Here is a 57,671-nt window from a genome sequence, read left to right on the forward strand (position 1 = left end):
GATTAATAAATGCTTTATAAACAATATTTTTTCTACCCAATTCTTCTTTTATCACAGAAAAAAGTTTTTCTATACTTATTTGTCCTTCCGCAGGATTTCTTTCAAAAAAATGAATTTCCATAGTTTATAAGGTGAAAAATATAGTTTTATAAGGTAAAAATAAATTGGGGTAGAACATAATATATTTTACGCATAACAGTAAAAAAAATGATATCAATGCTACAACATACATATATTTTTTTTCTTGTATAAATATATATAATAACCATGTATAAAAAACTGCTTCAAAAATATTGAAATAAATACTAATTCTAGATATAATAAATGTAAAACTAAAAGACAGTATTATATAAGCAAATAGTGAAAAGAACAATATATTCAGAATATATCGCAGCATATTATTTTCTACCAGTTTATTCAGTTTATCTTTATAAATAAACAATAGTATGATCGGTAAAAGACGCCTAAAGATTCCAAACAAATAGATTTTCAAATTTATACTTTCAGATACTGGTTCTGATAAATAACTGGAAAATCTTTGGGAAAATGCTTCAGGTAAAATTAAAATTGCTTTTCCCATAATGAATGTATTCAATCCACTAATTTGTGTTATAAAAGCAAACGCAATGATGTAAAGCCAATATCTATATCTGATATTATTATTTAGCAAAACAAAAACTAAACAAATTATTATTGTTCTATGGAAGAAAGATGCCAAAATAATACATAAAATAAACCATATCTTTTTCTTTTCTAAAAAATATATGGTTGCAAAAAACATAATGGACACTGCCATTAACTGTCTTGTACTTCCCATTAACCCAACGGAAAAGCAAAAGAAAATGAATAAAAATAATACAGGATTTTGAGTAACTTTCTTTACAGAAAAAAAATACAGCACAAATATTACTCCATAGTAAAGAGAATTAAAAATATAATATGTAAAATGTAAATAGTCTCTGCAAAATAATACTAAAAGATTGTATCCCAATTCGAATCTGTCTGTTCGAAGGTGGCTTACTCGGAGTCCGTCAAAATTGTTATAATAATTATAAAAATCTGTTCCGCTTTCCCATCTGAAGCTTTCTAAAAACCACCAAAAGAATAAACAGATAATGAAAATAGTTGTTTTCTGACCAGCTAATAATTTATTATTAAAAGAAAAACTTAACAAAAGAAATACAAATAATGGTATCATTAGCAACTCTTTAAATTACATTTAAACACTTATCTTCTCTCATATTACCAGCAATTATATTAATACATAAGTCTACGATAATTTACATTATAAAATATTCCTTTATAAGGATCAAAAAGGTCTTTGTAAGCGCCTATTGATTGGTTGAAGTCTATAATTGCAATGATTAATAACGGAATCATTAATATCATCCTTTTTTTCTTATCTTCCACTAATAAAAGCAGAAATCCCATAAGAATAGGCTCCATTGCGTTAAAATACAAACTTCCTCTACTAATCATTACAAGTAATGATTTACTAAATATAAAATAAAATAGTATCCCTAGAAAGTATCCGTTAAAAATCAAATTATACTGGGGAATTTTTTCTTGTAATTTATTTCTGGCAATATAAAAAACAAATAAGAAAAATAACCTCTTTAAAAGACCAAATATTGATAATACAGCTGTTTCTTTTTCAGCTGCTTTTACATACAACTCAGCTTTTTTACTAGCTTCTGCACTAATGCCACCTGCCAGTCCGAATATATATATAGGAATAGGAGAATAGCCTATCACTATTGATATTAATAATAATGCTAAAAGAAAATGCCCTTTAATATTTCTATTAATAAAAAAGAAGAAGATAAAAATTAAAGACGTTGCATGGAAAAAATATCCTACAAATATTAATAGAAAGTAATAGGTGTACTGTTTTTTAAATAAAAATGTTAGTGAATATAAACCCAATGCTAATGCCAACAATTGGCGATTAGTACCAAGATTACCCATGAATAAACAATAAAATACGAGTAACGTAATAAAAAAATATTTAGAAAAAAAATCTAAAGTCTTAAAGATCAACAAATAAAAAATTAATGCATTTACAAAAAGAAATATTGAATATCCATAAGCATATTTATAAAAAATATGTGCAAAAAAATCATAGCCCAATTCCATCTGGTTAGGATAACCTATCCACCTGTATTCATTTCTAAAACTCTCATAATGATCTAAATAGGCATTCCAGTCTGATCCGGTTTCCCATCTAAATCCCATTTGACTAACCAATATTATAAAACTTAGAAATTTTAAAGTATTCATTAATACCTCAGATCGTTTAACGTCTTTAAGATTTACTTCTAAAAGAGCAAAAAATCCTAAGAAAAATATTGTAAAAAAATAAATCTCCATATTAATTTATTAATTCTAGCATTGTTTGCATTCTTTTCTCGTAGGTATGATGCTCTAAAAAATGTTTTTTTTGCTCTTCACAAACAGCATATCTTTCTTCAGGCTTATTAATATAATATTTTATTTTTTCTATCGCTTCATCGATATTTTTATAGGTGAATTTCTCAGGATCAATTGCAGAGTATTCTTTAATTATAGGCTTATAATCACAGATTTGAAAACCTCCTATTCCTGCAATTTCAAAAAACTTTACATTGACAGATTCTATTTCGGCATAATGAAAATTATTAAACACAATTTTAGAACCTAATAAAATTTCTGATTTTCTATCACCCGTTATAAATTCATTTGTAAAATTATTTTCAACTGCTTTTTGGGGAAATCTTCGATCCGGAATACCAAATAGTTTTACATTCACACCATTATCAATAAGATTTTTCACCATATTAGCGCGATAAGGATACATTGTTCCGAATGTAACAACATCTATATTAATATCTTTCTCTAATAAAGCTTTATCCTTATTAATAGTTTTATGTACTCTCTGGTTAAAAGCTTCAGGAAGATAATGTGCATTCAGATTCATCTTATCCTTCATAAAATCAACAATATAAGGATCTTTGGTAAAATAATGGTCATAATCTGAAACAAAGATCTGCTGATATTCAAAGGTCGTCAAAGCATCAGGATTAATATGAATCACTTTTACGTTTTTCAATTCATTTTTAATTTTCCTGATACAATTTGGATGAATAAAACGATAAACACCAATTACCAGATCGGGTTTTTCATCAATAATGCGATCTGCAATTTTAGTAAAAACATACTCGTCATATTTTGGGAAAAATTTTGTTGCCCAATAGTTATATTTATACGGTATTTTAATAACATCCTTTACGTCAATATGGAAAATATCGTGACCCATAAATTTCAAAGAATCATGCAGATGATATTCTAAACTATCGTAATCCTTACTTCCTATAATGGCTATCTTCATAAAAGCTTGTTTATATTATTTTTAAAGAAGCTGATATTTTCTTTAAAACTATAATTTGAGTTCAAAAATCTTATCGGAGTACATAATAGCTCAAAAAAAACGTATTTCAAAAAATTCTGACGGTCATTTTTTCTGAAATATAGTGTCTGGCTATCCTGTATGATCATTCTTTTCCAATTATTTGCCTTGGAACTTGCACCTTCCAGATGAATAATCTTTGTCTGGTTGGTGATATAATTTATTTTGGATAAGTTGGTGATTCTTTTCTGCAGATCGGTTTCTTCAAAATACAGGAAAAATTTCTCATCAAATCCTTGTACATCATCAAATAATTTCTTTCTTAAAAACATGTCTGCACCACTCACCATATCTACTTTTGTGATATTATCAAAATGGATTTTTTCGTAAGTTTTATAATTTGTTTTAAAATACAAATTTAAATAATCCGAAATATAAAATTTAATCTGAGGAAATGAACCCGCAGTATTAATCATATTTAAATTTTCATCGCATAAAACTGCTCCTAAAACTCCAATATTTAATTGTTTTTCATTATTTTGAAAATAATCTTTCAAAATTTTTATAGAATTTTCAATCAAGATCGTATCAGAATTAAGTATAAATAAAAATTCTCCAGTCGCATGTTGACTTCCCAGATTATTGGCTGTTCCAAAACCCAGATTATTTTCAGAATAGATGTATTTTATATCATTTCTCTGTTCAAAATGCTCTTTAGAAACCGTCTGTAGATCCATTATCAACCACTATAATTTCATACTCTATATCTCTGGTTTTTGAAATGATAGAATCTATGCAGTTATTCGTGATAACTTTTGTATTATAATTGACGAGAATAATGGAAACCTGCATCATCTAATCTTTAATTTTTTTATGGAATCTAAAATATCTTTATCCAGTGTTTTGTAAAATATACTATTCTCTTTTTTAATTAATTCTACATCGAAATCAATCAGATTGATCTTTTTTCTGTCTTCAATCAAGTCTTCCGGAATTCTCCATCTGATAAACTTCGCAGGATTTCCTCCCACAATTGAAAATGGTTCCACATTTTTTGTGACTACACTTCCAGCTGCTATTATGGATCCTTTTCCTAGTTTTACACCCGATATAATTATAGAATTTGCTCCTATCCAAACTTCATCTTCAACTTCTATTGCTCCTCTTGTCATCGCATCATCTTGAGGATTGTGTTCAATAAAAACTGATTTAACAGGAAATGCAGAAAAAGTATCAATTTGATGATTTCCACCCAAAATAAAACGAACGTTAGAAGCAATACTCACAAAGTTTCCTATTACTAATTTTTCATCTTTATGATCATAGGCTTCAATATTGAGTTGACCATAAGAATATTTCCCTACTTTCACCTTTTCCGTGCCTGAAAAGTGTTTCCCTAAAGTGGTACTATTATGCCCATTAGCCAATCTCCAATCCACAGATTGCAAATATTGTCTAAATAACATAATTATTTTAGAACGAATTAAATTTAATAGTTTTAAAAACCTGATCATAAAATCTGATTATAAATTTTCATCAGCTCATCCATATGTTGTGAGGCTGTTTTCGTCCCGTTTATTGTGTTAATTACCCTATTATATAAATTATAAATTTCATCAGAATTCATCAACTGTAAAACAGATTCAATACCCACTTCGTCGATTTCAAAAAGAAATCCATTGTTTTCATTAACGAAATCTGGTATCCCACCCATTTTCGTCCCGATAACAGGAACTCCGGCATTCAGAAATTCAAAAACAACTTGTGGAGCATTGTCTTCCCAGATGGATAATACCAATCCCAAATCAATTTGCTTTAAAATATTAACTAAGTCGCTGTGCTGATATCTGCCATGATAAAATACATGGGACATTGACTGTACTTTTTCTAAAACAGAAGGATCTATCCCACCATAAATATGAAATTCATGATCACTATTTTCCACTAATTTCAAAAACAGATTAGCTCCTTTATGAAAATGCAAATTCCCAATGAATCCCAATTTTAATTTTTGGGAAGGATCTTTTTTCACTCTTCCTGTAAAATTATTTCTAAAGCTTTCATCGGCCGTATAATTTCCGATATGATTGACAATAAATAAATCATTATCATATCCGTTTTCCTGATAAATTTCTTTTACTCTGCTGGAAACTGCAATTAAGCAATCTACATTTTTAAATAACTTTTGTCCTTCTAAAAATCTTTCATGGTGACCATGAGAATTTCCTAATCGTTGTATTTTCAGAAGCTTTAATCCTTCTCTTACTCCTTTAGAAATGTATCGGTTATCTATTGTTTCTTCAAATGAAATACAAGAACTACATTTTTTATTTTCGTTGCTGCTTGTACATAATTTCCCATCTCCATCTAAAAGAATGATCCTGTTGCATACATAAGAATAATCATGGAGAGATATAACCACTTTAGCATGTCTCTTGAAAACTTCCAAAGCCTTTACCGGCAAATCAATCATCATATGTACATGAATAATATCCGGCGAAATATCTTTTACTATCTTTTCTAATAAATCAACATCATTATTGGTGATAACGCTGCTGAGGTGAAAAGGTCTTAGCTTAGGATTTATATTAAGCGTCTTAAAGCTATAATTCTTTTCCTCCTTATTATCTTTTGAGTAAAGTACAGTGACATCATGCCCATTATCCGCCATTGTACTAGAAATATTTCTAACATAATTTGTTATTCCTCCATGAAAAGAAATATCAAAACCGGTACAAATCTGAAGAACTCTCATAAATTCAATTTATTTTTTACTAAATCCAAAGCTTCTCCTATCACGTGATGCATATCCATATATCTATAAGTAGCTAATCTTCCTACAAAAGAAATTTTATCTAATTTCTCTACTTCATCTTCATATAAAGAAAGTTTTTCCATATCCTCTTTCAGTCTTTTAGGATAATATGGGATATCCCCTTTCTCTGTTTCTTTGCTGTATTCTGTAAAATATGTTGTTTTTTCGTGCTGCTCCCACGGAGTAAAATGCTTATGTTCGTGTACTCTGGTATACGGAACTTCAGGATCTGCATAATTGATCACCGGATTTCCTTGATAATCTCCGTCTGCAACCGATTTTTCGAAATATACAGTTCTATAGGATAGTCTTCCATATTTATAATCAAAGAAAGCGTCTATCGGTCCGGAATAGAATACATGTTCAAACTCCGACAAATCCCACGAAGAATCAAATTTTGTATTTAGTTTTACTTCAATATTAGGAGATGCCAGCATTTTTTCAAAAATCGCAGTATAGCCATCTTTTGGGATCCCCTGAAATGGATTGGCATAATAATTATCATTATAATTAAATCTTACTGGCAATCTTTTCAAAATACTCGCAGGCAGTTCTGTTGGTTCACAACCCCATTGTTTTTTAGTATAGCCATAAAAAAAAGCCTTATAAAGATCTTCACCAATAAACTTCATAGCTTGTTCTTCAAAGTTCTGAGGCTCATTAATATCTTTTTTAGCAACAGATTCTATAAAAATCTTCGCTTCTTCTGGCTTCATAGCTTTATTAAAAAACTGATTTATGGTATGTAAATTAATAGGCATAGAATATACATTTCCTTTATAAACAGATTTTACACGATTTACAAAAGATACCATTTCACAGAAATTTTGAATATAATCCCAAACTTCTTTATTATCTGTATTGAAAATATGTGGACCATATTTATGCACCATCACATTTGTTTCCGGATCTCTTTCTGTATAACAATTTCCTCCAATATGATCTCTGTCGTCTACCACTGTAATATGGTTTTCGGGATCCTTGCTCAATTGTTCTGCAATCACAGCCCCTGAAAAACCTGATCCTATTATTAAATATTTTTTCATTGTTATTATTCTTTTCTATTTTTTAATGTCAAAATAATTTGCTTTAGTTGAAAATATTTTGATTCAAAAATTTCAATTTTTTCTTTTTTTAATGCAAAATACATCAATACCGTCACTAAACATTCAATAATTACACAATTCCATGCAGTTCCAATGTATCCCCAATATTTACTCATTATAATGTTGAGAATAAAACCTATAATACTGGCGATAAAAGTAGCTTTAAAAAATACTTTATCTAAGCCCAAATTTAGCATTAATTGAATTCCGAAAATATTAGACATTCCAACGATGAGAGGTATAAATGAAATAATTTTTAAAACAACAATGGAATTATCAAATTTATGCCCGTAAATAAGCTTAATTAAAAATGGAGCAAATATCAATATTCCAATTGAAGCAAAAAAAGTTAAATAAAAAACAATTGGCAGAATTTTTTTTATAAGATTTATCCCATGTTCTCTAGATACAGAAAAGCCTTTTCCAATAAAAGGATAAAGAGCCGTAGAAATAGGAATCGTTAGCATTAAATTGACTATATTTAAAAAACCCTGACTGGTTGTATAGTATCCAACCTCTTTATTATTAGCAAAAAACCCCAAAACCACAGTATTGGTAGAGGTGTATAAACTGATAACCACAGTAGAAAAAAAAATCATTCTCTCATTTATAATCAGGTTCAAAGCCTTCTTTATAGATATAAACTCATACTTTATATGAAATTTTTTAACGGCATAAAAAAACAGAAAAATATTAATAAGGAGCAGAAAAATTACTGATAAGGTAGGTATCCAAAAATAATCCGAGCTTTCTTTTATTAAAATAAAAACTAATACTGTATTAATAATGCCTTTTACAAAATTTAATTTTGCAAAAATTTCTAATTCTTGAAGTCCTTGGAAAATATACTGTGGAGATATAACTGTAGAAATACATCCAACAAACAATATAATTGCAATATAAATATCTTTTTGAATAGGTTTAAAAAAGTATATTGAAATCATAAATAAGATACAGGATACTAGAAACAAAATTACTCTAGCTGTGATAACTTCCGAAATAATAGTATTGATATATTCTTTATTTTCAGAATTCTGCGAGATTCTTCTAGTAGCAGTTAAATCAAAACCATATGCTATTAAAAGAGTAAAATATCCTATAAATGCTGCAGCATAATTAATAATGCCATACCCATCCGGACCAATAATTCTAGAGACATATGGTACAGTAATCAATGGAAATACATAATTAACAAATTGTATGACTCCCAAAGATGCTACATTTCTTATTAATTTTTTTTTCTCACGCATTTATTATCTTTTAGACGAAAATTAGAATTTCCGAATTTAATGGAATACTATAATTTAATTTGCTTCAATAAACTTATAAAACAGAACCAATACAATGTTGATGTACATTTTGCATTTTATAATCTCGCGTCCACAGTATCTCTTTCTAAAAATGCTTTAACATCAAATAATACAGATTGCTCATTTTTAAGAACAGCAATATCAAGATCTTTAAATTCTTTATGGGAAACAGCTAAAATAACCACTTCATATTTTTTGTCATGCTTTAGCTTCTTAAGAGTTTCTACATCATATTCCGATTTTACCTCTTCGTGATCTGCCCAAGGATCATAGATATCTACATTAAGACCATATTGTTTTAGTTCCGAATAAATATCTACAACTTTGGTATTTCTTATATCCGGACAATTTTCTTTAAAAGTAACTCCAAGAATTAAAGCATTGGCATTTTTAATCTGAATCCCTTTCTTGATCATCAGTTTTACAACTTTTCCGGAAATAAATTCCGGCATCATGTCATTTACTCTTCTTCCGCTTAAAATTACCTGAGGATGATATCCTAACTGCACGGCTTTATGAGCCAAATAATAAGGATCTACAGAAATACAGTGTCCTCCTACCAAGCCGGGACGATATTTTAAAAAATTAAATTTGGTTCCTGCCGCTTCTAACACATCATGGGTATCTATGCCTACTCTGTCAAATATTAAAGCTAATTCGTTCACAAAAGAAATATTAACATCCCTCTGAGCATTTTCGATAGCTTTAGAAGCTTCTGCAACCTTTATGCTTGGTGCTTTATGAGTTCCTGCCTCAATGATTAGTTTATAAAGCTGATCTATATTTTCTGCAATTTCGGGTGTTGAACCGGAAGTTACTTTCTTTATGGTAACAAGCGTATTTACCTTATCACCCGGTACAATTCTTTCCGGAGAATAGCCTACATAGAAATCTTCATTCAGTTTTAATCCCGATTGTTTTTCTAGAACAGGGATACATTCTTCTTCTGTACATCCCGGATAGACTGTAGATTCATAGATAACGATATCCTCTTTTTTAAGAATTTCTCCAAGCATTTTGCTTGCTTTAATTAGTAAAGTAAGATCCGGAGCATTAAATCTGTCTATTGGTGTCGGTACCGTTACGATATAGACATTTGCATTTGAAATCTCTTCCAGGGAACAAGAAGGTATATATCCTTTTTTAAAATTACTATCTACAGCTTGTTGTAGGCGCTCCTTTATTTCAAAAGAATCGGCTTCCAGTGTATGGTCTTCACCATTCTTAAGCTCTTCTATTCTTTTTACATTGATATCAAAACCATATATCGGTAAATGTTTTGAAAATTCCAATGCCAATGGAAGCCCTACATATCCTTGCCCAATTACTGCAATCTTGTAATTTTCCAGTGTATTCATCATTTGTTATTTAAAAAGACTTTTTATTTTATCCAAAAAGTTTTTGTGTTCTGCGCCATAGCCATAACCATATTTGTTACCATACGCAAAGTATTCTTTATTTACATCATTAAGTACAAAAGCAACATTCTTTATTCTTTGACTTTCTATTTGTTTATTAGCAAAGTCAATTAGAGATTTCTCTGTATGTTTGGATCTTGTAACATATAGAGTAACATCTGCCAAATCCGCAATTAGTAAAGTATCTGTCACTAGCATTAATGGTGCTGTATCTACAATTATATAATCATATACTTTTTTTAGTTCAGCAATAAGATCTTCATATCTTCCATTAGATAATAATTCTGTAGGATTCGGAGGGATACTTCCTGAGAAAATTACATCTAAATAGGGGTTAAAGGCACTTTGATGGATCACATTATCTGCAGAAATATGATCATCATAAAGGAATTCTGTAAGACCTGATAAATTTTTTCTTTCCGTATTATATCTCTGTAATTGAGGATTTCTGATATCTGAACCGATAATAATTACTTTCTTTTTAGGACTTGCTATTGTTAAGGCAAGATTTACAGATACATGGGTTTTACCCTCTCCTTTCACGGTGGAAGTTACAAATACTGTTCTTCCCAATTTAAGGCTTTTAGGAAACATGAAATTCATGTTGGTAATTAGTATTCTGAAAGATTCTGCCATTGGTGACAGGTCGTTCATTTTTACTAATTCATCCTGCCCTCTTTCCATACTTGGAATTTCTCCAATAATTGGTTTCTTTTGGGTCAGTTTCTCCAGATCATGTTTCGTTTTTACTTTATTATTAAATAATTCCTGTAGATAAATAATAGCTATCGGGAATATTAATCCAAATAAAAATCCAGACAAAAGAACTACCATTGATTTTGGAGCCACCTGAAAACCAATATACGCTTCATCAATAACTCTAGCTTTGGGAACTGTAACAGCCATAGAAATTGCTGTTTCTTCTCTTTTTTGCAGCAAAAGCAGGTATAATGATTCTTTTATTTGTTGTTGTCTCTCAATACTTCTGAAAAGTTTTTCCTGAGCAGGAACCTTAGCAATTTTACCTGAAATAACATTTTGTTCTGATGATAACCCATTTTTTGCTAATTGAAGACCTATTTTGTTTTTTTCTAAACTTTGGATTACAGAAACCTCGAATGTTATTAATCTGTTTTGTAACATCAATTACCAATGGGTTTTGAGGAGTAGCACTTTCTAATAGTCTATTTCTTTCCAAAACCAATTGGTTGTAGGTGCCGATATTGGTCGTAGCATTAGGATTACTTAGTCCTACATTACTAGGAAGTGTCTGATAGGAATTCTGATTCGAAACATAGCCCATTAAAGCATCCGTAAGTTCTAGTTGAGCACTTATTTCTAGTTCCTTACTTTTAGCTTCAGCATTTGTCTCCAACCCAAGCTTAATTTCCGTTTCTATATCTGAAATTTGATTATGCTGTTTGAATTTCTCTTTTTCATTTTCAACATCACCTAAGTCTTTTCCAACTTGTGTAATACGACCATCTATAAATTTCGCGGTATTACTAAATTCTGTATTTTTATCTGCAATTGCATCTTCATTATATACTTGCACTAACCTATTTATAATTGCTTTAGCTTTATTAGTTTCACTATAATTCATAGCTAACTTAATAACCGTTGCATCTTTATTTATTAAAGTTACGTTCAGTGCACCTTGATATCTATCTGTTTTATTCTCAACATTAGAAATATCTAATAATACTTCATTCGTTTTATTCTTTGATACATATTGCTCGTTTTTCAATATCATTATATTCGCAAACGGCAAACTTATTATTTTATTAAAAGTGGTAGTAATTGTAGGAATACCTTCTGATCCAAATTCTAGTTTTTCACCGCTTATCTTTAAATTCATTAAGCGAGAAACTTTTGCAAGAGTCTGCTTTTCCTGGATCACTCTTACTTTTACAGGGGATGTTTCACCAAAAAGTTCATGTTTTATATCTCCCTGAAAAACATCTGTCTCAAGACCTAATCCCTTTACAACTTCTCTTATTAATTTTTTAGATTTAAAGATTTCCATCTCATTTTCTACGCCATTACTCCCAATTTTTCCTATCCCGGAAATATCTCTTAATACGGCAAAATCCTGGGTTCCTCCATTATTTGCTTTAGAATCTTTAATAAGTACTGTAGAAGCAACCTCAAATACAGACACTTGTTTCCTAAGGTATAAATAAGTGAAAATTACAGCTACAATGATACTAATTATAACCCAGTACCAACTTTTTAAATAAGGTTGTATTATCTCACGGATATGTAATTCAGAATTTTCTGTTTCCACAACATAAGTGTTCTTTTTCATCATGTTTTTATTTCTTAAATAAACCTATTACTACTGCTATAGCTGTAACACCTATGGAAATAGCAGATAAAATGAGTGGCGTATTAGGATTTTGCTTAGAAGCTGTATCTTTTGTGTTGTTTGCAGACACAATTATTGCATCTCCTTGTCTCAAATGATAATAAGGTGAGTTTATAAGGTTTGCATCCTGTAAGTTTACTCTTCCATGGGTTATTTGTCCATTCTCTGTTCTTATCACCAATACATCGTTTCTTTTACCAAATGCGGTAAGATCTCCTGCCATTCCAAGCGCATTTAAAATGGTTGCCTGACCGTTGCTAACAATGTAATCTCCCTGTCTGTTTACCTCACCTAAAATTGTTATTTTAAAATTAGCGAGTCTTACACTTACCGTTGGATTAATAACGAATTCTGCCATTTTGCTTCTCAGCTCATCTTTGAATTCTATTAATGTTTTATTAGAAGTATTAAGTCTTCCTAAAATAGGAAAATCTATATCTCCATTGATGTCTACAATATATGAAGGTCCTGAAATATTCACAGTTCCTTGACCTGGAGTATTTCCGCCTGCTAAAGCATTTGTCTGGATAAACTCTGACGATGAATAATTTTGATTAAATGGTTTTACAACATCTGTATCCTTAGCCGTAACAAGAACGATCAACTGATCTCCAGGCTGAATTGTGGGTTGAGAATTTTTAGTTGAAGCTTCTAATGCAACATTTTCTATATTCTGCAGATAATTCAGATCATTGTGTGCGTTGGGATTAGTTTTACATGAAACTAAGACAAGTGTTGTGATTACAGCCAGTATTTTACCTTTCATTATGTTTTAAAAATTGTACAAATATACATTTTATATTTTTTCTATTTATCCAGTATTTCGTAAATAGAATTGTTACTTCTAAACTCAGGTACGATTGTTTTCAAAATCCTTACCACTTCTACTTTGTCTCTTCGGATTGCCGCTTTAGTAACCAGATTTATCATACTTTCTATTTCTAAAAACTCCATACTCTGATCTTTTGAGATCATAATTTTATCATTATGAGTAGGAAGTGTTTTTGCACCATCGCTCAATAGTTCTTCGTACAACTTTTCTCCCGGTCTTAAACCTGTATAAATAATTTTTATATCAATATTAGGTTCAAATCCAGATAATTTTATCATTCTGTTGGCTAGATCCAAAATCTTAACGGGTTCACCCATATCAAAAACGAAAATCTCTCCCCCTTGTCCCATTGTTCCCGCTTGCAGTACCAATTCGCAGGCTTCAGGAATCGTCATAAAATATCTTACAATATCCGGATGGGTAATGGTAACCGGTCCTCCGGCTTCAATTTGCTTTTTAAAATGAGGAATTACAGAACCGTTTGATCCTAAGACATTTCCAAATCTTGTTGTGATGAATTTCGTCGTATTTCCTTCCACATCTTGTAATGACTGAACAAATAATTCTGCAGCTCTTTTCGAAGCCCCCATCACATTGGTGGGGTTTACTGCTTTATCCGTGGAAATCATTACAAATCTGTTGACCTTATATTTACTCGAAAGAGTGGCTATGATTTTTGAACCTAACACATTTACCAAAATCCCTTCATGTGGATTTTCTTCAACCAAGGGAACATGTTTGTAAGCTGCAGCATGATAAACCATCGAGAAATTATAGGCCTGGAATAATGGTTCAATCCTATGCTTATTAGAAACATCTGCCAAAACAAATTTAAACCTGATATGAGGAAATTTATCCTTCATCTCAAGTTCAATATCATATAAAGGTGTTTCTGCCTGATCCAGAACAACGATCAAAGAAGGGCTAAATTGCGCTACCTGTCTTACAATTTCACTTCCGATAGATCCTGCACCACCCGTTACTAAAATACTTTTATTGTAATGTCTGCTCTTAACCTCTTCATTTTCAATTTTAATAGGTTTTCTGTTCAATAAATCTTCAATCTGAAGAGTTCTTATGGAACCTCCTAAATCACTGTCTCTTAACTTCTGTACAGAAGGAGCCTTGAAAATATTAAGATCTTTTTCCAAAAATAAATTCACCCAAGAATTCATTTCGTCTTTAGACATCATTTCTTTTACTATAATTACTCCGTCTATTAAAAGCTCTTCTTTGGTATTTCGTTCTATTTTATCTTTAGAAAGAATAGGTTTTCCTAATAGTGAAGCACTTTTAGAATCTGTTCTTTGAGTAAGAAATCCTACTACATGATAAGGCAGGCTTGGATTATCCAAAATGGCTCTTGCAATGGCAATAGATTGTTCATCAATCCCCAAAACAAGAATTCTTTTCTTCAATGTACTTCTTCTGTACTCTCTCACAATATGAAAAAACTCCTTCACATATAACCTGAACAGGAATAAGCCCATAAAGGAAATAATAAAATAAAGAATTAAGTATGGAGTAAGAATAAATTTTCCACCGGTAATCCAAAAATAAATAATATTGATCGTTCCTACCACAAACATCGTACAGAAACAAGAGATCAATAATTTGAAAAGATCTATAAAAGTAGAATGTCTTATAATCCCTGCATAGGTTTTAAGAATATACATAAATAAAACATTCGCGCCAATTATCGCCGCAAAAATAACACCCTTATCTTCATGATAAATGAATTCTTTCTGGGTGATCTTTTCAATAATATAAGTGGATAGAAATAGCGATACTACCAGAATAATAATATCAATTGCTAATATTATCCATCTGGGAAGGTATCTTACATCTGAGAGACTGACAACGTTATCTCCTCCAAAAATTTTCTTTCTAAGAGAGTCGTACATTGTCTTTATTTATGTTCATATATATTAAGGTATAAACCCGGATTATCCAAATGTCATCCCGAGCAATTCATGCAAAATTAAAATAAAATTTCATCTATACTTTAAATTTAAAAATAAATTTCATTTGAGTTTTTAACAATTCTCATTTAAAAATTTATTTAATATATAGTTCAAACGCTTTTTCCAAAAGTATACCACAAAAAGTATAATTTTACAGGTTGTTCTTTTTTATTTTATTTTTACTGGAAATAAATAGTATTCAATAATAATCTATTTTAAATTTAAATTATTACGTTAAATACAAATTTTACATTAAGGTTTTAAAAACAACTTCAATAATAATTAAAATTATTTTTATTCAAAAATATCATTTATTTTCTCATATTCAAAACCTCTACCCATTAAATATTTTATTGTTTTCGATTTTTTTTGATATTCTTTCAGTCCTTTTTGTTTAGAATAGTAATCTTCGTATATTTTTTTGATTGTTTTTTCATAATCACTTTCATCTATTTCATCAAAACATTTATTAATCAACTTTTCGGAAATCTGCTTCTGCTTTAAATTAATTTTAATTTTCGTCTTTCCCCAATGTTTAATGTAAAATTTCCCTCTGATATAGCTTCTGGTAAATCTTTCTTCATTCAAATAATTTTCCTTTAAAAGATAAAGCATGATTTCTTCCTTCGCTTCATCAATTAACAGAAATTCCTTCATTTTTTGCTCCACTTCTGCATGACAACGATCCTGATAAACGCAATAATTCATCAGTTTCAGTTTAATTTCATTAAAAGTGAAAGATTTCTTTTCCATAATTTATAAAAAAAAGAATGAGCAAAGTATGCCCATTCTTTATATTTTTAATCCAGATAAGTATTAATAATTAAATAATGCCTTACCTTCCATTAATTCGTTAACTTTCTTTCTTACAGAAGTAAGAACCTCTTCATTTTTGATATTATCAACCACCTCAGAAATAAATCCTGCAAGGGTATCCATATCATTTTCTTTCAATCCTCTTGTCGTGATTGCTGCAGTTTCCCAATCTGATTCCTGAAGTCGTGAATGGCGACTTATCATCAAACGGAACCATGTTTTTGTTACAAGTAATATCAGCAAGAACCAAAGCTTTTTCAGTTTCTTTACCGTTTACTCCTTTATTTCTAAGGTCAACAAGCATCAAGTGATTGTCTGTTCCACCGCTTACAATATCAAACCCTCTGTCGATCATTGATTTTGCTAAAGCTTGAGCATTAGACTGAACCTGTTTTGCGTAGGTTAAGAATTTATCATCCAACGCTTCAGCAAAAGCAACCGCTTTACCAGCAATAACATGCTCCAACGGACCTCCCTGAATTCCCGGGAAAACAGCTCCGTCAAGAACCTGGCTCATCATTTTGATCTCTCCTTTCGGTGTTTTGTGACCGTATGTATTTTCAAAATCTTTCCCAATCATAATCATTCCTCCTCTTGGACCTCTTAACGTCTTGTGAGTCGTCGTCGTTACAACGTGGCAATGTTCGAATGGATTATTTAAAAGACCTTTTGCCACCAAACCTGCAGGGTGAGCGATATCTGCCCAAAGTGTAGCTCCGATTTCATCTGCAACCTCTCTGAATTTTGCATAATCCAAATCTCTTGAATATGCCGAGAAACCAGCGATCAACATTTTTGGTTTTTCTCTCAAAGCCACTTCTCTCATCTGATCGTAATCGATAAGACCTGTCTCCTGCTGAACTCCGTAAGAAACCACATCGTACTGAATCCCTGAGAAATTCACAGCAGAACCGTGAGTAAGGTGACCTCCCATAGAAAGATCCATCCCCATAATTTTGTCTCCCGGTTTCAAAACTGCCAAATAAATTGCCGCATTTGCCTGAGAACCAGAATGTGGCTGAACATTCGCATAATCTACTCCGAAAAGCTCTTTTGCTCTGTTAATAGCCAAAGTTTCAACCTCATCTACTACTTCACATCCTCCGTAATATCTTTTTCCGGGGTATCCTTCTGCATATTTGTTAGTCAATACGCTTCCCATTGCTTTCATTACATTCTCAGAAACAAAATTTTCTGATGCAATCATCTCAATTCCATGGGTTTGTCTTTGTCTTTCTTTTTCAATCAGGTCGAAAATAATGTCCATTTTACTTTTAGTTTTTGAAATTTTTCACCCCAAATGTACGGAATTTTCACCGAAATTTTGGCATGCCTAAACATGATTTTTAGTTTTAAAATTTAATAAAATCCTATTAAAGCTCATCATTAATGAATTTTTCGCAATATTTTTTTATTTCATCACGAACATTTCCAAATTGTTGATTGATTTCTTTATCCGTTCCGACAGCTTTCGCTGGATCCTGAAAATTATGATGAAAAACGGTAGCGGAAGTCGGAAAATACGGACAGTTTTCCTTTGCATTATCGCAAACCGTAATAACAAAATCAAAATTGATGTTTTTATATTCATCAACGTTGTTTGAAGTATGATGGGAAATATCGACCCCATCTTCTTTCATCGTTTCAATAGCTTTAAGATTTACGCCGTGAGTTTCAATTCCAGCGCTGTAAATCTCTACTTTTTCCTGAGCAAAATATCTTAAATACCCTTCTGCAATCTGACTTCTGCAGCTATTTCCGGTACAAAGTACCAATATTTTCTTTTTCATATTTTAAACAAATAACCAAATAATATTGATGATGCAAAACTTAGGATCAAACCCAAAAATCAGCTGCAATACAATAACTGAGGTCGTGATAATGATTGGTTTTTTATACCTAATTAATTTATTTTTCATGGTTTAGCAACAACCGGAATTAGGAGCGCAACGACCTTCCTCATTTTTTGACAATTCACTTAAACTCAATTTTTGCTTTTGTGGAGGAATTCCACATGCATCTTGAGCAAGACAGGCTGTTAATTTATTTTTTAAAACAAAATGTTTTCCGTTAAATTCTAAATCATATTTTCCGATGGTTGAGTCTTGATATTCCACTTCAATTTCAAAATCTCCGATTCTTAATTTTTCTTCCGAAAGAGTAATAATATGCAGCAATTTTTCAGGTTTTAAGCGATGCTCAAAATCATCCGCATTCCAAAGCTGAAAGTTTATTTTTTCTTCTTTCCTGATCGTTCCGCCACAATCGATAAAATTTTTCGTAACCATTCCTATTTCAGTGACGTGAAAATGTTCAGGGACAAATGTTCCGTTTTCCAATTGGAATTCCACATTATCTAATGCTGGAAGGATTTTTTTAATTTGTTCTAGTGTCATAATTATTTATTTTAAATCGTTATATCGCAATATTACGATAATAAGTTGCGAAAATTTTAACAGCAGTTTTGCTTTTTCACGGTGGTAATGATATTCGAAAAAAATACATTCAATAATTCGAATGCTTTTTCATCAATACAATAGCAAACTGAGTTTCCTTCAATATTACCTTTTATCAATCCTGCATTTTTCAATTCTTTCAGATGTTGAGAAACTGTAGGTTGCGCAAGAGGAAGTTCATTCACAATATCTCCGCAGATACATTCGTTTACTCTCAGTAAATATTCAATGATAGCAACTCTTGCAGGATGTCCCAAAGCTTTTGCAATCGTTGCAATTTTGTTTTGCTGTTCGGTGAAAAAATCTGTTTTGGTTGCTCCCATCATGTAAATCTATATCGCAATATTACGATTAATAATTTTAGTGACCAATATTTTTTTTATTTAAATCAAAAATTCCCCACAGAAATAAGGTGAGGAATAGAAAAAATATGAATTAAACTTTAAAATTCTTCCTCCGAAAGTTCTTTATTGACAACAGCTCCGGCGAAATTTCCCTGAGCGACCGCATTGGCAACAGATCTCATCATGGTTACATTATCTCCGCACACAAAAACGCCTTCAATATTTGTTTTCTGCATAAAATCAACGTTGATAAAACCCTGTTCCGTCAATTCTACTCCTAAATCTTTAACATTTATATTTTGTTCAAAAGGGATTTTCGCATACAAAGCCTGTAATGGAATTTCTTTACCATTTTTAAATATCACCTTTTGGATTTGTCCGTTTTCGTGTTCAATTTTTTCGATCTCGTCTTCAATGAGATTGATTTTATTTTGGTTAAATTTTTCGACTTGCGCTTCATTTAAAGTTGATTTTCCGTTGGTAAATAAGGTCAGTTTCTTTTGTTAAATTAAAAACCAGTTTTGAAAAATCAAAAGCGATATCACCGTTGGAAAGAATTCCCGTCGCTTTTCCTTTCACTTCGTAACCATGACAATACGGACAATGAATCACAGAAATCCCCCAACATTCTGCAAATCCCGGAATATTCGGCATGATGTCTTTAATTCCTGAAGCAAGAATCAGTTTTTTAGCATAAAATTTTTCGTTGCTTTCTGTTTCGATTTCAAAACCTTCATTATTTTTTGATGTTTTTACCACTATTCCATTATGAAATTTTACGGTTTCGTATTTCAAAACTTGCTCTTTCGCCAGATCAGAAATTTCTTTCGGCGTTTTTCCGTCGTGGGTAATGAAATTATGTGAATGTCGCGTTTGTCTGTTGCAAGGTTTTCCGCTGTCGATAAGTAAAACTTTTCTTAAAGATCTTCCTAAAGCCATTGCGGCAGATAATCCCGAATAACTTCCTCCGATGATGATGACATCAAAATTCTGTTCCATGATTTTGTTGGTTGTTGGTTGTTGGTTGTTGGTTGTTGGTTGTTGGTTGTTGGTTGTTGGTTGTTGGTTGTTGCAAATGTAGAAAGAAATTTTCATTAATGCGACAACATCGCAATAATAATTTTTATATTTGCAGTATGGCAAAGAGAAATACCATCACAAAACAGTTGATTCTGGATTCTTTGAAGAATTCAAAATCTGCGGTGAGTCAGGAAATTTTACAGAAAGAATTGGGAGAAGCGGTAGATCGGGCAACGATTTACAGGGTTTTAAACAGTTTCTGTGAAGACGGAATCGTTCACAAAATTCTGGGCGACGATGGAAAGTTCTATTTTGCTTTTTGTATTAATTGTTCCGAAAAGAAGCATCAACACAATCATTTCCATTTTAAATGTCTGACTTGCGGAAAGATTGAATGCTTACCGAATGAAGTGGATGTGAAATTACCACAAGGATATGAATCGGTGACCTTTAATGGCTTTATTTCGGGGTATTGCAAGGATTGTTCGAGTTGAAAATTCTTTATGACAATTCAAATTTTTGACTGATTATTTCTGTTCTAATTTTTGATATTTTTTCATTCTAGTTAGTCTTTTTCTTCTGCATCTTCCAAAATTACATAAACGTAGTCCAAGATTCATATGAAGGTGTACATTACTCTTATTTTGCACTATAATTTTCCACCAATTTTGTCATTCCACAGGAATCTAGGTGTGAATCTTTCCATGTTACTTTATAATAACTTTGCTTAGATTCCTACCGGAATGATAAACTACGTGTTTATTTCTAACTATCAAAATTTTGTGGATAACTCTGTGGATAAGTTTGTGAATAACTTTTAAAATACATACAACTAATACATTTTCAAACCATTACATTTCGTTTTGAATGAGAAATAATCTGTTCAATTAAATAAAAAATCCTGAGAAAATATCTCAGGATTTACAGTTTAAAAATTTATAGTGTCAGTTTACTATTTCTTTGTTTTTTCTTTCAATTCTTCTTTGTCTTTATCGGATGGATTCCAAACTTTCACGTCAGAATTTTTGTCGATTCCAGATCCCGGAAGAATCTGAACGTTGATTCCATCGCTTGCTCCAAGCTTTATATAGACTTTTTTGAATTTTCCGTCTTTTTGCTTAACCTCAACAAAAGGAATATCTTTTCCGTTCTTTTTTTCGTACTGAACCAATGATTCGTCCAAAAGCAAAGCGTTTTTCTTAGAGCTTAAAACAATTTCTCCGTTGGCAGAAAATCCTGCTCTGATGTATTCATTATTAGGATTGTTAACATCGCCTTCAACAGGGAATTTTATCGTTCCGTTAGTATCTTTTCCTTTCGGAGCAATCATCGTCAGTTTTCCTGGGAAAGTTTTATTTTGAAGAGCACCGATTACGATATTCATTCCCATTCCTTGCGTTAATTTCCCAGCTTGAGCTTCATCAATTTCTCCTTGGAAAATCAATGAACTAAGATCTGCAATCGAACAAATTGTTGTTCCCGCGTTGAACGAGTTAGCTTCAATTACCTGACTTCCTACTTTTACAGGTACTTCAAGAACTGTTCCTGAAGCTTTTGAACGGATTTGTGTTGTTGCTAAACCTTTCAATTCAGGAGTTGAACCCGTTTTTACAATCTGCAATGTTTTTTGCGCCGTTATTAATTGTTGATTTGCATTCTTTAAAGTCTGTTGCGTAGAATATAATTGTTGTTGAGAATTCAGATATTCTTGTTTAGAAGCAACTCCCTGATTATACAGTTTTTCCTGCATTTCGAATTGCTTACGCATGTTTTCAACATTCAGTTTTGCATTGCTGATCTGAAGTGCAGAATTATCAACATTCTGTTGCGCACTGTTTACATCCGCAATATTTGGAATAATTTTTACCGTTGCGATCAGCTGTCCTGCAATCACTTTATCTCCTTCATCTACCAAAATTTTATCGATAATTCCCGCTATATTTGGTTTGATTTCGATTTCTTCTTTTGGAACAATTTTTCCTGTTGCCATCACTTTATCATCCATGTTCTGCACAGACGGTTTTCTGGTAAGGAAAGCCTCACTCTCTTTAGAATTGGACTTTATAAGATAACCGATTCCTGAGAACAATGCCACTGCAAATAAAAGCCCCAAGACAATATAGATGGCTTTTTTCCAAGTGAATTTCTTTTTCATATGTATAGTTTATTTTTTATTTAACTAAGTTTATTTAATTATTGCTAAATCGTCAATTATTCTGATCTTAATGCTTCAATTGGTCTGATTTTCACTGCTCGTTGCGCCGGAATCATCCCAATGATTAATCCTAAAATTACCATTACCGCCATCGCTGCAAAAACGTTTACGTAATTTACCGTCGGATTGTAGAACGGGAAAGAATCCTGACCTTTGGTTGCTATATCCAAAATCATTAAGACAAAAATCCCCGACATGAACCCGAGTAATCCGGACGAAAGCGTGATCACCACACTTTCCAGCAAAATCTGGTTTCTTACTTCCGAAGGTTTTGCGCCCAAAGCTCTTCTGATCCCGATTTCCTTGGTTTCTTTCTTTTACCGTAATCAAAAGGATATTCGAGATGGCAATTACACCGGCAAGAATCGTTAATGTTCCTACAATGATGGTTAAAAGCTGCATTCCTGTTAAAAACCCTGTCAGTTTTTTAAATTCTTTTCCAAGATTAAAAGTTCCGAAAGCATTCGTATCATCCGGTGAAACATTATTTTTTGATTTTAATTGCTGCTTTACCTTGGTTTCTACATTATTTACATCTGCATTCGGCTTGCTTACAATGGCGAAGAAATCTACATTATCTCCGTTGTTGTACATTTTTGTAAAGGTGGAAAGCGGGATAAAAACCGTTTGGTCATTTTCCAGTCCGCCGCCTTTTTTCACTCTGAAAACTCCGATTACGTTAAAGAAAATTCCTTTAATATTAATAGATTTTCCAAGTGGATTTTCATTCTTTTTGGCATCGAAAAAGTTTTTGTAAACCTCTTCTCCGATTACCACTACATTTTTATTTCCTGAAATATCTGCGTCGTTAAGATATCTTCCGAAGATCAATTTTTTCTCTGAAATTTTGTTTCCTAAAGGATAATCGCCATTCAACGTATAAGTCGCCGACTTCCCGTTTTTAGACATTTGTTCACCCGCATTTCCGAAATTTCCTCTGGAGTTCTGAGGAGAAATATAATCTATTTCCGGAATTTTTCTTTTTAGCATGTCGATGTCTGCAAGCTTCAGATGTACTTGTCTGCCTTTCGGGAAACCGTCATAAGGAATCGATGTATTCTGAGCCCAAAGGAAAATAGAGTTGGTTGCAAATCCTGAAAACAACTTGTCGAAACCATTTTCCATTCCTTTTGCCGCTCCAAGCAAACTCACATACAAAAACATACCCCAACCCACACCAATCATGGTAAGGAATGTTCGAAGCTTATTATTCCTCAATGAATAATAAATTTCCTGCCAAGTATCCTTTTTAAATATTATGTTCACTTTTATTTAATTATAAATTGTAAATGATGAAGTATAAATTTTTCTCGCGATTATTCCGTTCTCAGTGCTTCGATCGGTTTAATTCTTGATGCTCTGTATGCTGGTACAAATCCTGCAATTAATCCTGAAAAAACCAATGCCACGAATGCCATGATAATCGTTCCCCAACCTACACTCGGGCTTTTAATGAAGTATTCTTCAAGGCGGTCGCCAATTAAGTTTAATGCTAAAACTCCCAATCCTACTCCCACAAATCCTGAAATAACGGTAATTACCACACTTTCCTGAACGATAAGAGCAACGATACTTCCTGGTTTTGCACCAATTGCTTTTCTTACCCCGATTTCTTTGGTTCTTTCTTTTACGATATAAACCATGATATTACTGATCCCGATAATTCCTGCCAACAAAGTTCCCATTCCGATAAATCCTACAATGGCTGTAAGAACCGCCATGAAAGTGAAGGTATCGTTCATGTTTTGGGCATTATTCCAGACTCTTATTCCGTTTTCGTCGTCGGGAGAGACATTTTTGCGGGCTTTTAATCTTTCTTTTAATTCGTCACCGTATTTTATCGCCTGTTGCGGATTAAGTTTCTCATTGTAAGCGATATAATTGATGCTTACCGTATCAGAACCCTTCTTCATCTGCTGCAGCGTCGTGATAGGAACGGTGATATGTCTTTCGTCAAAGTCGCCACCGTCATCAGAGAAAACTCCGACCACTTTGAACATGGTTCCGTTAATATCCAGTTCTTTTCCGACAGGACTTCCGTTTTTAATTAAATCACGCTGCACCATTCTTCCGATTACGGCAACGTTTTGTTTTCTATCCAAATCTGTCGGCGTCAAATAACGACCGTCCAGCATTTTTCGGTTTTCGATGATTTGTTCTTCGGGTTTAGCTCCGTTAATTTGATAATTTCCGCTTTCTTTACCGTATTTAACTAATAAATTGGCGGTGTATCTCGGTGTAGAGCTTCCTACATTTTCTTTATCTACATTCACAAGGAAATCGTAGTCAGAATTATTCATCGTAACGATTCTGTCGGATTGAAGTCCTTTATAGGCAATGGTTGTTTTCCCGGTAACAATTGAAATCAGGTTTTGGGCATCTCTCGTAAAACCTTGTGTAAAAGCGTTTTGCAACCCAGTTCCAATCCCAAAAAGCACGATGAAAATAAATAAACCCAAAGCCACGGTAAATCCGGAAAGTACCGTTCGCAATACATTACTGCGAATAGAACTGAATATTTCCTGCCAACGATCTAGGTCGAACATATATTTAGATTTGAAGCGGGAAGCTTGATGATGGAAGTCTCCAATCTTTCCGCAGATTTATTTTTATTATTAAAATTCTTTATTCCTTTTCATTCTTCCTACCTCCAGCTTCCAGACTTATAAAACAATCTGCTTTATAAATTCATCACTTTCAATGATTCCGTCTTTCAGAATGACGTTTCTTTTTGTCTGTGCCGCTACATCGGGTTCGTGGGTTACAACGATGATTGTTTTTCCTTCGTTATTAATATCCTGAAGAAGTTTCATAATATCATGCGTCGTTTTAGAATCCAAAGCTCCGGTTGGCTCATCCGCAAGAACAACTTTTGGATTCGTGATCAAAGCTCTCGCAATGGCAACCCTTTGTTTCTGACCTCCGGAAAGCTCATTCGGTAAGTGAGTCGCCCATTCAGCCAGTCCTACTTTCTCCAAATATTCCATAGCTCTTTGGTTACGCTCCTTTCTCGGCATATTTTGATAATATAAAGGAAGGGCTACATTATCCAAAGCCGTTTTATATCCAATCAAGTTAAAAGACTGGAAAATGAATCCCAAAAACTTACTTCTGTATTCTGCAGCTTTCACTTCAGATAAATGCTCGATCGGAACATTATCCAATTCGTAAGTCCCGGAATCTTTTTCATCAAGAATACCAATAATATTAAGAAGCGTAGACTTCCCTGAACCGGAACTTCCCATGATGGAAACAAACTCGCCTTCAGAAATATTTAGGTTAATTCCCTTGAGAACGTGCAACTTGCTTTTCCCTGTATCGTACGATTTATGTAAATCCTGAATTACTAACATGAAGTGATGTATGATTTTATATCCTATAAGTAGATATATTTTTTAATTTGTTACGAATAATGGAAAATTCTTTGTTTTTATTCTTGTTTAGTTATCTAAACCTTTATTCATGGTACTTTCTAATTTTTTGTTTAACTAGCAATCACCAATAGTCCCCATTTTGGGACGATAATACTGTGTAAGTCAATATCTAAGCGGTCTGCATGTAAATGTGGAAAACTTTTAAGGTTAAAACTCAATCATTTACTCATTCCCCCTTTCAAATACAGTTCTTTTTTTCGAACTTTGTGCTTGCACAATACAAAAAATAAATCGCTTTCTCGGTTGATAACTTTCACTTATAAGTTACAAAAAATCAGAATGTTGACTATTTTTTGAACTTTATCCACAGTGATCTAATTATTTTAATTTTAAGACATTATTAATATGGGAATTTTTGATAAGAGAGTAAGTTACAAGCCATTTGAATACCCTGAGGTTCTTCAATTCGTAGAGGCGATCAACAAATCGTTCTGGGTACATTCGGAAGTGGATTTTACTGCAGATGTTCAGGATTTTCATTCGCAATTGGAGCCGCATGAAAAACACGCCGTAAAAAATGCACTTCTAGCGATTGCACAGATCGAGGTGTCTGTAAAGACATTCTGGGGAAACCTATACAACCACATGCCAAAACCTGAACTGAACGGTCTTGGAGCTACTTTTGCAGAATGCGAATTCCGTCATTCTGAAGCGTATTCCCGTTTGGTAGAAGTATTGGGATATAGCGAAGAATTCTCTAATGTTATAGAAATTCCTGCCGTAAAAAAGAGAATTGATTTCTTATCAAACGTTCTTAAGCACGCCAATTCTACGACACCGAAAGAATATGTTTCTTCTCTTTTATTATTCAGTATCCTGATTGAAAACGTATCGCTTTTCTCACAATTTGCGATCATCCTTTCTTTCACAAGATTTAAAGGATACATGAAAAATGTTTCTAATATCATCGCTTGGACTTCTATTGATGAGCAAATTCATGCGAATGCGGGAATTTATTTAATCAACAAAATCCGTGAAGAGCAACCTGATCTATTAACTGATTCTGACATCGAAGACATCTATACTTTGGTAGATCAATCTATAGAACTGGAAGGCGAAATCCTTGACTGGATCTTTGAATTAGGAGAATTAAGCGTTTTCTCAAAAGAAGATCTTTTAAACTTCATGAAATACCGTGTTGACGACAGTTTAAAGAAAATCAACATGAACACAAAATACAATGTTTCTCCAGAACAATACAGACCAATGGTTTGGTTCGAAGAGGAAGTTTTTGCCAATTCTATGGATGATTTCTTTGCAAAAAGACCGGTAGATTATACGAAGCACGATAAGAGTATTACGGCAAATGATTTGTTTTAAAAAAGAATGATGTATTATCAAATAATTCGTTATCCCAATAATGATAGTTCTGCTATTTTAGTTGATTATCCTAATGATTGCCCTTCTTGTCATAAGAAAATAATACCTAATTATAATGGTGCCGCCTTTAGTAATGATTTAATACAAATATCTGCTCTTTTAACTTGCCCAGATCCTTATTGTGAAACAAGTTTTGTTGGAAATTATTTAACTGAAAATAATTCTGGTCATTTTTATTTTAAAAGATTTTTCAAAATAAAACCTAAACAACAAATTTTTAATGATGAAATTATAAAACTTTCTCCATCATTTGTAAAAATTTATAATGAAGCATATTTTGCTGAACAAAATGATTTATTAGAAATTTGTGGAGTTGGTTATAGAAAAGCATTAGAGTTTCTTATAAAGGACTATTTAATTAATAAAATTCCTGATAAAGAAGAACAAATAAAATCAGCCTTTTTGGGAAAATGTATAAATGATTTTGTAAGCGATTTAAGAATCAAAGAAACAACAAAAAGAGCTATATGGTTAGGAAATGACCACACGCATTATGTGAAAAAATGGGAAAGTAAAGATTTATCTGATTTGAAAATATTAATAAAATTATCCGTAAATTGGGTAGAATCTGAACTATTGACTGAAACATTTATAAATAGTATGGAAGGTTAAGCTATCCTTCCGTTACCAAAAAATTAATCCAAAACAAAATTCCTGAGCAATAAACCCGCTCAGGAATTCGAAAATATAAAATCTATGGACGAACAAAACAACAACATATGGTGGCTCAACGAAGAATCTGAGCAAATGCTGAACAGAGGATATCTCTTAAAAGGAGAAACTGTAGACGGAGCGATCGACAGAATTACAACTGCAGCAGCCAAAAAATTATATAAACCGGAACTTCAGGCAGCCTTCAAGGAAATGATAACGAAAGGATGGATCAGTTTTTCATCTCCGGTTTGGGCAAATATGGGAACGCAGAGAGGTCTTCCTATTTCTTGTTTTAACGTTCACATTCCCGACAGCATTGAAGGAATTACTCACAAAATGGGTGAAGTGATCATGCAGACGAAAATCGGTGGCGGAACTTCGGGATATTTCGGAGAACTTCGTAACAGAGGAACTGCGGTAACGGATAACGGAAAATCGTCGGGAGCAGTTTCTTTCATGAAATTGTTTGATACAGCGATGGACGTTGTTTCTCAAGGTGGCGTAAGGAGAGGTGCTTTTGCCGCTTATCTTGATATTGACCACGGAGATATTGAAGAATTTTTATCTATTAAAGACATCGGAAGTCCGATCCAGAACTTGTTTACAGGAATTTGCGTACCGGATTACTGGATGCAGGATATGATCGATGGCGATATGGATAAGCGTAAAATCTGGGCAAGAGTATTGGAAAGCCGTCAGCAAAAAGGTCTTCCCTATATTTTCTTTACAGATAACGTAAACAGAAATAAACCACAGGTTTACAAGGATTTAGGCTTAACTGTAAATGCAAGTAACCTTTGCTCGGAAATCATGCTTCCTTCTACAAGAGAAGAATCTTTCATCTGTTGCCTGTCTTCTATGAACTTAGAATTGTACGACGAGTGGAAAGATACCAACGCTGTACAATTGGCTATTTATTTCCTTGATGCCGTTTTATCAGAATTTATCGAAAAAACTGAAGGAAACTATTACTTACAAGGAGCAAGAAACTTCGCAATGCGTCACAGAGCGCTTGGATTAGGAGTTTTAGGTTACCATTCTTATTTACAGAAAAATATGATTCCGTTTGAAAGTTTTGAGGCAACTCAATTTAATGCAAGAGCTTTCAAACACATCAAAGAACAAGCAGATATTGCTTCAAGAGAATTAGCGAATATCTACGGTGAACCGGAAATATTAAAAGGGTACGGAATGAGAAATACCACAACAATGGCGATTGCTCCTACCACTTCAAGTTCTGCAATTTTGGGACAGACTTCTCCGGGAATTGAGCCGTTTGCTTCTAATTATTATAAAGCTGGTTTGGCAAAAGGAAACTTTATGCGTAAGAACAAATATCTGGCAAAATTATTAGAAGAAAAAGGTCTAGACAACGAAGAAACATGGAGAACAATCATGTTGAATCACGGCTCTGTGCAGCATTTGAAAGAATTAACTGACGAAGAAAAAGCAGTATTCAAAACTTTCAAAGAGATTTCTCCGATGGAGATCATTTCTCAGGCAGCACAGAGACAGCAATATATCGATCAGGCTCAGTCTCTGAACTTGCAGATTCCTTCTACAATGCCGGTAAAAGATGTAAATTATCTTTACATCGAAGCTTGGAAGAAAGGAGTAAAAACTCTTTATTACCAAAGAAGCTCTTCTGTTTCTAAGGAAATGATGGTGAATTTTGTTTCTTGTTCGGCTTGTGAAGCTTAATGCAAATAATAAACATCTATATAAAATAGCACGCCGAAAAGCGTGCTATTTATTTTTTTAATAAAAAATCTGCTGTAAAAATTATCTACAGCAGATTACACTACATATTAATTTGATTTATAGAGAAATATTAATTTTTAATAAATTTAGTCTGATTAATATTCCCTTTTTCATCTTTTACCTGCAGGAAATACGTTCCCGTTGGAAGCATTGAAACATTAACATTTTTAATATCTTGTTTTTCAATATTATAAACTCTTTTACCGTCCATACTGAAAACAGAAGCAGATTTTATTTTGCGTTCCGATCTGATATTCAGATCGTCTTTAGCAGGAATTGGGTATACGGAGAAATCAAACTTTTTATCAATATCACTTACTCCTAACATCGTAGTTTCAAAATCAAATTTTGTTATATAAGTGTAGGTAGAAGCAGTCGTGCCGGTTACCGCAGAAGTATTGGCAGTATAATCAAAATCTGCAGTACCGCTACTTGTTCCTACTCCTACAAATTTGGTTCCCGTAAGAGGTTGTATAAGCGGTGAGCCTTGTCCTTGAGTTCCCCCTACAATATAAATCCCAGAGAAATTCATAGTAGGATCTAGCTTCAAATAAAAATTGTCGGCTGCTCCTGCGCTTGTATAAGAGTTCGCACCAATTACACTCGACTGGAAAGTACCGCTTAAGTAAAGGTTTCCGCTTCCATCTGCTACAATATCTCTAATCTCATTAGAACCGGTAGAAGAATCTGCAATCACGTAGCTTGAAACATAAATACCATCTGTATTGAATTTAGATACATAAGCATCCGATCCTCCTGTAGACGTAAAGCTGTTAGTTCCTGCACTCGGATCCAGATCTACTGTATTGCTAAACCAACCCCCTGTATATAGGTTATTTCCGTTTAAATAAATTTTGCTGGCCGTATCAGATCCTGTTCCACCATAAGATTGTCCCCAAAGATAGCTTCCGGAAGAATCATATTTGGCAACAAACGTATCAAAATTTCCTGCAGTTGTTTTTATATCTGTTGCTGTAGGATCAGGATTCAGATCAATATTTCCTTGAAAATGCCCTACTACATAAAGATTGTCTTGAGCATCGATCACCATATTATTAATCTTTTTAGAACTGGATCCATCTAATGTTTTTACCCACGTCAAATCTCCCTGACTAGTAAGTTTTACAATAAATCCATTTCCACTTCCGGAAGCAATTGTATGAACATCTGTTCCCGGTCCCGGATCAAAATCTGCAGAAACATAGCTTCCTGCAACATAAACGTTACCCGCAGAATCTGTTTTTATCACTGTAGCATCATCATTTCCTGCTCCGGTAGGGGTACTAATTTGTTTAGCCCAGACAAAATCACCGGTACTATTCAGCTTAACAATAAAAATATCACGATTGGCTATCGCAGACGGTACAGAAAGTGTATAAACACCCGGTCCCGGATCTGCATCCAAACCATAAGTAGCACCCGCTCCCATGAAATATCCTGTTACATAGTAATTTCCTTCACCATCGATGGTAGCATCTGTTACTACCTCATCAAATCCACCTCCAAACTGTTTTACCCATTGGATCGCTCCATCTGTCGCCGAAATGCTTGTAATGATACCATCTGCATTTCCGCCTTTGAAAGCTATGGGAAAATTACCTGTAATATTTCCTCCTACAAAACCACTCAGAATAATTTTATTACCTACTCTATTCAACTTGGAAACGGAGTTGATACCCGATTCCCCTATAAGTTCTGTTCCATAATAGTTTTGTGCACTCAAAAATGCAGCAGACAACATAGAACCAAAAATCAATATTCTTTTCATATGTATAAATTTTATTGTAAACATATTTCACATTTTTATTAAGAACAATGTTTATACTATTAAAATTCGGGAAATATGATACATACAGCAAGAAAATAAAGCAGCTATAAATCAACATCTTACATTGTAAATTAACTTTAAAAAAAGGAGAATATTTTTTTCAATTATCATAATCTTTTCGCCTGAAAAAACCAAATTGAATAACATATTTTCTTATCATTGCTAACAAAAAAAACGATAAAATAGAAATTTGAAAAAAATTATCAAAGAAAAACTCATAAAAGCAATCATTTTTTTCAGACGAAGACGATAGAATTTTCTGTGGTTTTTGTTTTATATTTGTTTAAGTGTTTAATTCTTAAAAAAAGCAGCTATGAAATTCGGACAAGTAGAAGATCCTTCAAAAATAGATTTTACATTACCCAAAGATCACCCGAAAACCAAAGAAATTTTAAGCCAGAACAAAAAAGGGCTGGAAACTATTTCTATCGGATGCGCAAAGTGGAATAAAACCGATCTGAAAGGATTTTACCCGAAAGGAACAAAAGACGAATTGACGTATTACGCCACTCAGTTCAACTCGATCGAGCTGAATGCTACTTTCTACGGAATGCCGACTCCGGAACAGGTACAAACCTGGAAAGAAAAAACCCCAGCTGATTTCAAATTTTTCCCGAAAATTACCAATACGGTTTCGCATTTCAGAAGGCTTCTAAATATTGATGATGTCGTGACCCAATTTGCCACAGCAGTTTTGAATTTTGATGAAAAATTAGGAATGGTTTTTCTTCAGCTTCATGATAATTTCAAGCCAAAAGATTACGAAAGATTAGAACAATTTGTTAATAAATGGCCGAAAGAAGTTCCGCTTGCTATTGAATTAAGAAATACGGAATGGTTCACAGATGAAGAAATATTAGACAAAACCTGTCAGCTTTTTGAAGAGAACAACATCACCAATATCATCGTAGATACTGCCGGAAGAAGAGATATGCTTCATATGCGACTTACGACTCCCAATGCGTTCATTCGTTATGTAGGAGCCAATGCAGAGAGCGATTATGCAAGGTTGGATGACTGGATGAAGCACCTTACAAAATGGAAAAAAGAAGGATTGCAGAATGTGTACTTTTTCGTACATCAAAATATAGAAAAAGCTTCTCCTCTTTTGTCTGCTTATTTCATCAAAAAGTTGAATGATGAATGGAAAACCGACATTCTCATCCCTCAAATGGCAACTGAAAATACAGCCACTTTATTTTAAAATCTAATAATAATTATTTTATTCACTAATTAGTGGGATAAAAATCGGTAAAAAATACATTTTTAATAAAAATAATTCACTTTTTTAATTGAAAAAAAATTAACTGATAACCAACCTTTTGTATTGTAAAAAATAGTAAATTAGAGAGTACGATAAACTAATGAATATTGAACACTCTAAAAACTTAATGACATGGAAAAGGAAATTTGTACAATAAGTATTACAACCAATTGGCTCGGCGATGAATATACATTTTATGAAGATGAAACGATAAAAAGAGCCTATGACAACAGCAGCCTGAATTCTGGCGTTACAGAATGGCTGGAACCCACGCAAATCAGTAAACAAAACAAGGACAAACTTGTAAAAAACTGCCCGGAAGAATTTAAAGAAAGAATCATGCTGATTTTGGATTATCCTTAAATTTCAAGGAAAATAAAAAGCTGAAAAAATTATTATAAAAACTAAAAATCCCAACCTGAATTTACAAGTTGGGATTTTTTTTATCTTCTTTTTCTGACTAATAAAACCAAATTGAGAAACAGCAGAAGAAAATCGAGCGTCACCCAAATTCCCACCTTTACATTTTCATAATTGTAGGCTTCAACCTGCTTCTTAGCAAGATCGGAAAGCCTTGCGCTTTGGTTGATATAGTTCTGAACTTCAATAATTTGATCGATATTTTTATTCGGGAGAGAATGTTGTGAAAAATACACCAGATTTTTCTTTCCCAGATATCCTACAACCCAGTATTCATCAGAAGTATCCATGGTAAGATATTCAATTCTGAAATATTCCGGACGGATGTTCCCGATGTGTTTCGTTTCAATTATTTTATTGGCATCAGAATTATTCAGAATAATCACATAAAAATCCAATGGCTGCGGAAGTTTATTGATCACCTGTAAAGCCACGGAATCTTTTACAATCCCCACAGAACTTTTCTTAATAAACCAATACGTAAAGAAAGAAATGGCAAAAACTAAAGTAATAATTCGGAAAATTTTTGCCCACTCAGCTCCTCTTCCCCTTTTTACTTTTGACAGAATAAGAGAAAAAAACAACGCCCAGAAAATAAGCAAAACCACAAATACCATAGTGCAAAGATACTTATTTAAAAAGGTTTCCCGAAAGAATGCTAATCAACATTCCATTCTTTATAAAACTGATCGAGGAATTTCAGCATAAAATCATGTCTTTCACCTGCGATTTCTTTTCCTTTTTCTGTGTTCATCAAATCCTTTAGCAACAGGAGTTTTTCATAGAAATGATTAATGGTCGTTCCGTTTGATTTTTTGTATTCATCCTTTGACATACTCAGTTTTGGTTCCACATTAGGATCGTACATCGGATTATTTTTAAAACCTCCGAAATTGAAAGTCCGCCCGATTCCAATCGCACCAATGGCATCAATTCGGTCTGCATCCTGAACAATTTTAAGCTCAATCGGAAGATTTTCCGGAACTTCTCCCCTATTTTTAAACGAGATATTTTTAATGATAAATAAAACCTGTTCAATTACTTCTTCCGAAGCATTTTCGCCTTCTAAAAACGCTCTTGAAACCTTTAATGCAAGAGTTTCATCGCCATTATGAAATTTCGGATCGGCAATATCATGAAGCAAAGCTGCCAATTCCACCACTTCTTGGTTACAATCTTCTGTTTCCGCGATTTTTTTAGACAGTTTCCACACTCTTTCGATGTGAAACCAATCGTGTCCTGCTTCTGCGCCTTCCAGTTTTTCCTTTACAAATTCAATTGTGTTTTCGATCAGATTCTTCATTTATATCAATTCATTTAAAATAATATTCCAGAGATTTTTGTTGTAGCTTCTAAAAAAATTAACGTGCCCGATTTCCCCTTTTTCAGACTCGGAAGTTTTCACTAATCTGTAGGTTGGCTTAAGATTCGGATAGGTATCATTCAGCAGACTTTTCACCCCTTTTTCGGTTAACCAAACATCATCTTCTGCCCGAATTACGAATACTTTCTGTGTTAAATTTTTAGAATAATCATCAATTTTCTCTAACAAACCGTTGGTTGATTTCTTGTTTAAAATTAAGGTTCTCCAGTCATATGCACAATCTTTTGGAAGACTTTCTCCGAGCCCAAACCAATTTCCCGGGAAATAACCTAACAATGCGGTAGTTAAAGGCTGAGCAATTCCAAAACCGAGATAGGCTTCGATTTTCGTTTTAAATTTCAAATTTCCCACGAAAGCATTCTGAGTTCCCACAAAAATAAATTCTTCAAACATCTCAGAATCCTGATTCATCCCCAGAATTAAAGCGCCAACCGAATGTCCGAGACAATATTTTTGATATTCTTTAAAATTAATCTTAATATAATCCGTCAAGGTTTTATAATCTTTCGATCCCCAAATTCTCATGGAAGCATTGAAACCTTTCATATTCTTTGGTTTTGAAAGTCCGATTCCGCGATAATCGTAGGTAAGAAACCGTGAATCCTTTTTCAGAAAAATATTGGGCAAAAGAAAAATAAACCTGCTGCTTCACTCCTGTCGCAGAATTAATCAGTAAAAGCTTGTTATTACTTTTTTCAGGTAAAAAAAGATGAGTAGCGATTGAAATATTATCTTGCGTTTTTAACGTCAAATTTTCCATATGATAAAAGAAAAAATCCACTATAAAAGTGGAAATTTTACTTTGTATTTTATGTTAAGTTTAAAACTTTCGATATGTAGCAAATAGCTTATGAAAAGAAATCGGAAACTCTGGGAAGTCCTGTTTGTGAACCTTTTTTAGCAGAAACCTTTGCAGAAACCTCGTTTCCGAACTTCACGCAGTCATCAATAGAATTTTTGTGGCACAAAGCAACAGCAAATCCTGCTGTAAAGGCGTCTCCCATTCCCATTTTGTAACTGTTTTTATCATTGTCGTTTCTGCAGTATTTCATTTCCGTTCCGTCGAAATAAACGGTGGAATTGATATCATCTCTTACAAAAACCTTATTGAAATATTTTTTAAGAATATCTTCTGTCTGATCTTCCCCAAAAACAATGTGCAGCTCATTACTTTTTACCACAATGAAATCTACATTTTCCAAAATATCGTTACTTAATTTTTGTGCAGGAGAAGCATATAAGCCTACTTTTTTACCATATTTTTTGGCTTTTTTCACCGTATAATCAACCACTTGCATTGAAACTTCCAACTGAAGAAGAACAAGATCTACCGTGTGAAAATATTTGTCTGCAGATTCTACATGCTCGATGCTTAAATAATTGTTGGCAGCCGGAACTACAACAATCGCTGCATTTCCTTCGGAAGTCGTAACATAAGCCGTTCCTGTCGCTTCCTGATCTGTTTCGTAAACGAAGCCTACATTCACATTTTCACCCACCATATTCCTCATAATCTGCTGACCAAGAGGATCCATCCCCACACAACCAATGAAATATACACTTGCTCCCAATCTTGCTGCTCCAACTGCCTGATTTGCACCTTTTCCTCCAAAATAACTCTCGGAATTTTGGGCAATAACCGTCTCATTTTTGCATGGAACTTTTTCAGTTTCAAGGACAAGATCGATCGATGAGCTACCTACAACGATAATTTTCGGTTGTTCTGATGAGAAATTCATTGTGTTTTATATTGGTTTAATTGTTTTGTGTTGATTCTGATAAATTTATATTACAAGAAACTGTGTTTCAAATATAGTTAACTTTAATCAACTAATTTCAATAAATTCAGTCACTATTTTCACTGGTGAATTGTTTTTATCGTAAGCGATATAACTTGCATAAAAACCTTCCCCATATCCTGTTTCAAAAGCAAGAATAGTTCCGGGATGATCTTCAGAGGGCTTTAAAAACGCATATTGATCGATCGCTCCGTTTTCATCAAAAAAATATTCGTGGAAAAACTCCTCATAAATCCCCATAAAATCTGCTCCTTTGCTATGATACAGCTTTTGTTCAAGATTATTCAGACTGCTTTGTGTATCAACATCCATGAAGCATCCCATCCCGCTTTCCACAGGATATCCGAAAACTTCTCCTTCCTCCAAATCTTTTACAATCTGACCTTCCGTTGTTGCCAGTTCCCACTTTGAAATTTCGGCGGTACTGAAAATAATTTCGGCATACGCTACACAATTACTTTCTCTTTCTTTGTGTAATAAAACAGAAAAATCACCCTTTGGAAATTCGATAGAAAAAGGTTTCATATCATTTGTAATCAAAGGATCACAAGCTACCAGTTTTCCACCGGAAAGATAGATTTTTCCAACTTCAAAACTTTCCAGTAACGGATTTTCTATGAAGTTTTTTGAGAATAGTTTTTTAATGTTGTCTATGTGTGTCATTTTATTTTGTGAAACCTTCAAGGTTTTAAAAACCTTGAAGGTTTATATTATTTATAAAGTTTTCAGTTTTTCTTCTAAAATTGCAATTTTATCCTGCGCATCTTTTTGTTTCTTACGCTCACTTTCCACCACTTCAGCTTTTGCATTGGCAACGAATTTTTCATTAGAAAGTTTTTTATCAACAGAAATTAAGAATCCTTTTAAATATTTCAATTCTTCTTCTGTTTTAGTTTTCTCTTCGCCTAAATCCAAGTTTTCACTCAAAGGAATTGAAACTTCCGTAGATCCAACCAAGAATGTAAAACTAGGTTTATCAGTTTTTGTACCAAAATGAATTTCAGAAACGTTTGCTAATTTCTTAATTACCGATTCGTTTGCAAATTCTGAAGCATTGGTGAAAATTTCGGCTGCTTCTTTTGGTGAAATCCCTTTTGTTTGGCGGTAATTTCTTACTCCAGAAATTATTTCCTGAGCAGTTTCAAATTTCTTAATGATATCTTCGTTAAACTCTCCAGCTTTTTTTTGTTGAGCAATTACCAAAGCTTCGTCAATACTTCTTTCAGAGATCAAATGCCAAATTTCTTCTGACTGGAATGGCAAAAACGGATGAACCAACTTCATTAATTCTTCAAAAAGCGCAACCGTTTTATTGTAAACTTCTTTGGAAATACCTTCACCATAATTTGGTTTAATGGCTTCAAGATAAGAACCACAGAAATCATCCCAAATTAATTTATAAATCAAATGTAAAGCATCAGAAATTCTGAATTTTTCAAACTGATCATCAATTTCAACAATTGTTTTGTTTAATTTATTTTCAAACCATTCAATTGCTTGATTTTCTGTTGAATTCGCAGGTTTATCTTCGTGATTCCACATATTGATTAATCGGAATGCACTCCAGATCTTTGACATAAAATTTCTTCCCTGAAGCATTAAATCCTCATCAAAAAGAAGGTCATTTCCAGCCGCAGAGCTTAATAAAATACCAACACGAACTCCATCTGCACCATATTTATCTATCAATTCCAACGGATCCGGTGAATTTCCTAAAGATTTTGACATCTTTCTTCTCTGCTTATCTCTTACAATCCCTGTAAAATAAACATTCTTGAACGGAACCTCTTTTCTGTATTCCAATCCTGCCATGATCATTCTGGCAACCCAGAAGAAAATAATATCCGGACCTGTTACCAAATCTGAAGTTGGATAGTAATAATTAATATCTTTATTTTCAGGATCATTCAATCCGTCGAATACCGACATTGGCCACAACCATGATGAGAACCATGTATCAAGAGCGTCTTCGTCTTGTCTTAAGTTGCTGGTTGTTAGTTGTTGGTTGTTGGTTTTTTGCTTCGCAAGTTCTAATGCTTCTTCGATGTTTTCTGCAACTACGAAATCATTTTCTCCGTCACCGTAATAGAACGCAGGAATTTGCTGTCCCCACCATAATTGACGGGAAATATTCCAGTCGCGGATGTTTTCCATCCAGTGTTTGTAGGTATTTTTAAACTTTTCAGGATAAAATTTAACCTCATCATCCATTACAACATCCAAAGCGGGTTTTGCAATATCAGACATTTTTAAGAACCACTGAACAGAAACTTTAGGCTCGATAACCGCACCTGTTCTTTCTGAAGTTCCTACTTTATTTACATAATCTTCTGCCTTTAACAAAAGATCTTTTTCTTCTAATTCTTTCGCGATCTGTTTTCTTACATCAAATCTGTTTTTTCCCGCGTAATGTTGACCGTAATCATTTAAATTTCCGTCATCATCCAAAGAATCAATCATTTGAAGATTGTGTTTTTGTCCGATTTCGTAGTCATTAACGTCGTGAGCAGGAGTAATTTTCAAAGCACCTGTTCCGAATTCGATATCCACATATTCGTCTTCAATGATCGGAACGACTCTGTTTACGATCGGTACAATTACTTTTTTACCTTTCAAATGAGCATATCTCTCATCATTAGGATTGATACAAACCGCAGTATCGCCGAAAATCGTTTCAGGACGCGTTGTAGCCACCGAAAGAAATTCTTCTGTCCCTTCGATTTTATATTTTAGGAAATATAATTTTCCATTTTGTTCTTTAAAAATTACTTCTTCGTCAGAAATATTGGTTTTCGCTTCCGGATCCCAGTTTACCATTCTGTACCCTCTGTAGATCAAGCCTTTATTGTAAAGATCAACAAAACTTTTGATAACCTGCTGAGAAAGAGATTCTTCCATTGTGAAACGGGTTCTGTCCCAGTCACATGAACAACCTAATTTTTTCAACTGCTCCAAGATCGTTCCTCCATATTTGTCGGTCCATTCCCAAGCATGTTTTAAGAATTCTTCTCTTGTAATATCAGATTTATTGATTCCTTCAGACTTCAGTTTAGCAACAACCTTCGCTTCCGTAGCAATAGAAGCGTGATCTGTTCCCGGAACCCAACAAGCATTGAAGCCCTGCATTCTTGCACGACGGACCAGAACATCTTGGATGGTATTGTTCAGCATATGCCCCATGTGTAAGATCCCCGTAACGTTTGGCGGAGGAATTACAATCGTATAAGGCGGCTTTTCATTAGGCTCTGAATGGAAGTATTTGTTTTCCAACCAGTAATTGTACCACTTTTGTTCTGTTTCCTGTGGATTGTACTTTTCTGAAATCTGCATAAATTCTGTTTCTTTAATTTACAATTTGCAAAAATAGTCTAAAGAAAAAAAATTTTAAGTATGAATTAAAATAATTTTTAACTTTGTTTCTCAAAATTTATCTAACAAACATATTAACATTCAAGAATATGAAAAAATTAATCGCAGGAATTGCGTTATTTGGTACATTTGCATTGGCATCTGCACAAACGATTACATTTGATAAGACTACTTTCGACTATGGTACTGTGAAACCAAGTTCAGACGGTATCAGATTCTTTACGGTTACGAATACAGGTGATAAGCCTCTAATTCTTTCAAACGTAAAAGCATCTTGTGGATGTACAACTCCTGAATTTAAGACAGATCCTATTATGCCAGGAAAATCTGCTCAGATCAAAGTGGGATACAACACTGCTATTAACGGTGGATTCAACAAAATGATCGAGGTATTTTCTAACGACCCTGCAAACAGCAGAAGCGTAATTTACATCAAAGGAAACGTAGATCCAAACGCTCCGGATCCAAAACCATTAACTCCTGAAGAGTTAAAAGCTAAAGCTAAAGCTGACAAAGCTGCTGCAAAGGCTGCTGCTAAAGAAGCAAAAAAAGCTGCTAAAATTGCTGCAAAAAAGTAAATCTCTACTTAAAAAATAAAGAAACCGTCTCCATCGAGGCGGTTTTTTTATTACATTTATGTAAGTTTAGTTGATGGATGATGGTTTTTGGTTGATGGATTATTGCTAAACGCTATTTTTTTTAATCTTTAATCTTTTAATTATTTAAAATATATGGACACCAATTTCTCAGATGACTTTTTAGTTAAAGGAAAATTTTCAATAAAAAAAACTTCAACAGAATACAAAGGAAAACTTACGAAAGAAGAAGGCACACAATTATTGATTCAGGAAAAGGAAAAACTTCGTGATTTGCAAGAAAGATTGTATTCAGACGGAAGCAAATCTATTCTGGTAGTGCTTCAGGCGATGGATGCAGCGGGAAAAGACAGTTTAATTGAGCATGTTTTCGGAGGTGTAAATCCTCAAGGTTGTAACGTGACGAGTTTTAAAACACCAAGCGCAAAGGAATATACTCACGATTTTTTGTGGAGACATTATCTGGCGTTACCTCAAAAGGGAATGATCGGGATTTTCAACCGTTCTCATTATGAAAATGTGCTGGTTTGTAAAGTGCATCCTGAATATAATTTAAGTGAAAAAACATGGAAATCTGTAAAGGATTTTGATACTACATTCTGGGAAAACCGCTACGAAAGCATCCGAAATTTTGAAAAACATCTTGCTCAAAACGGAACAACGATCGTAAAAATTTTTCTAAACGTTTCTAAAGGTGAACAAAAGAAAAGACTTCTAGACCGCATCAACCAAGCCGAGAAAAACTGGAAATTCTCCACCGCCGATCTTCCGGAAAGAGCTTTATTTGATAAGTATATGGAATGCTACGAAACGGCAATCAACGAAACCGCGAAAGATGATGCACCTTGGTACGTTCTTCCGGCTGATAATAAATGGTTTGCAAGAGTGGCGGCAATACAGATCATTATTGATACTTTAGAAAAAATGAATCTGAAATATCCTACACTTTCGAAAGAAGAAAAAGCAGGATTGCAGGAAGCTAAAAAGCAATTGGAAAGCGAGTAATACGGGATGGAAGATGGGAGCTTGAAGATGGAGGTTAAAAAGATAGCATTAAAAACTTCCTTCTTCCAGCTTCTAACTTCCAGCTTTTTTGAAAAACCACGAGAAAATCTATAAGCCGGATTTTGTACTTTAAAAAAGTGCCTGTTATTTATCTACGTCGTGCATTGCTGCAAAACTTGAGCTGATTACCCCTCGGCTTTCAGAGCGAGCAACTCCTATTTCCATTGCTGAAAAGAACCGATATACTTATCATTGCACCACAAAGAGTTTACCTGGTTTCACTACAGCCGAACTGTACATACTTTCTGTTGCACTTGTCCTACCCTCGCGGGTGACGGATGTTATCCGCTTTGATGCTCTATGGTGTCCGGACTTTCCTACCCTTACCGAAATAAGAATCAACAAGCCGATTTTCTCGTGGATGCAAAGATACAATTTAATGTAACAATTCAGCAATGTACCAATGTAGCGGTGAAAAATTGTGTGGTTTTACGAATTCCTACATTGTCAAATTATTATTGTTAGATTGAGATTTTGTCGTTATCTTCGTGCAACTAAACTACACATTTACATTGGCTTCAAAGGAAAAAGAATTTGCGCAGCTTATAAAGGATAATCAGGGATTGATTATTAAAGTTTCGCGTCTTTACACCAATTCTTTGGAGGATGAAGAAGATCTTTTTCAGGAGATTGTTTTACAATTATGGAGAAGTTACGATTCATTTAAAGGAAATTCTAAAATTTCTACCTGGATGTACCGTGTTGCCTTAAATACAGCCATTACCCTTTTCAGGAAAAAAAGCAAGAGCCTACAAACCAACGAACTAGATGTAAATCATGCAGATTTTATCGAAGATGATGACGAAAAGCAACAACAGGTATCACTTTTGTATACTGTAATAAAGACGCTCCCCAATGTGGAAAGAGCGATTGTAATGATGTATCTGGATGATTTGCCTTACAAGGATATTGCAGAAAACCTCGGGATTACCGAAGTAAATGCGCGTGTGAAAATGAACAGATTAAAGAAAACCCTTAAAGAACAGATGGAAAAATATGCCTGAATTTGATTTAGACAGCTTTAAGAAAACATGGCAGGAACAGCCTGTTCAGGAGAAATACGACAACTCTGAAATCCTTCAGATGCTGAACCGTAAGTCGCGCAATTATGTGAAGTATATTTTCTGGATCAGTGTTTTTGAGTTTTTCCTGTTCTCTGTTATGGGTATATTTTATTTCTTTCAAGGGGAGGAAACGAATGGTTTTTTAAGCTTTTTAGAAAAATTAGGTGCCAAAAAGACTCCTGAAATTGAAAGTAATTTTGATTCTATTTATTTAGTACTAAAAATATTAAGTCTCGTTGTTACCGCTTATTTCGTTTATAAATTTTATCAAAACTATCGCAAGATAAAAATTGAAGAAAACCTTAAAGGTCTCATTACGAGAATTATGAAATTCAAAAAAACGGTTAATGCTTTTATCCTCATCAGCATTCTTTTGCTTGTGGCATTCACCTCTATTTTTACGATTTTTGTATTTTATGCTTTAAATTCTCAGAATGTAGAACCTGAAAAATCTGCTCTTATTATTTTCGTTGTGGGAATTATCTTAACAACAGGGCTTTCAGTTTTATTAATCTGGATTTATTATAGATTAGTTTACGGAATTATCATGAGAAAACTCGACAGAAATCTAACTCAGTTAAAAGAAATAGATTCTCAGGAAATTTAACCTAAAAAGTATGAGTTTAAGATAAATTTGTTAATTTTAGTTAACCAAATCTTTCACTCTATGCATTTATCATATGTTCATGGTGCTTCAGACATTCCATTATTGGGACAAACTATCGGAAACAACCTAAAACAAACCGTTGAAAAATTTCACAATCAGGAAGCATTAATCTGCGTACATCAAAATTATCGGGCCACTTATCAGGAATTTTACAATCAGACCACTGCTGTTGCTAAAGCTTTAATTTTCTTAGGTGTAAAAACCGGAGATCGTATCGGTGTATGGTCTACAAACCGCTATGAATGGGTTCTCTTGCAATATGCAACTGCCAGAATCGGAGTCATTTTAGTCAATATAAATCCTGCGTACAGAACCAGTGAACTTATTTTTGTGATCAATCAGTCGGAAATGTCACATATTTTTTCTGCACTTAATTTTAAATCAAGTGATTATAAAAAGATGATCGCCGATGCAAGAGAATTCTGTACCACATTAAAATCAGAAATTTTCTTTGATGACAATTGGGAGGATTTTGTGAATAACGGTCAGGAAATTTCCGATGATACCTTAGCTATTTTCGAAGAGCATGTTCAGTTTGATGATCCTGTAAATATTCAGTATACATCGGGAACAACAGGCTTTCCGAAAGGTGTGACGCTTTCCCATCATAATATTTTAAATAACGGATATTTTATCGGAGTAAGATTAAAATATACCGAAAAAGACAGGGTTTGTATTCCTGTTCCGTTTTATCATTGTTTTGGAATGGTGATCGGAAATATTTGCTGTACAACTCACGGAGCGTGTATGGTAATTCCGAATGACAGTTTTGATCCTGAAATTACACTTCAAGTCGTTTCTGATGAAAAATGTACCTCTTTATACGGAGTTCCTACGATGTTTATTGCTGAATTGGCAGCTAAAAATTTTGATACTTTTGATTTTTCAAGCTTAAGAACAGGCGTTATGGCGGGTTCTGTTTGTCCGCCGGAAATTATGAAAAAGGTGGAAAACCTCATGAATATTAAAGAAATGAGCATCTGCTATGGAATGACGGAAACTTCGCCCGTTTCTACTCAGACTTTGATAGGAACGCCATTTGAAAAGCAGGTAAACACCGTTGGAACTGTTCAGAATCATTTAGAAATAAAAATCATCGACGAAAACGGAAAAATTCTGGAACGTGGTGAACACGGTGAATTATGCACAAGAGGATATTCGGTCATGCTGAAATACTGGAACGATCCTGAAAACACAAAAAAAGTACTCGACGAAGGACGATGGATGCACACCGGAGATCTTGCCATAATGGATGATGAAGGTTATATTACCATTTCCGGAAGGATAAAAGATCTGATCATTCGTGGCGGCGAAAATATCTCTCCGAAAGAAATTGAAGACTTTTTATATACCTATCCGAATATTTTAGATGTTCAGATTATTGGAGTTCCGAGTGAAAAATTTGGGGAAGAAGTAATGGCGTGGGTGAAAGTGAGAAAAGGTTTTCATGTAAATGAAGAAGAGCTTTTAGAGTATTGTAAAGGCAGAATCGCCCATTATAAAGTCCCGAAATACTGGAAGTTTGTGGATGAATTCCCAATGACGATTTCCGGAAAAATACGAAAAGTGGAAATGAGAGAAGTTTCTATGAAGGAGCTTGGTTTGGAAAAAATGAGTCATTAAATTTTAATATAACAACATAAAAAAAGCATTTCAGATTTGAAATGCTTTTCTATTATTTTAAAGTTCTTTTCTTAGTCTTGCAACAGGAATATTGAGCTGTTCACGGTATTTTGCAATCGTTCTTCTGGCAATATTATATCCTTGTTCTTTCAAGATCACAACAAGAGCGTCGTCAGTTAATGGTTTTCTCTTATTTTCTTTGCTGATGACTTCCTGAAGATGATTTTTAATTTCTTTTGTAGAAACCTCTTCGCCGTCGTCATTCGTCAAACTGTCAGAAAATAAATCTTTCAGATAAAGAATTCCGTTTGATGTATCTGCATATTTACTTTTTACCACCCTTGAAATCGTAGAAATATCAAAGCCTGTAATATCTGCAATATCTTTCAGAATCATTGGTTTTAACGATTTTTCATCACCCGTAATGAAATAATTCTTCTGGAATTTTACAATCGCCGTAATCGTCTGCAGCAATGTATTCTGACGTTGATTAATCGCGTCAATATACCATTTTGCAGCATCTAATTTCTGTTTAATAAACAAAGCTGCCTGTTTGTGTTCAGAAGAGTTTTTATCGTGAGAATAGGTTGTTAAAATGTCTTTGTATTCTTCAGAAACTCTCAACGTCGGTGCATTTTTGCTGTTCAGCATCGGGATTACCATTCCGTCTTTCACCTGAATCACAAAATCCGGGATAATTTCCTGATTAATTGTAATGGTTTGAGTATCAAAATTCCCCCCTACTTTTGGAGATAATTTTGAAATTTCATCCAACGCTTCTTTCAGATCTTCTTCTTCAATATCGTACTTCTGGATAATCTTATTATAGTGCTTATTCGTCAAAGCATCAAACTGATGTCTCAAAATATTTGCAGCCAAAGAAACTGCTTTATCAGCGCTTACTTTCTTTTCGATCTGCAACAGAAGGCATTCCTGCAGACCTCTTGCTCCTACTCCGGGCGGATCAAGCTTCTGAACATAATTTTCAAGAATATATTCAATATTTTCTTTCGTTGTATAAATTCCTTGCGAGAATGCAAGATCATCAACAATAGATTTGATTTCTCTTCTTAAATATCCATCGGTATCAAGATTTCCGATCAGATATTCTGCCACTTTAATATCTTCTTTATTGATATTGGCAAGGTGAATCTGCTCCAAAAGATAATCATACAGAGACTGACCTTCCGTTAAAAGGCTCTCGTTATCGAATTCTTCATCGTCTGAAGAGTAGTTACTGGATGCAGTTTTATAGGTAGGTTCGTCGTCATAAAGATATTGGTCAACATCAAAATCGGTTTCAATGCTTTCCGTGCCTTCACTTTCGTAAGACTCCTCCAGCGACGCATAATCATCTTCCTGAGATTCTTCTTTTGCGATTTCCAATGCCGGATTCTCTTCTAACTCCCTCTCCAATTCCTCTTCAAATTCCAACGTGTGAAGCTGGATCAACTTCATCAACTGAATTTGCTGAGGAGCCAACTTCTGTCCTAATTTGAGTTGTAAGTGTTGTTTAAGCATATTATTAATTGGTGTTTAACATAACATATTCTACGAATTTAATAAATTATTTCGACAAAAAAACATTTTAGCACGATTTTTGTAGCATACTTATCAACAATAATAAATTATTAAAATAAACAAAAAGCCTTAAATCTTACTTTAAGGCTTTTTTATGCTTTTTAGAGGCGTATATTTTCGGGATTTCTTCTGTTGTCCCAAAACGCAAGAACCTCAACAACCTCTTCATGTATTCTATAATAAAGTGAAAAATTCTTATCAATTAAGACATACTTTACGCCTTTTATTTCCGATGGAGAACCAATATAAGGGTTTTGAGAAATCAGTTTTTCTTTTTTCTCAACTTCAGATATTAATTTTCGTGAATATGTTTCAGAGGAATTATGAACATTCCAATACCTTAAGATATCAGCAAAAGATAATAAGGCTTTTCGAGTCCACTTTATTTGAAACATTGATTCAAAATTTCTTTAGCTTCCTCATTTGTAACAAAATCTCCTCGATCCGCCTGCTCAATACCTTTCAAGATTTCATCTTTCTGCCATTCTGTAAGGTTTTCTTCTTTATTGATTTCAAAATTAATTTTTAATTCATCCAGGAGCGCCTTCAATAAATTAATCTGATTTTCATTTTCTGTATGTATTGTAATTGTGCTCATTTCCATAATTTTAGTAAAGTTAATAAAAAAATCCTTCCCATATTATGAGAAGGATTTTGTATAATTTATAACTGAATTTTTTAAAACTCTGCGTTTTTCGGTGTTCTAGGGAAAGGAATTACGTCTCTGATGTTCGTCATTCCTGTTACGAAAAGAACCAGTCTTTCCAGTCCTAATCCAAATCCTGCATGCGGAACAGAACCGAATTTTCTAGTGTCTAAATACCACCAAAGCTCATGTTCGTCAACGTGCATATCTGCCATTTTCTGTTTTAAAACATCCAATCTCGCTTCTCTCTCAGAAACCTCCGATAATCTCACCGATTCCTGGGAAAAGCACGTCCATTGCTGCAACAGTTTTGTTGTCGTCATTCAGTTTCATGTAGAATGCTTTGATCTCTTTCGGATAATCAAACAACACTACCGGACTTTCAAAATGTTTTTCAACCAAAAATCTTTCGTGCTCCGACTGAAGATCGGTCCCCCAACTTTCAACGGGATACTGGAATTTCCCTTTTTTATTTTCTTTTGAGTTCATTAAGATCTCAATAGCTTCCGTATAAGAAACTCTTTTAAAACGTTTAGCAATAACATTTTCAAGCTTTTCGATCAAGCCTTCTTTTGCTCTTTCTTTTTCCGGTTTTGATTTTTGTTCTTCTGCAAAACGTTTGTCTAAGAAATCAAGATCGTCTTTACAGTTATCCAACACATATTGAATTACATATTTCAAGAAATCTTCTGCCAAATCGATGTTGTCTTCAAGATTATTGAAAGCAACTTCCGGCTCGATCATCCAGAATTCTGCAAGGTGTCTTGTCGTGTTTGAGTTTTCTGCACGGAAAGTAGGTCCGAAAGTATAAATTCTTCCCAATCCCATTGCTGCAGTTTCTCCTTCAAGCTGTCCTGAAACCGTTAAGTTGGTCTTTTTACCAAAGAAATCCTGTGCGAAATCAATTTCACCTTCTTCAGTTCTTGGAATATTGTTTAAATCGAAGTTGGTAACGCCAAACATTTCTCCCGCTCCTTCTGCATCCGCTCCTGTTACAATCGGCGTGTTGATGTAGAAAAACTGGTTTTGGTTAAAGAAAGAATGCACCGCAAAACTTACCGCGTGACGCACTCTGAAAACCGCTCCGAATAAATTGGTTCTGAATCTTAAATGCGCCTGATCTCTCAAAGTTTCTAATGAGTGTTTTTTAGGCTGAAGAATCGTTTTGTCTCTGTCTTCTGTAAAGTTATCTCCTAAAATGATGATCTTTTTAGCTACAATTTCCACCGCTTGTCCGGCTCCCTGACTTTCTACAACCTCTCCAATCACTTTCAAAGAAGAAGCTGTACTTATTTTATTAATGATTTCTTCGTCGAAATTTTCGAAATCAACAACGATTTGCAAATTATTAATTGTAGAACCATCATTAAGCGCAATGAAGCGATTCGCACGGAACGTTCTTACCCAACCGTAAACCGTAATGTCATGATGTAATACTTTCTTGTAATCCTGTAGGATTTCCTTAATGGTCTGCTTTTTCATTTGTCGATGATAAAATTTTTCGTATAAAAATTAATGAATGCAAAGTTACAAAAAAACAGCGCAATTTGATAGTTACGCTGCCTTTTTACAAAATCATTTATCAATTATTTAATAAAAAACGATGCTTTAAATATGATATTAATTAAAGAATATTGACTTTTTCCGTTGTTTTCCGCTCCTGATTTTCCAGGCATGATATGAACTCGGAACATCGTATTGCCATTTTGGAAGTAATAAAATAATCAAAATAACATCGATATGAGATACAAATCCCAATCCGACTGTAAGATAAAACGCCCAACCAGCCTGTTGAAATCCGATTAAATAAGTAAAAGCAATGAGCAAACTTAAGCCCCACATTTTTGATAAAAAAGCGTGAGTACAGGTTTCCTTGCCGAATTTCCAAATACTGATAACGTAGCAAAGTGCTTCCATTCCGAAGATTAAAAGAATTCCTTCCCATTCATTTTTAATCAACTCTGGATTTAGAAAATAAGCTCCAAAACCTAATGAAAGCCAGAAAATTAAATCGGTCTGACTGTCTAATCGTCTTAATTTTTCTGAGGAAACACCGACTTTTCGGGCAATAATTCCATCGAAAACATCCGTCAATAATCCGAAATACATTAATGTTAAAATTAAAAATCGGGATTCTTCTCCTTTGAAATAGGCTAAAAACATAATAATTGGAGCGAGAATAAATCTTATGGCAATTAATAAGTAAGGAATTGTTTTCATGATTGAAATTTTAAAATTCTAGCTCAAAATTATCTGCGGAAAGCACAACATTCAATGCGAAAAAAAATTAAAATAAATATGCGCATTTGTGAAAATCACAAAAACCATGCGTCAGAAACGTTTATTAAAGGAAATCCGGAAAAATTGTTGAACGATGAGATTCTCAATATTCTTATTATAAGCCATCTCGAGAAATTTTTTAGTTGTTACTAATAGATTATTGTGTGTTTTGATATATAAATGACAAATAAGGAAGAGTATAATAATATTCTTCCTTATTCATAGATGTGGTAATATTTTTATTTTACGGGTGCGTTTTTGAGAGACCAAGCAAAAATATCGATCAGATACTGTTCAAAATTGGTTTTGTGGGCTCCTATTGTATCTCCGAATTTATCTCCGAAAATAAATACACCTCTTGTAGTATCCCCAAACATAGATGTTGCTCCGGCATCATTACCTGCAGCAATTTCACCAATTTCTACCCCGGAATTTGAGGTGATAAAACCTGTGCTAGCACCACTGTTACCAAAAGTTTGGTCTGTAGTGAATGCAAAAGGGGTAGGTATTGAAGTACTTGTAAATACCTCTGGTAAAGTATTTTGTCCTGTAGCTCTACTCATTTGAGTATCTCCGTCTTCTACATAATAATTCAATTCTGCAGCAATTCCTGCTTCCTGTTCTTTGTCACACGTTATCATTACAATCCCTTGTTTTGCCGCAACCCAATCTCTTAATAAACTCCCGTACGCACTCGCAGTTCCTGGAGACCATTCTTTGGCAGATACCCAAACAATAGAAGCTATCTTCAGCAAATTATGAAACCTGTTAATACTTCCCGATGCTCCTGTAGGTACATCTACAACCTGAACATTGCTGGTTCCTGCATACGTTTTCGCAGGTAAGGCTCCCAAATAAAATCCACCATTCAGCCAAGATCCTACTTCACTGTAAGCACCTCCGGAAGTAGAAGGACCTATAAGATTAGAGAGATTTTGGTCTCCGGCTAAATTCAAGACAATCATTGTAGAAGAAGATCTGTTGATGAATTTAAGCTTCACGTCACTACAAGACGCTACTGACGCTACGGATGAATTTGTGGGAGTAATAGTTACAGATCCTGTTGCCGTTGTAGATGCTACAGTAGGGGTACCCGATATTGGATACATGTATACATTTTGAGCACCAAAACTCACAAATGAACCCTCCGCACTAAAGGTAATCCCGTTGATAACACCTGAATAATTATAACTACCTAAAGCGGTAACATTTATAGCGACAACAATTCTTACCGTTTGATTTCCTTCAACAGGCAAATCGGAGTTGTACACTCCTTCTACTTTTATACTGCTACAATTGGTAAAATCTATTTTTGCAGGCTTTTCTCCACACATCTCTGCCCAAACTCCTTGGGAAGTTTCTGTATCCCAGTTCCAAACATTGAAACAGTTTGTAGTAATGTTATAAATACTCAACCCATTTTCAGTAGCACCGGGATCAATATTAGCTCGTTCCTCAGTGGTATAGCGCTGAATAAGTAATCCATTGTACCTATCTGGTGCAGAATTACTTGTAGGATCGTTTCTTTCGGCTATATGAAGGCCTGCTTTCAAATTGGGTTTGGATGTAAGGATACCTACTTGACCAAAAGCGATGGTAGATAATAGCGCGCATGCCATTATTAATAAATTTCTTTTCATCATGTCGAATTTAAATTGTTTTTAGTTAATATTTGAAAAAAGAATAATTTTCATTTAAATAGTTTTTTCTATAAATATCCGCTACAAAACTATTTTTAATTATCCTCTACATAACAAAAAAGACACCCTCACAATCACTCGCGAGGGCATAAACTCACACAAATTAAATACTTAATATCCACTGAGTGATTTCAATATCATAGGGAATATCGAGTTTTTTTCTTAATCTATATTTCTTACTCTCTACAGATTTAATAGTAGTGTTTGTAAAGGCTGCAATTTGTTTGGTATCCAGGTTTAGTCTCATCATTGCACATAAATGTTGATCAGATAAAATAAGCTTTGAGCTTATTTCGTCTAATTTTGGTAAAAAATCCGGAAAAAAAGATTGAAATTTATATAAGAAAAAAGGATCGTCTTTCTGGGCAAGCTTCATAATCTCTTCAATATTCTCATCGGTAAGATTATTTACGAGAAACTGGCTTTTGAGCAATCTTTCATTTTCAGTCTTTAAAGATATGATTCTATCGGCATTATATTCATTTTCCATATGCAAAAAATAGGCTATCGACCTTTTTCGTTCTATGAAATAATAATCTATCACAAAAGCCAAAATACTGAAGGTCACATTTAAAATCATTAATTTTTTTTCATATCTATTGGTAGCAATTCCAATATCTCGTTTAAACAAAGTAAAATTGCTTGCTAACGTAATGTATAAACAGATCATTATAAAAGACGCCAAAGAATAAATAATTTTCTTATCTGTTTTAATCTGGAAAAAAAAAGCTAAAGCCAAAATTAGTGGGAAATAAAATAAAAAAACACCACTTTCTTCTCCAAAAAATGAAGAATAATAAGTAATAACAAGGCATAAAAAAATAAAGACAGCAATTATAATCTTTTTATTCTTCCTATGTTCTTTTAGCAACATTGAGAATATCCACAAAAATGAAATGCAGCCTAAAAAAATACTGTCACCCGATACTTTTAAAAATATGATAATAGAAATACTGTGGAAAAAGAAAATAAGGAAAAGCAACACCAAATGTTGGTTAATTAATATGGTAAAGTTCTTTTCAAATTCGTTGGAGTTTTCATCAACTCCCCATAAAGAGATAAATTTTACTACTTTTAAAATTTTTGAGGGAAAAAAAATTGTGTTCAGAGACATAGTCGAAATATTTGTTTTTGATAAAATTCATCAATAGAGATAAGTGTTTTTGATATAAAATCTTATTTGCAATACATACAAATACCGAATGATCATATTTTATAAAAATACATAATTCTCATTTAAAAGAAATATTATACAAAATAAAAAATTTAAATAAATAACTATTTATCAATTAATTAAAATTATAAATTTATTTAAATACGTTGAAATATTCACAACATATACAAATTATTAATCCTAATAAATAATATAAAATTTTTATTACATTTTTACTACAACAACTCTACTAAAAATAGCCTCAAATTAATAAATACGGGAGTTTCGTCGCTTACATAGAATAAAAACAGTAACAATTAAAATATCTGTTCATTTTTTTCATGATTTCTCTTTTTTTAAGTACCAATTGATGATCGGCATTTTACGTTTTGGGTTGACATTCCATAATCCTATCTGAAATACTTTTCCATTTTTATTTTTATTAATAACGCCTATTTGGCATCCTTTAAATTTTTCTCCTTTGTTAACAAATCCCACCTGAAGTCCATTTCCTGTCTTATTATCATTAAAACCTCCTGCCTGAATTCCGTTAAATTTTTCCGCATCATTAAAAAATGCTACCAATATTCCGTTTCCGGAAACTGTAGAATTACTAAGCCATGATATGTGCAACCCATTCAGTTTTCCCGAAGTATTATTAAAACCATTCAGAGAAAGACCATTCGTTTCCTGAGCAATATGATACATAGAAATCCCTACTCCGTTCAGTTTTTTTCCATCCATCATTCCTCCGGTAGAAATATGAAGTCCGTTGACAGTCGCTGTTTCCTCGCCTTCTTTAGGAACCTCAATAGCATGCGGAATTAATAAATAAAGTAAACTTATAGGATTTGCCTGTAGATTTATCCCGTTAATTCTCTGTTTTCGGTAATCATCCAAAACTCCCACGTTAATCCCATTTGTATTTTTAAGGATTTTATTTTGTGGATTTACGTTAATAAATGAAGACTTAATTTTCAAACTGTCTTGTCCGAAAATAAATGAACTCATAAAAAGTGCGGTAAATAATAATTTCGTTTTCATACTATTTATTTTAAAATTATAAATCAAAACTACAGTCCGCAACTCAAGTTATAAATGTGAAAAAAAATTAAAATAAATAAGTACATTTGTGAAAATCACAAAAGCCATGCATCAGGAACGTTTATTAAAAGAAATCCGGAAAAAAATTGGTGACAGATCATTGAATGATGAACTCGCCAATATTCTTGGGATAAGCTATGATGCGGCTCACAGAAGAACATCTTTAAAGGCAAAACTCAGTTTTGAGGAAGCCTTGGAATTGGCAAAATATTATCAGATTTCGCTCAATCAGTTCATCACTTCAGATCAACAAATTGTTGTACAAAAAACTTCGGCTGTAACTGAAACTGGGGATTTACAGTCTTTTTTCAAAAATAATCTCAGCGTTTTCGAGAATCTGCCGCTTTCGGATAAAATGACTATTTATTATTCCGCGAAAGATATTCCGTTCTTTTATACGCTTTCGGATACACTGCTTTCCCGTTTCAAAATTTATGTCTGGATGAATTTGTTGAATGCGAAACAGGTCTTCATTCCTTTTCTACAGTTTTCACCGCCCCATTTTGAAACCAATACCAAAGAATTAAGAAAAAAATATGAGGAACAAAACGTGGTAGAATTGTGGAATGATAGGACGGTTTCCAGTATCTTGCAGCAGATTTCATTTTATTATGATACCGGACTTTTACAAAAAAATGAAGCCCAAATTATTTTGAAAGAAGTAAAAGAATTGATAGAATATATTGAACAAAAAACAGAAAGCAACCCGAAATTCCGGTTGTATGAAAATGAATTGATGCATCTTTCCAATGACATCTTTTTTCATCATCCCGAACAGTCACTTTTTGCTATACCGACCAATATGTTTGGATATATTTTGATGAATGATGCCAAAACCTGTGACGAAACACTGAATTATTTTGACCATCAAATCAAGAATTCAAAATCGATGAATACTTCAGGAAACCGCGACAGAAAGAAGTTTTTCAATAAAATGTATGAACAGATTGAAAATCTAAACCAAAAACTATAACATGAAAAACCTTCGTAATGGTGAATTCTTCGGGCAGACCAACAAAACCCTCAATTTCGATGGATTAACCATTACGGATACAGAATATACGCATCCTTTCGTCGATTGGCATTACCACGAAAATCCTTATTTTACCTTTCTGCTGCAGGGAAATATGACGGAAGGAAATAAAAAAGAAATCTACGACTGCTCTGCTGGAACACTCCTCTATCATCATTGGGAAGACGCTCATTACAACATAAAACCGGATATTTTTACGAGAGGTTTTCACATTGAAATCACTGAAAAATGGTTTGAAAAATTCCAGGTTTCAAAAGCTCCGATTGAAGGAAGCTTCAATATTAAAAATCCTGATTTAAAATTATTGACCTATCAGATCTTTAAGGAAACTAAGTTGAGTGATGATTCTTTTGAATTGACTATCAATCAATTATTATTAACTATTTTCAGTCAGTTATCTAATCAAAAAGATGATTCATTAAAGAAGCCGACTTGGGTAAAACAAGTTGATGAAATTCTGCATGAAAATTTTACACAAAAATTGAATTTGACTGAGCTTTCAAAGGTTTTAAATATTCATCCGATGCATTTGAGCAGAGATTTTCAGAAATATTTTCCATGTAATCTGGGAGATTATGTAAGAAAACTTAAGGTTGAAAAATCTTTGAAACTTCTTCATGAATATGAGTCTTTATCCGAAGTTGCCTTGGAATGTGGTTTTTCAGATCAAAGTCATTTTATTCGTTGTTTTAAAGAAAATATGGGGATCACTCCTTTGAAATATAGGAAGATTTTGAAATGATTTTTCTCCCACGGATTACACAGATTTTCACGGATGATTGCGTTTAATTCTTATTCGTAATTATCTTTTATCCTTGTCAAGGTTTGAACCTTGACAAGGATAATTGATGCAATTTACTAGAAACTAAAAACGTTAATTTCATTCTATTTTTTCAGGAAAACGATGTCTATTTTTGTGTAGATAAAATTTAAAATGAAATCAACTCTCTTATTCGTTCTTATTCTAATTTCCAGCTTTTCTATAGCTCAAAATATTATTGAGCCTGAAAAAATGGAAAATCCTGTTCAGAAAACACACCTCAACAAAATTGTCTTTTTAGATAAAGTTATCCCTCTTGAAAATATACAGGAGACGGATTTCTTAAAAACCATGATATTTCAGGAAGATAAAGATTTTGACATCCGTGTTTTTCTGGATAATTCTTTAGTCAATTATTTACATCAACTTGATTCTTCTTTAACGGTTGATGAATTGCTTAAAAAGGGAAATTATCAATTCAATTTTATTGTCGATGGAAAATTAATTTATACCGAAAACTTAAATTCCGGAGCCGGAACAGCGGAAAGCAAAAAGATAAAAACAAGTTTCGGAATTCCGTTTTTGAGTACAAAAAATGAAGATTCTTGGGGAAGATATTTGTGGATAAGATTCTATCTTGCGAATGGCGGAATTGATGCTTTGGAAACGGGAAATCATTTATTGAAAATTGAAATCAAGCCTTATTTAAAATTATCAACATTAAAAGTTGGGAACGTAATCGCAGAAGGAGAAATCAAATTAATCGTTCCTCAAAAAAATATCTCCAAAGAACAGATTGCCATTCAAAAAATCAAACCAAACAGCGGCTGGAAAGTTTCTGACGAGAAATTTAATCAAGAAAAAATAAGAGCTTTAAACCAAAAAATTGCAGAAAACAGATTCCGTGAAATTACAGGAATTGTTGTGATTAAAAATGAAAAACTGTTGGTGGAAGAATATTTTAATGGGTATAAAAGAGACAGTTTAAATGACACACGTTCCGTAGGAAAATCATTTTCTTCAGCATTAATGGGCATCGCCATAAAAGATGGTTACATTAAAAATGAAAATTTAAGTCTGAAAAATTTTTATGATGTAAAACAATTCAACAATTATTCTTCTAAGAAAGACAGTGTTACCATTAAGAGTTTATTGACGATGAGTTTCCGCTTTTGAGGGCAATGATCAGGATGAAGAATCTCCGGGAAATGAGGAGAACATGTATCCTACAGATAATTGGGTGAAATTTGTTTTAGACTTACCCATGAATGAAAATAAAATCGGTAAAACCTGGAATTATTTTACAGCAGGAGTTGTATTGACAGGTGATATTTTAGACAAATCTGTTCCGAAAGGATTAGAAAATTATGCTCAAAATAAGCTTTTTCAACCGTTGGGAATTACCCATTACAAATGGCAGTTTACGCCTCAACAAAAACCTTCTTTGGCAGGCGGACTGAAAATGAATGCGTTGGATTTCGCAAAATTCGGTCAGCTTTATAAAAATAACGGAATCTGGAACGGAAAAACTATTTTAGATAAAAACTGGGTCAAAAAATCCTTTACAAATTATTTTGCAGACAATAAAGAGTTTGAAGGTTACGGATATCTGTTCTGGAGAAAAGTATATAAAATCGGAAATAAAAGTTTCGAGTCTTACCAATCCAACGGAAATGGCGGAAACAAGATTATCATTTTTACAGAAATCCCTGTCGTGATCGTTATTACAGCCCAAGCCTACAACAAACCTTACGCTCATCTGCAAGCTGATAAAATGGTAGAAGAATATGTATTACCCGCAATTGTTGAGTAATAAATAATTGATAATTAGCAATAAAAATATTGTAAATAAATTTGGAAAGTCAAGGCGAATTTGCTTCACAGCTTATTTGCCTTCTTTGTAAAAAAGAGAAAAAACTATTCGTCTTTCTTAGAATGAATAAGAAAAACATCGATAAGACCTTCAGGAAGCTGCATTTTGATAATTCTTTCTTCTCTGTCTACTTCGATGATCCAGTCTTTGATCATGGGAATCACTACTTCTTTTCCGTCCAGATTGGTAACGAAATATACCTGTGCTGTCTGATCATTCACAGATCGAATCACGCCACAGTCGTTATCATTTTCGTCAAGAATATTGTACCCGATGATCTCGTGATAGTAGAATTGTTTCCCGGAAAGTTTGGGAAGGGAAGTCAATGGTAAGTAGACATCTTTACCTAAAGATTGGTCTACCAAAGCTTCTGAGGAGTTTTTAAAAGCCAGATTCAGAGCGTCTAATTTGCTCCAAGATGACTTTTCAATAAAAAAAGGAACCAATAGTCCGTTGATTTCAACGAATATTGATTCCAGTTTATTGTAAAGCTCGGGTTGATCTGTATCCAATTTAAGGATCACATTTCCCGCAAGGCCATGTCTGCGTGTGATTTTTCCTAGTAAATAGCAATCTTCTTTACGCATACAGGTTTGTTATTAAGCTTCAGTGTTTTCTTCAGTTTCAGCAGCAGGAGCTTCACCTTCAGTAGCTTCAGCAACAACTTCTTCAGCAGGTGCGTTAGCAGCTTCTTCAGCAGCTTTAGCATCAGCTTCTACTTGTGCAGCAGCAGCAACTCTAGCTTCGTTTACTTTAACTTCAGCATCTAAAGCAGCTTTCTTAGCGTCAGCTTGAGCTTTAGTTAAACCTTCCACTTTACCTTGTACTTTTTGTTCTTTAGATTCTACCCAAGCATTGAATCTTTTTTCAGCTTCAGCCTCGTCAAAAGCACCTTTAGCAACACCACCTTGTAAGTGTTTTTTGTAAAGTACACCTTTGTAAGAAAGGATCGCTTTTGCAGTATCAGTTGGCTGAGCACCGTTGTTTAACCACTTCACAGCAGCGTCAACGTTCAAATCAATAGTTGCAGGGTTAGTAATTGGGTTGTAAGTTCCTAGTTTCTCGATGAATCTACCATCTCTTCTAGCTCTAGCATCTGCAACCACGATGTGGAAAAAAGGTCTCCCTTTTGATCCGTGTCTTTGTAATCTGATTTTTACTGACATAATGTTTGAATTTTATGG

Annotated in this window: 50 protein-coding genes, 1 other RNA gene and 6 pseudogenes (1 of these 57 only partly in view); 15 read left to right on the forward strand and 42 right to left on the reverse strand. The window is 33.5% G+C overall.

The window, feature by feature from the left end; translation table 11 throughout:
- From J3D55_RS19145 to J3D55_RS22610, 20 genes and pseudogenes are all read right to left on the reverse strand, one after another.
- On the reverse strand, positions 1 to 121 hold the 5' end (the start) of the coding sequence (locus tag J3D55_RS19145; RefSeq protein WP_259133410.1) for a glycosyltransferase. 707 nt of this gene lie to the left of the window's left edge; 121 of the gene's 828 nt are visible here — the first part of the coding sequence; its start codon is at positions 119 to 121; its stop codon lies beyond the left edge, outside the window.
- A 3-nt stretch (positions 122 to 124) separates the two neighbouring features.
- Entirely contained in the window at positions 125 to 1,198 is a 1,074-nt protein-coding gene (locus J3D55_RS22605; RefSeq protein ID WP_374759511.1) for an EpsG family protein, read from the reverse strand.
- A gap of 59 nt (positions 1,199 to 1,257) precedes the next feature.
- Positions 1,258 to 2,370: an EpsG family protein gene (locus J3D55_RS19150; protein ID WP_259133432.1), complete on the reverse strand. Its 1,113-nt coding sequence runs from the start codon at positions 2,368 to 2,370 to the stop codon at positions 1,258 to 1,260.
- Between the two features lies 1 nt (position 2,371).
- Entirely contained in the window at positions 2,372 to 3,367 is a 996-nt protein-coding gene (locus tag J3D55_RS19155; RefSeq protein WP_259133433.1) for a CgeB family protein, read from the reverse strand.
- Positions 3,364 to 4,240, reverse strand: a pseudogene (locus tag J3D55_RS19160) (glycosyltransferase family 2 protein). Before J3D55_RS19160 ends, J3D55_RS19155 begins: the two are co-directional and overlap by 4 nt.
- Positions 4,237 to 4,851, reverse strand: coding sequence for a CatB-related O-acetyltransferase (locus J3D55_RS19165; protein ID WP_259133435.1), 615 nt, complete (start codon positions 4,849 to 4,851; stop codon positions 4,237 to 4,239). The pseudogene J3D55_RS19160 and the gene J3D55_RS19165 overlap by 4 nt, the downstream one beginning before the upstream one ends.
- A 44-nt stretch (positions 4,852 to 4,895) precedes the next feature.
- Positions 4,896 to 6,140 carry a glycosyltransferase gene (locus J3D55_RS19170; protein WP_259133438.1) on the reverse strand — a complete coding sequence of 415 codons (1,245 nt, stop codon included), beginning with the start codon at positions 6,138 to 6,140 and terminating at the stop codon, positions 4,896 to 4,898.
- Positions 6,137 to 7,246: a UDP-galactopyranose mutase gene (glf, locus tag J3D55_RS19175; RefSeq protein WP_259133440.1), complete on the reverse strand. Its 1,110-nt coding sequence runs from the start codon at positions 7,244 to 7,246 to the stop codon at positions 6,137 to 6,139. The genes J3D55_RS19170 and glf overlap by 4 nt, the downstream gene beginning before the upstream one ends.
- A gap of 5 nt (positions 7,247 to 7,251) precedes the next feature.
- The gene (locus J3D55_RS19180) at positions 7,252 to 8,556 is read right to left on the reverse strand and encodes a flippase (protein ID WP_259133442.1); all 1,305 of its coding nucleotides are present in this window, start codon (positions 8,554 to 8,556) and stop codon (positions 7,252 to 7,254) included.
- A 116-nt stretch (positions 8,557 to 8,672) separates the two neighbouring features.
- Positions 8,673 to 9,977 carry a nucleotide sugar dehydrogenase gene (locus tag J3D55_RS19185; protein ID WP_310467328.1) on the reverse strand — a complete coding sequence of 435 codons (1,305 nt, stop codon included), beginning with the start codon at positions 9,975 to 9,977 and terminating at the stop codon, positions 8,673 to 8,675.
- 3 nt (positions 9,978 to 9,980) lie between these two features.
- A complete protein-coding gene (locus J3D55_RS22415) occupies positions 9,981 to 10,973 on the reverse strand; it encodes a polysaccharide biosynthesis tyrosine autokinase (RefSeq protein WP_310467512.1) in 993 nt (330 codons plus the stop codon).
- A gap of 82 nt (positions 10,974 to 11,055) precedes the next feature.
- Positions 11,056 to 12,345, reverse strand: a complete 1,290-nt coding sequence (locus J3D55_RS22420; RefSeq protein WP_310467330.1) for a GumC domain-containing protein — start codon at positions 12,343 to 12,345, stop codon at positions 11,056 to 11,058.
- 4 nt (positions 12,346 to 12,349) lie between these two features.
- Entirely contained in the window at positions 12,350 to 13,168 is an 819-nt protein-coding gene (locus J3D55_RS19195) for a polysaccharide biosynthesis/export family protein (RefSeq protein ID WP_259133450.1), read from the reverse strand.
- Positions 13,169 to 13,209: 41 nt separating this feature from the next.
- Positions 13,210 to 15,138: a polysaccharide biosynthesis protein gene (locus J3D55_RS19200; protein WP_259133452.1), complete on the reverse strand. Its 1,929-nt coding sequence runs from the start codon at positions 15,136 to 15,138 to the stop codon at positions 13,210 to 13,212.
- Between the two features lie 354 nt (positions 15,139 to 15,492).
- A complete protein-coding gene (locus J3D55_RS19205; RefSeq protein ID WP_259133454.1) occupies positions 15,493 to 15,951 on the reverse strand; it encodes a regulatory protein RecX in 459 nt (152 codons plus the stop codon).
- Between the two features lie 63 nt (positions 15,952 to 16,014).
- Positions 16,015 to 17,281, reverse strand: a pseudogene (gene glyA, locus J3D55_RS19210) (serine hydroxymethyltransferase).
- A 106-nt stretch (positions 17,282 to 17,387) separates the two neighbouring features.
- On the reverse strand, positions 17,388 to 17,804 hold the full coding sequence (locus tag J3D55_RS19215) for an arsenate reductase ArsC (RefSeq protein WP_259133456.1): 417 nt from the start codon (positions 17,802 to 17,804) through the stop codon (positions 17,388 to 17,390).
- Positions 17,805 to 17,936: 132 nt separating this feature from the next.
- Positions 17,937 to 18,410 (reverse strand): DUF6428 family protein, encoded by a 474-nt coding sequence (locus tag J3D55_RS19220; protein WP_259133458.1) that lies wholly within the window; start codon positions 18,408 to 18,410, stop codon positions 17,937 to 17,939.
- Positions 18,411 to 18,466: 56 nt separating this feature from the next.
- Positions 18,467 to 18,793 (reverse strand): ArsR/SmtB family transcription factor, encoded by a 327-nt coding sequence (locus J3D55_RS19225; RefSeq protein WP_259135156.1) that lies wholly within the window; start codon positions 18,791 to 18,793, stop codon positions 18,467 to 18,469.
- Positions 18,794 to 18,912: 119 nt separating this feature from the next.
- Positions 18,913 to 19,813 (reverse strand): annotated as a pseudogene (locus J3D55_RS22610) (NAD(P)/FAD-dependent oxidoreductase).
- 137 nt (positions 19,814 to 19,950) lie between these two features.
- On the opposite strand from J3D55_RS22610, the gene J3D55_RS19235 reads away from it, so the two are divergent.
- Entirely contained in the window at positions 19,951 to 20,328 is a 378-nt protein-coding gene (locus J3D55_RS19235; protein ID WP_259133460.1) for a Fur family transcriptional regulator, read from the forward strand.
- Between the two features lie 458 nt (positions 20,329 to 20,786).
- On the opposite strand, the gene J3D55_RS19240 is transcribed toward J3D55_RS19235, so the two are convergent.
- From J3D55_RS19240 to J3D55_RS19255, 4 genes and pseudogenes are all read right to left on the reverse strand, one after another.
- Entirely contained in the window at positions 20,787 to 21,989 is a 1,203-nt protein-coding gene (locus tag J3D55_RS19240; protein ID WP_259133462.1) for an efflux RND transporter periplasmic adaptor subunit, read from the reverse strand.
- Positions 21,990 to 22,045: 56 nt separating this feature from the next.
- Positions 22,046 to 23,315 (reverse strand): annotated as a pseudogene (locus J3D55_RS19245) (ABC transporter permease).
- A 50-nt stretch (positions 23,316 to 23,365) separates the two neighbouring features.
- On the reverse strand, positions 23,366 to 24,595 hold the full coding sequence (locus J3D55_RS19250; protein ID WP_259133472.1) for an ABC transporter permease: 1,230 nt from the start codon (positions 24,593 to 24,595) through the stop codon (positions 23,366 to 23,368).
- 117 nt (positions 24,596 to 24,712) lie between these two features.
- Positions 24,713 to 25,402: an ABC transporter ATP-binding protein gene (locus J3D55_RS19255; RefSeq protein WP_259133474.1), complete on the reverse strand. Its 690-nt coding sequence runs from the start codon at positions 25,400 to 25,402 to the stop codon at positions 24,713 to 24,715.
- A 426-nt stretch (positions 25,403 to 25,828) separates the two neighbouring features.
- Here J3D55_RS19255 and J3D55_RS19260 point away from each other — a divergent pair, with 426 nt between their 5' ends.
- From J3D55_RS19260 to J3D55_RS19270, 3 genes are all read left to right on the forward strand, one after another.
- On the forward strand, positions 25,829 to 26,803 hold the full coding sequence (locus J3D55_RS19260; protein WP_259133476.1) for a ribonucleotide-diphosphate reductase subunit beta: 975 nt from the start codon (positions 25,829 to 25,831) through the stop codon (positions 26,801 to 26,803).
- A 6-nt stretch (positions 26,804 to 26,809) separates the two neighbouring features.
- Complete coding sequence (locus J3D55_RS19265) at positions 26,810 to 27,475, forward strand: DUF4145 domain-containing protein (protein ID WP_259133478.1); 666 nt, start codon at positions 26,810 to 26,812, stop codon at positions 27,473 to 27,475.
- A 75-nt stretch (positions 27,476 to 27,550) separates the two neighbouring features.
- The gene (locus J3D55_RS19270; RefSeq protein ID WP_259135164.1) at positions 27,551 to 29,218 is read left to right on the forward strand and encodes a ribonucleoside-diphosphate reductase subunit alpha; all 1,668 of its coding nucleotides are present in this window, start codon (positions 27,551 to 27,553) and stop codon (positions 29,216 to 29,218) included.
- 130 nt (positions 29,219 to 29,348) lie between these two features.
- Here J3D55_RS19270 and J3D55_RS19275 read toward each other — a convergent pair whose 3' ends face one another.
- Positions 29,349 to 31,046, reverse strand: coding sequence for a T9SS type A sorting domain-containing protein (locus J3D55_RS19275; RefSeq protein ID WP_259133480.1), 1,698 nt, complete (start codon positions 31,044 to 31,046; stop codon positions 29,349 to 29,351).
- A gap of 373 nt (positions 31,047 to 31,419) precedes the next feature.
- Between J3D55_RS19275 and J3D55_RS19280 the strand changes: the two genes are divergently transcribed.
- The gene (locus J3D55_RS19280) at positions 31,420 to 32,310 is read left to right on the forward strand and encodes a DUF72 domain-containing protein (RefSeq protein WP_259133482.1); all 891 of its coding nucleotides are present in this window, start codon (positions 31,420 to 31,422) and stop codon (positions 32,308 to 32,310) included.
- 192 nt (positions 32,311 to 32,502) lie between these two features.
- Entirely contained in the window at positions 32,503 to 32,733 is a 231-nt protein-coding gene (locus J3D55_RS19285) for a hypothetical protein (protein WP_259133485.1), read from the forward strand.
- Positions 32,734 to 32,813: 80 nt separating this feature from the next.
- On the opposite strand, the gene J3D55_RS19290 is transcribed toward J3D55_RS19285, so the two are convergent.
- The 6 genes and pseudogenes from J3D55_RS19290 to J3D55_RS19315 form a co-directional block, all read right to left on the reverse strand.
- Positions 32,814 to 33,407, reverse strand: a complete 594-nt coding sequence (locus J3D55_RS19290; protein WP_259133487.1) for a hypothetical protein — start codon at positions 33,405 to 33,407, stop codon at positions 32,814 to 32,816.
- A 41-nt stretch (positions 33,408 to 33,448) separates the two neighbouring features.
- Positions 33,449 to 34,093: an HD domain-containing protein gene (locus tag J3D55_RS19295; protein ID WP_259133489.1), complete on the reverse strand. Its 645-nt coding sequence runs from the start codon at positions 34,091 to 34,093 to the stop codon at positions 33,449 to 33,451.
- Positions 34,094 to 34,934, reverse strand: a pseudogene (locus J3D55_RS19300) (alpha/beta hydrolase family protein).
- 88 nt (positions 34,935 to 35,022) lie between these two features.
- Complete coding sequence (locus J3D55_RS19305) at positions 35,023 to 35,913, reverse strand: PfkB family carbohydrate kinase (protein ID WP_259133498.1); 891 nt, start codon at positions 35,911 to 35,913, stop codon at positions 35,023 to 35,025.
- Positions 35,914 to 36,000: 87 nt separating this feature from the next.
- Positions 36,001 to 36,636 carry a DUF4241 domain-containing protein gene (locus J3D55_RS19310; protein WP_259133500.1) on the reverse strand — a complete coding sequence of 212 codons (636 nt, stop codon included), beginning with the start codon at positions 36,634 to 36,636 and terminating at the stop codon, positions 36,001 to 36,003.
- Between the two features lie 51 nt (positions 36,637 to 36,687).
- Positions 36,688 to 39,303: a valine--tRNA ligase gene (locus tag J3D55_RS19315; protein WP_259133502.1), complete on the reverse strand. Its 2,616-nt coding sequence runs from the start codon at positions 39,301 to 39,303 to the stop codon at positions 36,688 to 36,690.
- Between the two features lie 128 nt (positions 39,304 to 39,431).
- Between J3D55_RS19315 and J3D55_RS19320 the strand changes: the two genes are divergently transcribed.
- The gene (locus J3D55_RS19320) at positions 39,432 to 39,920 is read left to right on the forward strand and encodes a DUF1573 domain-containing protein (RefSeq protein ID WP_259133504.1); all 489 of its coding nucleotides are present in this window, start codon (positions 39,432 to 39,434) and stop codon (positions 39,918 to 39,920) included.
- A gap of 153 nt (positions 39,921 to 40,073) precedes the next feature.
- Complete coding sequence (locus J3D55_RS19325; protein ID WP_259133506.1) at positions 40,074 to 40,943, forward strand: PPK2 family polyphosphate kinase; 870 nt, start codon at positions 40,074 to 40,076, stop codon at positions 40,941 to 40,943.
- 95 nt (positions 40,944 to 41,038) lie between these two features.
- Here J3D55_RS19325 and rnpB read toward each other — a convergent pair.
- Positions 41,039 to 41,361: RNase P RNA component class A (gene rnpB, locus J3D55_RS19330), an RNA gene on the reverse strand.
- Positions 41,362 to 41,515: 154 nt separating this feature from the next.
- Here rnpB and J3D55_RS19335 point away from each other — a divergent pair.
- The 3 genes from J3D55_RS19335 to J3D55_RS19345 are packed head-to-tail and all read left to right on the forward strand — an operon-like array spanning position 41,516 to position 44,357.
- Positions 41,516 to 42,007 (forward strand): RNA polymerase sigma factor, encoded by a 492-nt coding sequence (locus tag J3D55_RS19335; protein ID WP_259133508.1) that lies wholly within the window; start codon positions 41,516 to 41,518, stop codon positions 42,005 to 42,007.
- Positions 42,000 to 42,674 (forward strand): DUF8845 family protein, encoded by a 675-nt coding sequence (locus tag J3D55_RS19340; RefSeq protein ID WP_259133510.1) that lies wholly within the window; start codon positions 42,000 to 42,002, stop codon positions 42,672 to 42,674. Before J3D55_RS19335 ends, J3D55_RS19340 begins: the two co-directional genes overlap by 8 nt.
- Before the next feature lie 60 nt (positions 42,675 to 42,734).
- The gene (locus J3D55_RS19345; RefSeq protein WP_259133518.1) at positions 42,735 to 44,357 is read left to right on the forward strand and encodes an AMP-binding protein; all 1,623 of its coding nucleotides are present in this window, start codon (positions 42,735 to 42,737) and stop codon (positions 44,355 to 44,357) included.
- 57 nt (positions 44,358 to 44,414) lie between these two features.
- On the opposite strand, the gene rpoN is transcribed toward J3D55_RS19345, so the two are convergent.
- The 8 genes and pseudogenes from rpoN to J3D55_RS19385 all read right to left on the reverse strand — a co-directional run bounded on the left by rpoN (position 44,415) and on the right by J3D55_RS19385 (position 52,761).
- On the reverse strand, positions 44,415 to 45,878 hold the full coding sequence (gene rpoN, locus J3D55_RS19350) for an RNA polymerase factor sigma-54 (RefSeq protein WP_259133520.1): 1,464 nt from the start codon (positions 45,876 to 45,878) through the stop codon (positions 44,415 to 44,417).
- A 161-nt stretch (positions 45,879 to 46,039) separates the two neighbouring features.
- The gene (locus J3D55_RS19355; protein WP_259133521.1) at positions 46,040 to 46,333 is read right to left on the reverse strand and encodes a type II toxin-antitoxin system RelE/ParE family toxin; all 294 of its coding nucleotides are present in this window, start codon (positions 46,331 to 46,333) and stop codon (positions 46,040 to 46,042) included.
- The gene (locus J3D55_RS19360; RefSeq protein ID WP_259133523.1) at positions 46,321 to 46,536 is read right to left on the reverse strand and encodes a DUF2683 family protein; all 216 of its coding nucleotides are present in this window, start codon (positions 46,534 to 46,536) and stop codon (positions 46,321 to 46,323) included. Before J3D55_RS19360 ends, J3D55_RS19355 begins: the two co-directional genes overlap by 13 nt.
- Positions 46,537 to 46,616: 80 nt before the next feature.
- A pseudogene (gene asnS, locus J3D55_RS19365) lies at positions 46,617 to 48,066 on the reverse strand (asparagine--tRNA ligase).
- Positions 48,067 to 48,204: 138 nt separating this feature from the next.
- Positions 48,205 to 48,804, reverse strand: a complete 600-nt coding sequence (locus J3D55_RS19370) for a CDP-alcohol phosphatidyltransferase family protein (protein ID WP_259133525.1) — start codon at positions 48,802 to 48,804, stop codon at positions 48,205 to 48,207.
- A 299-nt stretch (positions 48,805 to 49,103) separates the two neighbouring features.
- Entirely contained in the window at positions 49,104 to 50,483 is a 1,380-nt protein-coding gene (locus J3D55_RS19375; RefSeq protein ID WP_259133526.1) for a phage tail-like protein, read from the reverse strand.
- 184 nt (positions 50,484 to 50,667) lie between these two features.
- Positions 50,668 to 51,438 carry a helix-turn-helix transcriptional regulator gene (locus J3D55_RS19380; protein WP_259133528.1) on the reverse strand — a complete coding sequence of 257 codons (771 nt, stop codon included), beginning with the start codon at positions 51,436 to 51,438 and terminating at the stop codon, positions 50,668 to 50,670.
- A 618-nt stretch (positions 51,439 to 52,056) separates the two neighbouring features.
- Positions 52,057 to 52,761 (reverse strand): LA_2272 family surface repeat-containing protein, encoded by a 705-nt coding sequence (locus tag J3D55_RS19385; RefSeq protein ID WP_259133531.1) that lies wholly within the window; start codon positions 52,759 to 52,761, stop codon positions 52,057 to 52,059.
- An 88-nt stretch (positions 52,762 to 52,849) separates the two neighbouring features.
- Here J3D55_RS19385 and J3D55_RS19390 point away from each other — a divergent pair, with 88 nt between their 5' ends.
- The 4 genes from J3D55_RS19390 (at position 52,850) to J3D55_RS19405 (ending at position 56,427) form a co-directional block, all read left to right on the forward strand.
- Complete coding sequence (locus tag J3D55_RS19390; protein ID WP_259133533.1) at positions 52,850 to 53,794, forward strand: helix-turn-helix domain-containing protein; 945 nt, start codon at positions 52,850 to 52,852, stop codon at positions 53,792 to 53,794.
- 1 nt (position 53,795) lies between these two features.
- Positions 53,796 to 54,596, forward strand: a complete 801-nt coding sequence (locus tag J3D55_RS19395) for a helix-turn-helix domain-containing protein (RefSeq protein ID WP_259133543.1) — start codon at positions 53,796 to 53,798, stop codon at positions 54,594 to 54,596.
- Positions 54,597 to 54,788: 192 nt separating this feature from the next.
- Complete coding sequence (locus J3D55_RS19400; protein WP_259133545.1) at positions 54,789 to 55,790, forward strand: serine hydrolase domain-containing protein; 1,002 nt, start codon at positions 54,789 to 54,791, stop codon at positions 55,788 to 55,790.
- Positions 55,791 to 55,833: 43 nt separating this feature from the next.
- Complete coding sequence (locus tag J3D55_RS19405; RefSeq protein WP_259133547.1) at positions 55,834 to 56,427, forward strand: serine hydrolase domain-containing protein; 594 nt, start codon at positions 55,834 to 55,836, stop codon at positions 56,425 to 56,427.
- Positions 56,428 to 56,531: 104 nt separating this feature from the next.
- Here the strand turns inward: J3D55_RS19405 and rimM are convergent, their stop codons facing one another.
- Together rimM and J3D55_RS19415 are read right to left on the reverse strand one after the other, a co-directional pair.
- The gene (gene rimM, locus J3D55_RS19410) at positions 56,532 to 57,074 is read right to left on the reverse strand and encodes a ribosome maturation factor RimM (protein WP_259133549.1); all 543 of its coding nucleotides are present in this window, start codon (positions 57,072 to 57,074) and stop codon (positions 56,532 to 56,534) included.
- Between the two features lie 12 nt (positions 57,075 to 57,086).
- Positions 57,087 to 57,653 (reverse strand): 30S ribosomal protein S16, encoded by a 567-nt coding sequence (locus tag J3D55_RS19415; RefSeq protein WP_259133551.1) that lies wholly within the window; start codon positions 57,651 to 57,653, stop codon positions 57,087 to 57,089.
- Between the last annotated feature and the right edge of the window lie 18 nt (positions 57,654 to 57,671).

It is taken from the genome of Chryseobacterium ginsenosidimutans, from assembly GCF_024807225.1.
In the GTDB taxonomy this organism is placed as follows: domain Bacteria; phylum Bacteroidota; class Bacteroidia; order Flavobacteriales; family Weeksellaceae; genus Chryseobacterium; species Chryseobacterium ginsenosidimutans.

Coding starts and splice junctions, on each gene's coding strand:
- J3D55_RS22605 (WP_374759511.1), bottom strand. CDS start 1,198: ATGATACCATTATTTGTATTTCTTTTGTTAAGTTTTTCTTTTAATAAT.
- J3D55_RS19150 (WP_259133432.1), bottom strand. CDS start 2,370: ATGGAGATTTATTTTTTTACAATATTTTTCTTAGGATTTTTTGCTCTT.
- J3D55_RS19155 (WP_259133433.1), bottom strand. CDS start 3,367: ATGAAGATAGCCATTATAGGAAGTAAGGATTACGATAGTTTAGAATAT.
- J3D55_RS19165 (WP_259133435.1), bottom strand. CDS start 4,851: ATGTTATTTAGACAATATTTGCAATCTGTGGATTGGAGATTGGCTAAT.
- J3D55_RS19170 (WP_259133438.1), bottom strand. CDS start 6,140: ATGAGAGTTCTTCAGATTTGTACCGGTTTTGATATTTCTTTTCATGGA.
- glf (WP_259133440.1), bottom strand. CDS start 7,246: ATGAAAAAATATTTAATAATAGGATCAGGTTTTTCAGGGGCTGTGATT.
- J3D55_RS19180 (WP_259133442.1), bottom strand. CDS start 8,556: ATGCGTGAGAAAAAAAAATTAATAAGAAATGTAGCATCTTTGGGAGTC.
- J3D55_RS19185 (WP_310467328.1), bottom strand. CDS start 9,977: ATGATGAATACACTGGAAAATTACAAGATTGCAGTAATTGGGCAAGGA.
- J3D55_RS22420 (WP_310467330.1), bottom strand. CDS start 12,345: ATGATGAAAAAGAACACTTATGTTGTGGAAACAGAAAATTCTGAATTA.
- J3D55_RS19195 (WP_259133450.1), bottom strand. CDS start 13,168: ATGAAAGGTAAAATACTGGCTGTAATCACAACACTTGTCTTAGTTTCA.
- J3D55_RS19200 (WP_259133452.1), bottom strand. CDS start 15,138: ATGTACGACTCTCTTAGAAAGAAAATTTTTGGAGGAGATAACGTTGTC.
- J3D55_RS19205 (WP_259133454.1), bottom strand. CDS start 15,951: ATGGAAAAGAAATCTTTCACTTTTAATGAAATTAAACTGAAACTGATG.
- J3D55_RS19215 (WP_259133456.1), bottom strand. CDS start 17,804: ATGAAAAAGAAAATATTGGTACTTTGTACCGGAAATAGCTGCAGAAGT.
- J3D55_RS19220 (WP_259133458.1), bottom strand. CDS start 18,410: ATGACACTAGAACAAATTAAAAAAATCCTTCCAGCATTAGATAATGTG.
- J3D55_RS19225 (WP_259135156.1), bottom strand. CDS start 18,793: ATGGGAGCAACCAAAACAGATTTTTTCACCGAACAGCAAAACAAAATT.
- J3D55_RS19235 (WP_259133460.1), top strand. CDS start 19,951: ATGGCAAAGAGAAATACCATCACAAAACAGTTGATTCTGGATTCTTTG.
- J3D55_RS19240 (WP_259133462.1), bottom strand. CDS start 21,989: ATGAAAAAGAAATTCACTTGGAAAAAAGCCATCTATATTGTCTTGGGG.
- J3D55_RS19250 (WP_259133472.1), bottom strand. CDS start 24,595: ATGTTCGACCTAGATCGTTGGCAGGAAATATTCAGTTCTATTCGCAGT.
- J3D55_RS19255 (WP_259133474.1), bottom strand. CDS start 25,402: ATGTTAGTAATTCAGGATTTACATAAATCGTACGATACAGGGAAAAGC.
- J3D55_RS19260 (WP_259133476.1), top strand. CDS start 25,829: ATGGGAATTTTTGATAAGAGAGTAAGTTACAAGCCATTTGAATACCCT.
- J3D55_RS19265 (WP_259133478.1), top strand. CDS start 26,810: ATGATGTATTATCAAATAATTCGTTATCCCAATAATGATAGTTCTGCT.
- J3D55_RS19275 (WP_259133480.1), bottom strand. CDS start 31,046: ATGAAAAGAATATTGATTTTTGGTTCTATGTTGTCTGCTGCATTTTTG.
- J3D55_RS19280 (WP_259133482.1), top strand. CDS start 31,420: ATGAAATTCGGACAAGTAGAAGATCCTTCAAAAATAGATTTTACATTA.
- J3D55_RS19285 (WP_259133485.1), top strand. CDS start 32,503: ATGGAAAAGGAAATTTGTACAATAAGTATTACAACCAATTGGCTCGGC.
- J3D55_RS19290 (WP_259133487.1), bottom strand. CDS start 33,407: ATGGTATTTGTGGTTTTGCTTATTTTCTGGGCGTTGTTTTTTTCTCTT.
- J3D55_RS19295 (WP_259133489.1), bottom strand. CDS start 34,093: ATGAAGAATCTGATCGAAAACACAATTGAATTTGTAAAGGAAAAACTG.
- J3D55_RS19305 (WP_259133498.1), bottom strand. CDS start 35,913: ATGAATTTCTCATCAGAACAACCGAAAATTATCGTTGTAGGTAGCTCA.
- J3D55_RS19310 (WP_259133500.1), bottom strand. CDS start 36,636: ATGACACACATAGACAACATTAAAAAACTATTCTCAAAAAACTTCATA.
- J3D55_RS19315 (WP_259133502.1), bottom strand. CDS start 39,303: ATGCAGATTTCAGAAAAGTACAATCCACAGGAAACAGAACAAAAGTGG.
- J3D55_RS19320 (WP_259133504.1), top strand. CDS start 39,432: ATGAAAAAATTAATCGCAGGAATTGCGTTATTTGGTACATTTGCATTG.
- J3D55_RS19325 (WP_259133506.1), top strand. CDS start 40,074: ATGGACACCAATTTCTCAGATGACTTTTTAGTTAAAGGAAAATTTTCA.
- J3D55_RS19340 (WP_259133510.1), top strand. CDS start 42,000: ATGCCTGAATTTGATTTAGACAGCTTTAAGAAAACATGGCAGGAACAG.
- J3D55_RS19345 (WP_259133518.1), top strand. CDS start 42,735: ATGCATTTATCATATGTTCATGGTGCTTCAGACATTCCATTATTGGGA.
- rpoN (WP_259133520.1), bottom strand. CDS start 45,878: ATGCTTAAACAACACTTACAACTCAAATTAGGACAGAAGTTGGCTCCT.
- J3D55_RS19355 (WP_259133521.1), bottom strand. CDS start 46,333: ATGTTTCAAATAAAGTGGACTCGAAAAGCCTTATTATCTTTTGCTGAT.
- J3D55_RS19360 (WP_259133523.1), bottom strand. CDS start 46,536: ATGAGCACAATTACAATACATACAGAAAATGAAAATCAGATTAATTTA.
- J3D55_RS19370 (WP_259133525.1), bottom strand. CDS start 48,804: ATGAAAACAATTCCTTACTTATTAATTGCCATAAGATTTATTCTCGCT.
- J3D55_RS19375 (WP_259133526.1), bottom strand. CDS start 50,483: ATGGCATGCGCGCTATTATCTACCATCGCTTTTGGTCAAGTAGGTATC.
- J3D55_RS19380 (WP_259133528.1), bottom strand. CDS start 51,438: ATGTTGCTAAAAGAACATAGGAAGAATAAAAAGATTATAATTGCTGTC.
- J3D55_RS19385 (WP_259133531.1), bottom strand. CDS start 52,761: ATGAAAACGAAATTATTATTTACCGCACTTTTTATGAGTTCATTTATT.
- J3D55_RS19395 (WP_259133543.1), top strand. CDS start 53,796: ATGAAAAACCTTCGTAATGGTGAATTCTTCGGGCAGACCAACAAAACC.
- J3D55_RS19400 (WP_259133545.1), top strand. CDS start 54,789: ATGAAATCAACTCTCTTATTCGTTCTTATTCTAATTTCCAGCTTTTCT.
- J3D55_RS19405 (WP_259133547.1), top strand. CDS start 55,834: ATGTATCCTACAGATAATTGGGTGAAATTTGTTTTAGACTTACCCATG.
- rimM (WP_259133549.1), bottom strand. CDS start 57,074: ATGCGTAAAGAAGATTGCTATTTACTAGGAAAAATCACACGCAGACAT.
- J3D55_RS19415 (WP_259133551.1), bottom strand. CDS start 57,653: ATGTCAGTAAAAATCAGATTACAAAGACACGGATCAAAAGGGAGACCT.